The sequence below is a fragment of the Agarivorans sp. JK6 genome (assembly GCF_045277145.1).
In the GTDB taxonomy this organism is placed as follows: Bacteria; Pseudomonadota; Gammaproteobacteria; order Enterobacterales; family Celerinatantimonadaceae; genus Agarivorans; species Agarivorans albus.
The window spans coordinates 4613380-4671050 of sequence record NZ_CP113525.1 but is presented as its reverse complement, the minus strand read 5'-3'; the positions used below and the strand labels follow the sequence as shown (position 1 = coordinate 4671050).

Annotated in this window: 53 protein-coding genes (1 of these 53 running past the window's edge); 34 read left to right on the top strand and 19 right to left on the bottom strand. The window is 44.5% G+C overall.

The window, feature by feature from the left end:
- Positions 1-178 precede the first annotated feature (178 nt).
- Complete coding sequence (locus OV592_RS21475; protein WP_016400243.1) at positions 179-859, top strand: DUF2786 domain-containing protein; 681 nt, start codon at positions 179-181, stop codon at positions 857-859.
- Between the two features lie 11 nt (positions 860-870).
- On the opposite strand, the gene pyk is transcribed toward OV592_RS21475, so the two are convergent.
- Entirely contained in the window at positions 871-2307 is a 1437-nt protein-coding gene (gene pyk, locus OV592_RS21470) for a pyruvate kinase (protein WP_406609958.1), read from the bottom strand.
- A 146-nt stretch (positions 2308-2453) separates the two neighbouring features.
- Between pyk and nadE the strand changes: the two genes are divergently transcribed.
- Together nadE and OV592_RS21460 are read left to right on the top strand one after the other, a co-directional pair.
- Positions 2454-3284, top strand: a complete 831-nt coding sequence (nadE, locus tag OV592_RS21465) for an ammonia-dependent NAD(+) synthetase (RefSeq protein WP_406609957.1) — start codon at positions 2454-2456, stop codon at positions 3282-3284.
- Between the two features lie 119 nt (positions 3285-3403).
- The gene (locus OV592_RS21460; RefSeq protein WP_016400240.1) at positions 3404-4024 is read left to right on the top strand and encodes a trimeric intracellular cation channel family protein; all 621 of its coding nucleotides are present in this window, start codon (positions 3404-3406) and stop codon (positions 4022-4024) included.
- 1883 nt (positions 4025-5907) lie between these two features.
- Here the strand turns inward: OV592_RS21460 and OV592_RS21455 are convergent.
- Positions 5908-7269, bottom strand: a complete 1362-nt coding sequence (locus OV592_RS21455; RefSeq protein WP_406609956.1) for an MATE family efflux transporter — start codon at positions 7267-7269, stop codon at positions 5908-5910.
- A gap of 170 nt (positions 7270-7439) precedes the next feature.
- On the opposite strand from OV592_RS21455, the gene OV592_RS21450 reads away from it, so the two are divergent.
- From OV592_RS21450 to OV592_RS21435, 4 genes are all read left to right on the top strand, one after another.
- Complete coding sequence (locus OV592_RS21450) at positions 7440-8561, top strand: 1-acyl-sn-glycerol-3-phosphate acyltransferase (RefSeq protein WP_406609955.1); 1122 nt, start codon at positions 7440-7442, stop codon at positions 8559-8561.
- An 80-nt stretch (positions 8562-8641) separates the two neighbouring features.
- Positions 8642-8824 (top strand): hypothetical protein, encoded by a 183-nt coding sequence (locus OV592_RS21445; RefSeq protein WP_016400237.1) that lies wholly within the window; start codon positions 8642-8644, stop codon positions 8822-8824.
- A 116-nt stretch (positions 8825-8940) separates the two neighbouring features.
- Positions 8941-11025 (top strand): glycogen debranching protein GlgX, encoded by a 2085-nt coding sequence (gene glgX / locus OV592_RS21440; RefSeq protein ID WP_016400236.1) that lies wholly within the window; start codon positions 8941-8943, stop codon positions 11023-11025.
- Positions 11026-11421: 396 nt separating this feature from the next.
- Entirely contained in the window at positions 11422-11901 is a 480-nt protein-coding gene (locus tag OV592_RS21435) for a prepilin-type N-terminal cleavage/methylation domain-containing protein (protein ID WP_016400235.1), read from the top strand.
- A gap of 145 nt (positions 11902-12046) precedes the next feature.
- Here the strand turns inward: OV592_RS21435 and OV592_RS21430 are convergent, their stop codons facing one another.
- The gene (locus OV592_RS21430; RefSeq protein WP_406611454.1) at positions 12047-14416 is read right to left on the bottom strand and encodes a DNA polymerase II; all 2370 of its coding nucleotides are present in this window, start codon (positions 14414-14416) and stop codon (positions 12047-12049) included.
- A 166-nt stretch (positions 14417-14582) separates the two neighbouring features.
- On the opposite strand from OV592_RS21430, the gene OV592_RS21425 reads away from it, so the two are divergent.
- Positions 14583-15197 carry a sugar O-acetyltransferase gene (locus OV592_RS21425; protein ID WP_406609954.1) on the top strand — a complete coding sequence of 205 codons (615 nt, stop codon included), beginning with the start codon at positions 14583-14585 and terminating at the stop codon, positions 15195-15197.
- Positions 15198-15300: 103 nt separating this feature from the next.
- Here the strand turns inward: OV592_RS21425 and pgi are convergent, their stop codons facing one another.
- The gene (gene pgi / locus OV592_RS21420) at positions 15301-16953 is read right to left on the bottom strand and encodes a glucose-6-phosphate isomerase (RefSeq protein ID WP_406609953.1); all 1653 of its coding nucleotides are present in this window, start codon (positions 16951-16953) and stop codon (positions 15301-15303) included.
- 297 nt (positions 16954-17250) lie between these two features.
- Here pgi and OV592_RS21415 point away from each other — a divergent pair, with 297 nt between their 5' ends.
- From OV592_RS21415 to OV592_RS21380, 8 genes are all read left to right on the top strand, one after another.
- Positions 17251-18387 (top strand): diguanylate cyclase, encoded by a 1137-nt coding sequence (locus tag OV592_RS21415; RefSeq protein WP_338626454.1) that lies wholly within the window; start codon positions 17251-17253, stop codon positions 18385-18387.
- A gap of 5 nt (positions 18388-18392) precedes the next feature.
- Positions 18393-18659, top strand: a complete 267-nt coding sequence (locus tag OV592_RS21410; RefSeq protein WP_040306803.1) for a YihD family protein — start codon at positions 18393-18395, stop codon at positions 18657-18659.
- 91 nt (positions 18660-18750) lie between these two features.
- Positions 18751-20160: a cytochrome c oxidase accessory protein CcoG gene (ccoG, locus tag OV592_RS21405; protein WP_406609952.1), complete on the top strand. Its 1410-nt coding sequence runs from the start codon at positions 18751-18753 to the stop codon at positions 20158-20160.
- Between the two features lie 21 nt (positions 20161-20181).
- Entirely contained in the window at positions 20182-20583 is a 402-nt protein-coding gene (locus OV592_RS21400) for an MAPEG family protein (protein WP_338622796.1), read from the top strand.
- A gap of 65 nt (positions 20584-20648) precedes the next feature.
- On the top strand, positions 20649-21620 hold the full coding sequence (locus OV592_RS21395) for a serine/threonine protein kinase (RefSeq protein WP_152785129.1): 972 nt from the start codon (positions 20649-20651) through the stop codon (positions 21618-21620).
- A gap of 8 nt (positions 21621-21628) precedes the next feature.
- Positions 21629-22099, top strand: coding sequence for a CYTH domain-containing protein (locus OV592_RS21390; RefSeq protein WP_016400225.1), 471 nt, complete (start codon positions 21629-21631; stop codon positions 22097-22099).
- A gap of 113 nt (positions 22100-22212) precedes the next feature.
- Positions 22213-23868 carry an AMP-binding protein gene (locus tag OV592_RS21385; RefSeq protein ID WP_016400224.1) on the top strand — a complete coding sequence of 552 codons (1656 nt, stop codon included), beginning with the start codon at positions 22213-22215 and terminating at the stop codon, positions 23866-23868.
- A 100-nt stretch (positions 23869-23968) separates the two neighbouring features.
- Positions 23969-24574: a thiol:disulfide interchange protein DsbA/DsbL gene (locus OV592_RS21380; RefSeq protein WP_221075382.1), complete on the top strand. Its 606-nt coding sequence runs from the start codon at positions 23969-23971 to the stop codon at positions 24572-24574.
- A 47-nt stretch (positions 24575-24621) separates the two neighbouring features.
- Here OV592_RS21380 and OV592_RS21375 read toward each other — a convergent pair whose 3' ends face one another.
- The 3 genes from OV592_RS21375 to OV592_RS21365 all read right to left on the bottom strand — a co-directional run bounded on the left by OV592_RS21375 (position 24622) and on the right by OV592_RS21365 (position 28010).
- Positions 24622-25362: an ABC transporter substrate-binding protein gene (locus tag OV592_RS21375; RefSeq protein ID WP_152785137.1), complete on the bottom strand. Its 741-nt coding sequence runs from the start codon at positions 25360-25362 to the stop codon at positions 24622-24624.
- Positions 25350-27029, bottom strand: a complete 1680-nt coding sequence (locus OV592_RS21370; RefSeq protein WP_406609951.1) for an ABC transporter substrate-binding protein — start codon at positions 27027-27029, stop codon at positions 25350-25352. The genes OV592_RS21375 and OV592_RS21370 overlap by 13 nt, the downstream gene beginning before the upstream one ends.
- A gap of 84 nt (positions 27030-27113) precedes the next feature.
- Complete coding sequence (locus OV592_RS21365; protein WP_406609950.1) at positions 27114-28010, bottom strand: acyltransferase; 897 nt, start codon at positions 28008-28010, stop codon at positions 27114-27116.
- A 168-nt stretch (positions 28011-28178) separates the two neighbouring features.
- Here OV592_RS21365 and OV592_RS21360 point away from each other — a divergent pair, with 168 nt between their 5' ends.
- A complete protein-coding gene (locus OV592_RS21360; RefSeq protein ID WP_016400218.1) occupies positions 28179-28613 on the top strand; it encodes an HIT domain-containing protein in 435 nt (144 codons plus the stop codon).
- Between the two features lie 38 nt (positions 28614-28651).
- Positions 28652-28909 (top strand): hypothetical protein, encoded by a 258-nt coding sequence (locus OV592_RS21355; RefSeq protein ID WP_016400217.1) that lies wholly within the window; start codon positions 28652-28654, stop codon positions 28907-28909.
- Between the two features lie 16 nt (positions 28910-28925).
- Here OV592_RS21355 and OV592_RS21350 read toward each other — a convergent pair whose 3' ends face one another.
- The 5 genes from OV592_RS21350 to gmk form a co-directional block, all read right to left on the bottom strand.
- Positions 28926-30545, bottom strand: coding sequence for a methyl-accepting chemotaxis protein (locus OV592_RS21350; RefSeq protein ID WP_338622781.1), 1620 nt, complete (start codon positions 30543-30545; stop codon positions 28926-28928).
- Between the two features lie 122 nt (positions 30546-30667).
- Positions 30668-31381: a tRNA (guanosine(18)-2'-O)-methyltransferase TrmH gene (trmH, locus tag OV592_RS21345; RefSeq protein WP_016400215.1), complete on the bottom strand. Its 714-nt coding sequence runs from the start codon at positions 31379-31381 to the stop codon at positions 30668-30670.
- 10 nt (positions 31382-31391) lie between these two features.
- Positions 31392-33506, bottom strand: coding sequence for a bifunctional GTP diphosphokinase/guanosine-3',5'-bis pyrophosphate 3'-pyrophosphohydrolase (gene spoT, locus OV592_RS21340; protein WP_406609949.1), 2115 nt, complete (start codon positions 33504-33506; stop codon positions 31392-31394).
- A 105-nt stretch (positions 33507-33611) separates the two neighbouring features.
- Positions 33612-33887, bottom strand: a complete 276-nt coding sequence (gene rpoZ / locus OV592_RS21335) for a DNA-directed RNA polymerase subunit omega (protein WP_016400213.1) — start codon at positions 33885-33887, stop codon at positions 33612-33614.
- 73 nt (positions 33888-33960) lie between these two features.
- The gene (gene gmk, locus OV592_RS21330) at positions 33961-34587 is read right to left on the bottom strand and encodes a guanylate kinase (RefSeq protein ID WP_016400212.1); all 627 of its coding nucleotides are present in this window, start codon (positions 34585-34587) and stop codon (positions 33961-33963) included.
- Between the two features lie 254 nt (positions 34588-34841).
- Here gmk and ppk2 point away from each other — a divergent pair, with 254 nt between their 5' ends.
- The gene (gene ppk2 / locus OV592_RS21325) at positions 34842-35621 is read left to right on the top strand and encodes a polyphosphate kinase 2 (RefSeq protein WP_016400211.1); all 780 of its coding nucleotides are present in this window, start codon (positions 34842-34844) and stop codon (positions 35619-35621) included.
- Between the two features lie 59 nt (positions 35622-35680).
- Complete coding sequence (gene ung, locus OV592_RS21320; protein ID WP_406609948.1) at positions 35681-36337, top strand: uracil-DNA glycosylase; 657 nt, start codon at positions 35681-35683, stop codon at positions 36335-36337.
- Here the strand turns inward: ung and OV592_RS21315 are convergent.
- Positions 36334-37635 carry a GGDEF domain-containing protein gene (locus OV592_RS21315; protein WP_406609947.1) on the bottom strand — a complete coding sequence of 434 codons (1302 nt, stop codon included), beginning with the start codon at positions 37633-37635 and terminating at the stop codon, positions 36334-36336. The genes ung and OV592_RS21315 overlap by 4 nt on opposite strands.
- A 170-nt stretch (positions 37636-37805) precedes the next feature.
- On the opposite strand from OV592_RS21315, the gene OV592_RS21310 reads away from it, so the two are divergent.
- Positions 37806-38108 carry a peptidylprolyl isomerase gene (locus tag OV592_RS21310; RefSeq protein WP_406611453.1) on the top strand — a complete coding sequence of 101 codons (303 nt, stop codon included), beginning with the start codon at positions 37806-37808 and terminating at the stop codon, positions 38106-38108.
- A gap of 30 nt (positions 38109-38138) precedes the next feature.
- Here OV592_RS21310 and OV592_RS21305 read toward each other — a convergent pair whose 3' ends face one another.
- The 4 genes from OV592_RS21305 to OV592_RS21290 all read right to left on the bottom strand — a co-directional run bounded on the left by OV592_RS21305 (position 38139) and on the right by OV592_RS21290 (position 41450).
- Positions 38139-38633 carry an LEA type 2 family protein gene (locus OV592_RS21305; RefSeq protein ID WP_406609946.1) on the bottom strand — a complete coding sequence of 165 codons (495 nt, stop codon included), beginning with the start codon at positions 38631-38633 and terminating at the stop codon, positions 38139-38141.
- Between the two features lie 275 nt (positions 38634-38908).
- Complete coding sequence (locus OV592_RS21300; RefSeq protein ID WP_152785149.1) at positions 38909-39379, bottom strand: NfeD family protein; 471 nt, start codon at positions 39377-39379, stop codon at positions 38909-38911.
- A gap of 4 nt (positions 39380-39383) precedes the next feature.
- The gene (locus OV592_RS21295) at positions 39384-40319 is read right to left on the bottom strand and encodes an SPFH domain-containing protein (RefSeq protein ID WP_016400204.1); all 936 of its coding nucleotides are present in this window, start codon (positions 40317-40319) and stop codon (positions 39384-39386) included.
- Positions 40320-40511: 192 nt separating this feature from the next.
- Positions 40512-41450, bottom strand: a complete 939-nt coding sequence (locus OV592_RS21290; protein ID WP_406609945.1) for a LysR family transcriptional regulator — start codon at positions 41448-41450, stop codon at positions 40512-40514.
- 140 nt (positions 41451-41590) lie between these two features.
- Here OV592_RS21290 and OV592_RS21285 point away from each other — a divergent pair, with 140 nt between their 5' ends.
- From OV592_RS21285 to OV592_RS21260, 6 genes are all read left to right on the top strand, one after another.
- Positions 41591-41980: a DoxX family protein gene (locus tag OV592_RS21285; protein WP_338622764.1), complete on the top strand. Its 390-nt coding sequence runs from the start codon at positions 41591-41593 to the stop codon at positions 41978-41980.
- A gap of 8 nt (positions 41981-41988) precedes the next feature.
- Positions 41989-42828: a pirin family protein gene (locus OV592_RS21280; protein WP_406609944.1), complete on the top strand. Its 840-nt coding sequence runs from the start codon at positions 41989-41991 to the stop codon at positions 42826-42828.
- 10 nt (positions 42829-42838) lie between these two features.
- Positions 42839-43810 carry a glutathione S-transferase family protein gene (locus tag OV592_RS21275; protein WP_406609943.1) on the top strand — a complete coding sequence of 324 codons (972 nt, stop codon included), beginning with the start codon at positions 42839-42841 and terminating at the stop codon, positions 43808-43810.
- A gap of 71 nt (positions 43811-43881) precedes the next feature.
- Entirely contained in the window at positions 43882-44886 is a 1005-nt protein-coding gene (locus OV592_RS21270) for an ABC transporter substrate-binding protein (protein ID WP_406609942.1), read from the top strand.
- 250 nt (positions 44887-45136) lie between these two features.
- A complete protein-coding gene (locus tag OV592_RS21265; RefSeq protein WP_406609941.1) occupies positions 45137-47854 on the top strand; it encodes a hypothetical protein in 2718 nt (905 codons plus the stop codon).
- A 391-nt stretch (positions 47855-48245) separates the two neighbouring features.
- Entirely contained in the window at positions 48246-48743 is a 498-nt protein-coding gene (locus OV592_RS21260) for a DUF1456 family protein (protein ID WP_016400198.1), read from the top strand.
- A 58-nt stretch (positions 48744-48801) separates the two neighbouring features.
- Here the strand turns inward: OV592_RS21260 and OV592_RS21255 are convergent, their stop codons facing one another.
- Positions 48802-48996 carry a hypothetical protein gene (locus tag OV592_RS21255; RefSeq protein ID WP_152785159.1) on the bottom strand — a complete coding sequence of 65 codons (195 nt, stop codon included), beginning with the start codon at positions 48994-48996 and terminating at the stop codon, positions 48802-48804.
- A gap of 130 nt (positions 48997-49126) precedes the next feature.
- Positions 49127-50485, bottom strand: coding sequence for an MFS transporter (locus OV592_RS21250; RefSeq protein ID WP_406609940.1), 1359 nt, complete (start codon positions 50483-50485; stop codon positions 49127-49129).
- 359 nt (positions 50486-50844) lie between these two features.
- Here OV592_RS21250 and OV592_RS21245 point away from each other — a divergent pair, with 359 nt between their 5' ends.
- The 7 genes from OV592_RS21245 to OV592_RS21215 form a co-directional block, all read left to right on the top strand.
- Entirely contained in the window at positions 50845-51888 is a 1044-nt protein-coding gene (locus OV592_RS21245; protein ID WP_406609939.1) for a DUF2804 domain-containing protein, read from the top strand.
- A gap of 17 nt (positions 51889-51905) precedes the next feature.
- The gene (locus OV592_RS21240; protein WP_406609938.1) at positions 51906-52766 is read left to right on the top strand and encodes a sterol desaturase family protein; all 861 of its coding nucleotides are present in this window, start codon (positions 51906-51908) and stop codon (positions 52764-52766) included.
- Between the two features lie 77 nt (positions 52767-52843).
- Positions 52844-53608, top strand: coding sequence for a DeoR/GlpR family DNA-binding transcription regulator (locus tag OV592_RS21235; protein WP_152785165.1), 765 nt, complete (start codon positions 52844-52846; stop codon positions 53606-53608).
- 22 nt (positions 53609-53630) lie between these two features.
- On the top strand, positions 53631-55463 hold the full coding sequence (glmS, locus tag OV592_RS21230) for a glutamine--fructose-6-phosphate transaminase (isomerizing) (RefSeq protein ID WP_016400192.1): 1833 nt from the start codon (positions 53631-53633) through the stop codon (positions 55461-55463).
- Positions 55464-55612: 149 nt separating this feature from the next.
- Positions 55613-55888 (top strand): putative quinol monooxygenase, encoded by a 276-nt coding sequence (locus tag OV592_RS21225; RefSeq protein WP_406609937.1) that lies wholly within the window; start codon positions 55613-55615, stop codon positions 55886-55888.
- A gap of 295 nt (positions 55889-56183) precedes the next feature.
- Positions 56184-57005 carry a GNAT family N-acetyltransferase gene (locus OV592_RS21220; protein ID WP_406609936.1) on the top strand — a complete coding sequence of 274 codons (822 nt, stop codon included), beginning with the start codon at positions 56184-56186 and terminating at the stop codon, positions 57003-57005.
- A gap of 97 nt (positions 57006-57102) precedes the next feature.
- Positions 57103-57671: the 5' portion of a helix-turn-helix domain-containing protein gene (locus tag OV592_RS21215; protein WP_406609935.1), read on the top strand. Its footprint extends 292 nt past the window's final position; 569 of the gene's 861 nt are visible here — the first part of the coding sequence; the start codon lies at positions 57103-57105; its stop codon lies beyond the right edge, outside the window.

Here is a 57671-nt window from a genome sequence, read left to right as displayed (position 1 = left end):
CAAAATTTCAACACCAAAGATCAACAGAGCCTAAAACATTAACTAAAAATCAAAGGCTTGGTTTTTATTTCCAAGCCTTTGTTGTTTTTGATTCTAGCTACCGCCGCTGAATAACTGGAAAATTCGGCTAAAATAAGTAAAATAGCGCTTCATTTTTGAGCAGAGGTTGTTGCAGTTCGTGAGTCGTCAACGCGCCCTAGAAAAAATAGCCAAGTGTTTAGAGTTGGGTAACTCCTCAAATGTACATGAGGCCGCTCAAGCTATTCGTATGGCTCATCGGCTTATGCTTAAACATGGCCTAGAACAAGCTGATATTGAGCTTATTCAAATGGGTAAAACCTCAACCCAAACCCTGCTACCTGCCAATGTAAGTGAAAATATTTTGCGGATTATCCGCGGCATTAATAGCCGTTTTGGGGTTGAAGCCGTGTTGGTTAATCACAAAGGTTTAAAACGCGCAGAGTTTGTTGGACATGCTGACCGTGCGGTATTTGCGGCTTTTGCTTTTGACATTGTTTATCGCGAAATGAACCAGCAAGTAGGCTCTTTTAGAAATAGCTTTGCCGGCTCGGGCACCGACAATGTAACAGTGGCGCGCCGAGTTACCTCGTTCACCGCTGGTTGGTTAGAAGGAGCGCTAGAAAAACTGCCCGACCTCACCACTAATGGTCGTAATGAACATATGGACGACTACCTTGATGAGATGTTTGAAAAGTTAGACCGCGAAACCTTTAAAGCTAAAATTAAGGCGTCGATGGGGCAACTTACCCCAGACTTTCAAACCGGCATGAAAAAAGGCCGAAAACTGTCAGTTAATCGGCCTGTCGAAGGTGCTAGAGCGGCTTCTCTACTTCGCTAGAATACAAGTACTTAGCTTACCTTTAGGATCTTACTGGTATTGGTATGACCGGTTTGGTCGAATACGTCGCCGTGGGTCAATATAACCAAGTCGCCTTTGCTCAAGTAACCTTGTTCTTTCAGCTGTTCTATCGCAATTTTTGACACTTTAATAATATCTTCGCTGCTTTCATCAAAGTGAATTGGGTATACACCGCGATACAAAGCACAGCGGCTTAAGGTATTGGCATGACGAGACAATGAGAATATTGGCAAGCCACTACTTAAGCGAGACATTAACAGTGGTGTGCTGCCGGACTCGGTTAACGCAATAATAGCCTTCATGCCCTTCATGTGGTTGGCAGCAAACATGGTACTCATGGCTACCGTTTCAGAAATACTCTCAAAGGTATCGTTAATGCGGTATTTAGAAACGTTAATGCTGCGTTGTTTTTCTGCCCCTAAACATACGCTGGCCATAGCTTGTACTGTTTCGATAGGGTATTGGCCTGCGGCGGTTTCGCCAGAAAGCATCACTGCATCGGTACCATCTAGCACGGCGTTGGCTACATCCATAACCTCAGCACGGGTTGGCATTGGTGCGCTAATCATCGATTCCATCATTTGAGTGGCGGTAATTACTGCTCGATTGTATTTTCGAGTGAGGCGAATAAGGGTTTTTTGTACACCCACTAATTCGGCATCGCCAATTTCTACCCCTAAATCACCACGTGCAACCATTACCGCATCAGACGCTTTAATAATATCGATCATCGCTTCTTCGGTTGCTACTGTTTCGGCGCGTTCTACCTTAGCAACCAATTTTGTGGCTAAACCTGCTTGTTGGGTAAGGCGACGAGCATAATGCATGTCTTCGCCACTATTGGGGAATGATACAGCTAGGTAGTCCACTTCAATTTTGGCCGCGGTTAAAATGTCGGCTTTATCTTTATCGGTAAGCGCAGCTGCAGATAAGCCACCGCCGAGTTTGTTTATGCCTTTGTTGTTAGATAAAACGCCGCCAATGGTGACTTCGGTAGTTACTTGGCTGTTTTTTACCGCCGTTACTTTAAGTTGAATACGGCCATCATCGAGCAATAAGATATCACCTGGTTCAACATCTTTAGGTAGGTGTTTGTAATCTAGGCCTACTTGTTTTTCATCGCCTAAACCTTTGTCTAGCTCACTATCTAAAATAAAGCTGTCGCCTACATTTAGGTTTACTTTTCCATCTTTAAAGGTGGAAACACGAATTTTGGGGCCTTGTAAGTCGCCCAGTATCGCAATGTGTAGTTTATGTTTGCTGGCTAATTCTCTCACTTTGGCTGCGCGTGCCAAATGATCTTCTGCGGTTCCATGAGAGAAGTTAAGGCGCACCATATTTGCACCACTCAATATCAGTTGTTCCAGTACATCGTCTCGGTCGGTGGCGGGGCCTAAAGTTGTGACTATTTTAGTACGTCTTAACATGTTGCTAATCCTTAAAAATTGATGAGATGTTTGCTTGAATTCGCTGATGCTGATTTAAGTATATGTAAACCAGCTTGTCCCTTGGTTTTTTTTTGTCTCTCAAGTACATTGCGCATTAGGGATATTATTTGCTGTGGGGTGACAGAATGAAACAGGCAATCTTGGCAGAAATGAAGGTTTTGCCAGAAATTGATCCAGAGTTTGAAGTTAAACGTCGAATCGACTTTATAAAAGCGCGTTTAAAACAAGCTGGTTTAAAAACACTAGTACTTGGTATTAGTGGCGGTGTTGATTCAACAACCACTGGTCGCTTAGCGCAGTTGGCAGTTGAACAGCTTAATAATGAGAGTGATAGTCAAGACTACCGCTTTATTGCCATGCGCTTACCTTTTGGTGAGCAAAAAGATGAAGCCGATGCACAACTAGCCTTAGGGTTTATTAAACCCTCACATATTGTTACCACTAATATCAAAGCAGGTACCGAAGGCTTGCATACTAGTGCTAGTGAAAGTTTGGTGGCTGCTGGTTTAGATTTACCTGCCCAAGCTGCAGTAGATTTTGCCAAAGGCAATGTTAAGGCTCGTATGCGCATGATTGCCCAGTATGAAATAGCTGGCTTAAGTGGTGGCCTGGTTATTGGAACCGATCACTCAGCTGAAAACTTAACGGGTTTTTACACCAAGCATGGTGATGGTGCGTGTGATTTAGTGCCTATCTTTGGTTTAAACAAACGCCAAGTTCGTCAGGTTGCAGACTATTTAGGCGCACCAGAAAAGCTGATTGGTAAAGCGCCAACGGCCGATCTTGAAGAAGACCGTCCGCAATTACCCGATGAAGTGGCATTAGGTGTTACTTACGACCAAATTGATGACTTCTTGGAAGGTAAGAAAGTAGCCGACGAAGTTGAGCAAAAACTTATTGGCATTTACCAACGTACCCAACATAAACGTCAGGCTATTCCTACCATTTACGACTAAGCCTGTAATAGTAACAAATTAAGCCGAAGTGATTAGGCTTCGGCTTTGTTTGATCTGCATCTTGTATTGCTGAGTCTACATGTTGTCTAATTGCAGCCGAATTTTTAGAGGAGCTTGCTTTGGGCAACGCCATCATATTTAGTCTTGATCTATTTGGTACCGCAATATTTGCCATTTCTGGGGTATTGATAGCTAGTCGTCGCCGAATGGATTTGTTTGGTGCCTTGGTGCTTGCCTGTGTTACCGCCATTGGTGGCGGTACTATCCGCGATATGGCTTTAGGTGCTAGCCCAGTATTCTGGGTAGAGAACGGTTTGTATTTATGGGTAATTCTTGGAGCTAGTTTAGGCTCGGTATTATTGCTTAATAACTTTCCTACGCCTCCTCGCTGGTTACTGCCGGTAGCTGATGCTATAGGTATGGCGGTATTTATGGCGATTGGTGCTAACAAAGCCTATCAATATGGGTCGCCAATGATTGTAGCCGTTACCATGGGAGTGATTACCGCCTGTGGTGGAGGCATGATCCGTGATGTATTGGCTAATCAAGTTCCTTTAGTACTGCAACGTGAGGTGTATGCCACTGCTTGTATTGTTGGTGGACTGGTTTGGGTGGCTGCTTTATACCTACAGTTTTCGGATACTATTGCTACAAGTGCTTGTATTTTGACCGCTTTGCTCATTCGTTTAGTGGCCATTCGCTACCATTTATCCCTACCTAAGCTTGCCAAAAATCGTTAGTTAGCGATAAATGCCGATAGATGGTGTGAGATATCTCTTACAAGCTTGTGCGTTAAAAGCAGCTTTGCTTACAGTTGTTAAAAATAAATTTTCTTTTAAATTAATGGTTTAGTGTTTTTGTAAGAATTTGTAAGTAAAAAAATGAAAGTTTTTTGCTTACGCGGCTTTTTCTCAAACTTAGATTCCGTATAGTTGTTTGTGCACGGAGGCACTGACGTTTATCAGGATGAGAAACGTAGCAGGAGCTAAAAAGGAACAGCTACAGGAAGTAGCAAGGGACACCTCCTAGGAAGGAGACGTGCAACTGGTATGGATGACCGGTTATGCCATAGAAGGCTAAAGGACAGCTCAAAGGATTTGAGAAAAGGATAACTACAGGACGTAGTAACACAGTCAAAAAGGATTGCAGGGAGCAACTACCCGTTCACGGATTTGAGCGATATGACTACTAGGGGCGACACGAAAGTGTCGCCCCGACCTTTTTCTAAACCCAGCCAAGCGCTGGGTTTTTTATTGTCTGAACTTTTCCATCGATTTTAGATGAATAGTTAAGATTAAAAGTGTTTTATTAGGTTTTTATTCTTTTAAGGCGTCTTTGTTTAGACTTATTGAGAATTTTAGCGTGCTGAATTTAGATGCTTGTTTGGCGATCGACCAAAGGCCGTGTGAGAGATCGACCATTCAAACAAGCCGATAAGTCTCTTTGTTTATGAGCGTGAAAAATATTTTTTATTTATTATTCAATGGTTTATTGTTTTTTACCTCTTAAGTAATAGTTTTATTTAGATGTTTTTGTTTCTGGCCTACTGGGCTTTAGTTGGGATGAGCGTAAAGTATCAACCATCAGGACGAACCAAGATTCAGGAAGAATTAGGCAGGACGCCGAGGTATTTAGGACGCAGCGCTCAGGATGAGCAGGCTTATCAAGGTAGATGAGTTTGGATGTCAGCATAGGATTGCTAGAAAGCAAAATACCAAATAGCTTCAGGACGAAGTATAGGGATACCTCCAGGACGGAGAGAGCAAGTGTTTAGGATGAACACTTATGCCATAGAAGGCTAAAGGACAGCCCAAAGGAACTGGGAAGAGGAAACGCTAAGGAATAGTGTGAAACAGTCAAAAAGGATTGCAGGGAGCAATTAACGTTCATGGAATAGAGCGATATGACTACTAAGAGGGCGACACGTATGTGTCGCCCTTTTTCTTTGCCTGCTATTTATTGTTAGGGTTTATTACCTATCTGCAGAGCTTTTAATGGATAACCTGTAATTGGTTGGATTTTTATATTGTTAATCTTGATCTGGTAGTTTCTTTATCTGCTATTGCCTGTGTGAGAGATCCGCCCGAGCTGTAGCGGGTAATTTCACTTGTTTAATAAGCCTTAACTAAACTAAGTTTATATATTTCAATGTCTTATGTTTTTTATCATGGTTTTTTGTAGCTAAAACCAAAATTATTTTATCTTGGCTACTGGGATTAAGGGCTCATCGGCGTAAAGTATCAACCATCAGGACGAGCCAAGGCTTAGGAAGAGTCAGGGCAAGATGCCAAGGTATTAGGAAGCATTGCTTAGGAAGAGCAGGTTTATCAAGGTAGATAAACTTTAGGATGTCAGCACAGGAGTGCTAGAAAGCAAAATACCTCAAACTTTCAGGATGAAGTTAAAGGATACCTCCAGGACGGAGAGAGCAAGTGTTTAGGATGAACATTTATGCCATAGAAGGCTAAAGGATAGCTCAAAGGAACTGGGAAGAGGAAACGCTAAGGATTAGTGTGCAACAGTCAAAAAGGATTGCAAGGAGCAATTACTGTTCACGGAAAAGAGCAATATGACTACCTAAAAAGGCGACACATTTGTGTCGCTTTTTTTCATTTTTGCGAAACTAAGATTGCGAATGTTGCCACCAGCTGTTTTTGCTCATCAAGCATATCAATATGATTAAGCTCGCTAAGCCCGCTAAGGTGTGAGCAATAATAATCGCCAAAAATATTACTTTGCTGCTTCCCCACATTGCCCCGATATAAATAGCTGGCAACATAAAACCAAATAACCTAATTAAGTTTATTGCCATTGCTAACAGTGGCTTAGCTAAGGCATTTAAGGTTTGGGCTAGCAATAAAGGGACAGCCATCATGCCGTAGCAAAAAGGTACTAACTGTAAGTAATATTGGCTAAGTTCAGCCACTTCAGCATCGTGATTAAAGCTATAACTCACTAAAGGGGCCAAGGCGTACATTGCGATAGCCAGCAATAGTTGCCAAACCACCGCTAGCCTAATGGCATGATGAACGATTTGCTGGGCGCGTTGTGCTTTGCCCGCTCCTACATTTTGTCCAACTAACATCGGAATCACCGAGTTAATCGCCATCACTCCAATAAATAATAAGGCTTCTACCCGGGTAGCAAAGCCATAGGCTGCTACGGTTGCTGTACCAGCACTGGCTAATATTACCAAAGTAATGGTGGTAGCTATGGGAGTAAGCAGCTGAGAAAACACCGCAGGAATGGCGATGCTAAGCAGCTTTTTCCAAGAGGTGAAAAGCTGTTGAATGGTGCAAACTTCAAAACGTAGTAGTTTTAATTTAAAACTAAGTAAATAAACAGCAACACTAAACGTGAGTGCCCAAGCTACAGCAGTGGCTAAAGCGGCACCTTGCACCCCCATGGCAGGCACAGGCCCCCAGCCAAAAATAAAAATAGGGTCCAATATGCCATTTACGATACCAGCAACCAGCATCACTATACTGGGGGTTTTACTGTCGCCACTCGCTCTTATGGCGCTATTGCCCACCATGGGTATCACTAATAGCGGAACCGAGAGATACCAAATTTGCATATATTGCTCAATATAGGGCATTACTGGTAATTCGGCGCCTAAGTGGCTGAAAAGAGGATAAATGCTGATATAACCCAAGCCGGCAATAGCAACAATTAGCAGTAGGCTAAACAATAAACTATGGCTAGTGAGCTGGGCGGCTTGCTGATGTTGACGAGCCCCCAGTAGCCGTCCTACATGGGACGACAAGCCAATGCCTAAGCCCATAGCAACACTGGTGATGGCAAAGGTAATGGGAAAAGTAAAAGATACGCCAGCCAACGCATCGGTGCCGAGCATGGCAACAAAAAAGGTATCAACAAGGTTAAAAAAGATGATCGCAAAAATGCCAACTAAGGTTGGACTGGCCTTATTGATAATAAGCGGCGTGATGGGGGCATCAAGCAAATACTGGCGTTGTTGTTCCATTAACTTGCAGCTGGGAAATCGAGGCTCCAGTATACGTGGCTCAAAGGCTAAGCGAAAGAATCTGCATTAAGCCTTAAAAACTGCCAATAATTGTTTAAATTTTAATCGTTATTGTTGTTTTTAAGAGCAGAAAACGGTAAATTGCGGCTTCCTTAATAGCGAGAGAAGTTATGTCTCAGTTTGACAGTATTCGCCCTTATCAAGATTCTGAAGTAAAAAGTACACTGCAACGCCTCATTAATGATCCCGAATTTATCACTACTTTAATTAAGTTTCGTTACCCTAAAGCCAGTGGTGCCTTTCTCTCGCTAACGTCTTTTGCCTTGCGCCAAGTGCTTAAATTTAAAGTAAGAAACGTAAAAAGTGTTTACGACTTTCAAATAATGGTAGAGCGCTATATGGCGCACATGATCAAAACTACGACTTCGCAACTAAGCTCTAGTGGATTAGACAGCCTAGATTTATCTAAGCCGCACTTGTTTATCTCAAATCATCGCGATATTGCGCTAGACCCTGCTTTTGTGAACTACTTGCTGCATATAAATGGCCAAGACACGGTACAAATTGCCATTGGTGACAATTTATTGAGTAAGCCTTGGGTGTCTGACTTAATGCGCCTTAACCGCAGTTTTATTGTTAAGCGTTCAGCTACTGCTAAACGTGAAAAGCTGGCTAACTTAAAAGAGTTATCTGCGTATATTCAACATACCCTAGCGAGCACTGGCGACCATATTTGGATTGCTCAGCGTGAGGGGCGCGCCAAAGATGGATTAGATCTGACTAACTCGGCACTTATTTCTATGCTGGCTTTAAACAAACCTAAGCAGCAAGAATTTGCCGATTACATCAAAGAGCTAAATATTGTTCCTGTGTCTATTTCTTATGAATTTGACCCTTGTGATGTGGCTAAAGCTAATGAGTTGGTGTCGCAAAACCAACATGGCGAATACCAAAAAGAAGAGCATGAAGATATTTACAGCATCTCTCGCGGTATTGTTGGCCAAAAAGGTCGAGTGCATGTGCATTTTGCAGAACCACTAGCCGGTGAATATGAAAATGCCAAAGACGTGGCAGAAGCTTTAGATAAAGCGATTATTGGCAATTACCAGCTTATGCCTACCAACTGGATTGCCCTTGGTGATGCCATCCCAGAAGAAATTCCTGCTAACGAATTAGCTGAAGCAAAGCGCTATTTTGAAGCGAAGACTCGCGATATTAGTGCAGAGGTCCGATCTCAGCTGTTCGAAATGTACGCTAACCCTATTCGTGCTAGACAGCAACTGTCTGAATAATAAGGTTAATAAATTGTTCATATAGCTTTGGCACTATAGGTGCATACCCCTAATTAGGTATCAAAATTTAGGGGTATGATATGTTCCGTACAAAAACTAGCCAAACTATTGCCAATGTATTGTCTGACCAAGAAAAATTAGAACAGCTATTGTCGTTGATGTTGCCTGACGAAGTATCTGAGCTTGACCAACTTGGCGCACAGCATTGCCGCAGAAAACGCCAAGCTAGTGGGCGTTCGCACTCAATTTCGGCTAAATTTTAGTCATTATCTGTTAATAAACTTACTGTGTAATAAGCTGTTACTGATAAACTATAGCGAAAGAGCCAACTAATAGGCTTTTCATCTCAGTTAATAGCAAAAATAAGACAGCACAGTATATGGCCACAAAAACTCAAGCGGGTGTTTCATTTCCACTCGGCGCGACTTACCAAGGTAAGGGCGTTAATTTTAGTATTTTCTCTAAAAATGCTACGGGAGTTACCCTTCTATTATTTAAAGAAGTTAACTCTCGTAAGCCTTTTGCCGAGTTCCCTTTAGACCCAAATACCAACAAAACAGACCATTACTGGCATATTTTTGTTGAAGACCTAGAAGTAGGAACGCTCTACGGCTTTCAAGTAGACGGTCCTTGGCAACCAGAGCGCGGTTTGCGCTTTGACTCAAGTAAAGTTCTGCTTGACCCTTACGCCAGAATCACCCATTTCCCAGATAACTATTTACGTCAGGTTGCGTCACGCCATGGTCATGTAAATACTAACCAATGTATTAAAGGTGCAGTGGTAGATTTGCGTGGTTTTGATTGGCAGGGCACGCAGCCAATTAAACGCTCATTGCAAGATACCGTTATTTACGAAATGCATGTAGCGGGCTTTACTAAGCACCCGTCTTCAGGTGTAGCGGAGCATAAACGCGGTACTTACGCTGGCGTTATCGAAAAAATTCCTTATCTAAAAGAGCTGGGCATTACCGCTATTGAATTAATGCCGGTGCAGCAGTTTGACTTACAAGATGCACCGCTGGGTAAGCAGAACTATTGGGGTTATAGCCCAATTAACTTCTTCTCCCCACATACAGCTTACAGCTCCGACAAAAGTGTCTGTGGCGCCTTTAACGAATTTAGAACCATGGTGCGTGAGCTGCATAAAGCCGGCATTGAGGTGATATTGGATGTGGTGTTTAACCACACCGCAGAAGGCGGGCACGACGGTCCAACGCTCAGCATGAAGGGTTTGCAAAACGATACCTACTACATGCTAGAAAACGAAAAGCGTTGGTACAGTAACTACTCGGGTTGTGGTAATACTTGTAATGCTAACCACTCGGTAATGCGCCGTATGATCCGTGATGCACTGCGTTTTTGGGTAAACGAAATGCATGTAGATGGTTTCCGCTTTGATTTAGCCTCGGTACTGGCGCGTGACTCTAAGGGTCATGTAATGAAAGAGCCACCACTGCTATGGTCGATTGATTCAGATCCTTCTTTAGCTGGCACTAAAATCATTGCCGAAGCTTGGGATGCCGCGGGCCTTTACCAAGTAGGCGAATTTGTAGGTGACCGCTGGAACGAATGGAACGGTAAGTTCCGCGATGATGTGCGCTCGTTCTTTAGAGGGGATTCTGGTGTAACGGGTAAGTTTGCTTCACGCTTATTGGGTAGCCCAGACATTTACTACAAAGAAAACCACTCGCCGCAACGCTCGGTTAACTTAGTCACTGCGCATGATGGATTTACCTTAAACGATCTAGTGAGCTACAACGACAAGCACAACCTAGAAAATGGTGAAAACAACCGTGATGGTGATAACCACAACATTAGTTATAACCACGGTGTAGAGGGGCCAACCCTAAACCCAAAAATCAATGATCTGCGTGAACAGCAAATGAAGAACTTCTTTGCTACTTTGTTGCTCTCTTTAGGTACGCCAATGATTACCATGGGCGATGAAGTAAAACGCACTCAAAACGGTAATAACAATGCTTACTGCCAAGATAACGAGTTATCCTGGTTTGACTGGAGCTTAGTGGACAAAAACCAAAACTTGCTGCGCTTTGTTCAAGAGATGATTAAGTTACGTCGTTATGACGATGTGCTTGAAGAGAAGATCCACTTGAGCCTATCGGATGTGATTCATGATGCCAATATTGAATGGCATGGTGTGCATCAAGGTCAGCCCGATTGGTCTGAACATAGTCACTCTATTGCGGTTACTTTGTTAGATCCATACTCAAAAGACCGCTTATACATGGTGTTTAACTCCTACTGGGAAGAGTTAGAGTTTGAAGTACCATGTATTGAAGGACATTGGTTTAAGCTTGTTAATACCGCAGCCAAACCGCCAGAAGATGTTTATGACTTTAAAACAGCGCCTATGTTAGAAACAGGCTCGGTTAAAGTGGCTGCACGTTCGGTAATGGTATTTGTGGCCAACCCACAAATTGAAAAACGTAGCGAGAGAGTTTAACTCGCTGCCTTACTAGTTTGTGCAGGGCAATAAAACTTTGCCCATGAAGAATGGGTAGTGTGTGAATAGCTAAACACGCTACCCAACATTAATACCAATAACAGTACTCTTACACCCATCGAAAAAAACGCCATTGTGTTGCCCTCTTTGCCTCCATCCGTGTGACTTGTTTGCCATTATGATTTGCTAGTTTGAGGCTAGTATCTAACGAAAGTTTCATTATTTTAATAAGTTATGGACTTTTGTTTGATAAAAGTGAGCTAGGTTGGATTTTTATTCTAATGTTACAAAAAATGCTTTGTTCGTGAAAAGTCAATTTAATTTGCCGTTATAGGGATAATACAAGCTCTTAATTCACCCTGTTTCACAAATTTAGAAAGTAACTTTAGGCGCTATATGAACAAGCAATCTGGTTTTACTCTCATCGAATTAGTAATAGTAATTATCATTTTGGGAATACTCTCTGTAGTGGCTGCACCAAAGTTCCTAAATCTTCAAAGCGATGCAAAAAAAGCGACCTTAGAGGGGGCTGCCGCTGCAGTAAAAACCTCTGCTGATTTGGTATTTAACCAAGCAGCTATTGATGGCCTAGAGCAAGAGTCACGTGCAGAGGTAGAAACGAGCTTGGGTATTGTAGAAGTAAAAGATGGTTACCCAGAGGCGCACGGTGAAGACTACCTAGGTATGGAGTCATTGATTGAAACTGACTTAGAAATGCAGTTTGTGGATGGCAGTTCACGCTTGTATATCGGTTATGTCTCTGGCGATAAAGATGTTAATGATAGCGGATGTTTTGTTACTTACACTGAAGCGGGAGGAACCCTTAACCCTAGTGAGTCAAACTACCTGGTTAGTATTGACGACAGCGAGTGTTAAGCGCCGAATGAAGAACATGCATATTGAAAAATTAACAAAAACTATCAAAATGCGAACCATGGTTGTTCGTGCCATGTTTGCTTCTATCAGTTTGTTGTTGCTGGTTTCAGCCTCTTTAGAAGCAAAACCTTTTCTACTGGGTTAACTAGAACAAACCTAATTGCGCAGAGGTTATTTGCTCAAAATCCAAATCAATGAAGGGCAAAATAGCATCGGCAATCGGCTGTAGTTGTTTGTCTAAGTAATGTTGATAGTCGATTTGGCTAACTCGGTTAGTTAGCGGCTCGGGCCCATTTATGGTCATCCAATAGGCAATACTGCCTTTATTTTGATATTGCAGTGGCTTGCCTAGGGCTTGGTTATGTTCGTCGGCGAGCCGCGCTGCCCGCACCTGTGGCGGCACATTCTTCACGTACTCGGCTAACTTGCGGCGTAAACGCTTACGGTAAATAAGTTGCTGGTCGTACTCGCCAGCCATTAGCTTATCCACGGTATCGAGAACAAACTGGCGTGGGTCTTGGTCGGAAAATACTCGCTCGAGCAAACCAGTTTGAAATATCTTCGCCATCTCTGTCCAATCTGAACGTACGGTTTCTAAGCCTTTAATGACTAACTGCTTATCGTTGGTTAAACCTGCATAACGCTTTTTACTGCCGGTTTCAGAGCCGCGAATGGTTGGCATTAAAAAGCGAGAAAAATGAGTCTCAAACTCAATTTCTAGGTGACTATCTAACTGCATTTCTGAGGCTAGCTTGTGCTGCCAATATTGATTTATACCTTGCGCCAGTTGTTGGCCTATTTGTTTGGCTTGCTCTGCGTTCAAATCTTGATTTAGCCACACAAAGGTAGAGTCGGTATCACCATAAATCACTTCATGGCCCTGCTCGCTGATCCACTCTGCTGTTTCTTGCATTAGCTGGTGGCCGCGCATAGTGATTGAGCTGGCTAAGCGGGGATCGTGAAAGCGACAACCAGTAGAGCCTAGCACTCCATAAAAACTATTCATTAAAATTTTGATCGCCTGCGAGCGAGCGCTGTCATGATCGGCCTTGGCTTGATCGCGCTGCAGCCAAAGCTGATTAATGATTTCTGGTAAAAAATGTTTATCGCGGCTAAATACTCCGCCTCTAAAGCCTTCAATGGCATTGTCTGGGCTAGCTAGCCCTTCAATTAAGCCCAGCGGATCAATTTTAAAGGTACGAATGATAGAGGGGTACAGGCTCTTAAAATCGAGTACCAGCACATTGTTATACAAGCCTGGCTTAGAGCTCATCACATAACCGCCGGGACTATCGGCGATAAAGTCTCGGGTAAGATTTGGCGCTACATAGCCAGCTCGGTGCAATTTAGGCAAATACACATTGGTAAAGGCGGCCACCGAACCGCCACTTCTATCCAGCATTAGGCCAGTAAGTTGGCTGCGCAAACATAGGTACTCAAGGATTTGTGTATGCTGGAAGATGTCTAACACCAACTTACAGTCTTCGAGGTTGTAGGCGGCAAGCTGGGGTTTGTTGTGGGCAAAATTATGGTTAATTTCAGCCATACGATCATGCACTTCGTCTACCAACTTGCCGCGCTTAAGTAGTTGCTGGGCAACGTTTTCCAAGCTAAAACTATCGAAGTGATAAGTGGCTGATTTTAGTGCGTCTATGCCGTCCACTACTACGCGCCCAGGAATGCTAACAAAACCTGTTTGCTCGTTATCGCTACGCTCGCGCCAACGCGCCACGCCTTGTTGGCGGCCTAGCGCCAGTTTTATTCCATGCAAAGCGGCGCGTTTAACCAGCAACCTAAAATCAAAATTGATGACATTCCAACCAATTATGATGTCCGGGTCGAGTTTTTCTATTACTAGCTCAAGCTGTTTTAGTAAGGCGTACTCATTGGCCAACCAGGTAATTGGCGTATCAGCGGCTTGTTCACTGCCAATCATAAGCACTTGCTGAAAGTGCTCACCGTATAACCCAATCGAGTAAAGTTGGCCTTTTTCACTGCACTCTATGTCTAGCGATAGCACCGACAGCTTAGGTGTATATTGGGCCGTTTTTATTTTGGCTTGTTGCCAAGCGGGGTAACGTGGATTACTCCCTTGGCTGCCAGCAAAAGCCATGCTGCCATAACAAAAGCGTTCAGTAAGAAAGCGTTCATGTAATTTTATGTCGTGTTCAAAGCAGCTTAATCCGGCTTGCTGTAAGCTTTGTGCGGCGCGGTAATGCGCATCGATACTGGCAAAGTACAAGGCAGTAATAGGCTGATGCTGGAAGGTGTTTAACGCTACGCTTTGGTGCTTAAGCAAGTGCTCGCCAACAATTTCAAGCACGGCATCTAGCTCACTACTTAACACAAAAAATACCGGCTGCTGGTCACTTACCTCTAAACACACCGGGCCTTGGTCACTGGCTAACCAAAGCTGAATATAAGCCCGACCTTGACGATCGTAACTGTTGGCGGTGAGTAAAAAACCTTGTCCTTGCCGCTGCTGGCTTGGCACTGTAAGCCCTCGGTACTGCATTATGCTTGGCAACTTAGCACAAAGCCGAGTGGCATAGCTAATATCCACCAGCATCTTTATTTTGTTTAACTAGGCATTTGTGAATAGTGGTTTCTGCCAAGGTGCTAATAGACAGCGCAGCCATTTAGCTGCACAGTTAAGCTAAAGCCTTTTAGTGAGTGGTAGAATGACAAGTCAATTTGAGCGAATGATGGCGGGTTTAAGTTTTAACCGTTGGGATAAAGACCTAGGCGAGCGTCGTTTAGCTACCCGGCAAATTACTCATAAGTTTAATCAAACTGCACCAGAGCAAAACCAACAGCGCGAAGCGCTAGTGCGTGAGCTGTTTGTTAAGGTGGGTAAAAACATCGAGGTTTGCCCGCCACTCACCGTGGATTATGGCGACACAGTGTTTATCGGCGACGATGTATTTATTAATACCAACTTTACCTTGGTGAATTCGGGAAAAATTACTATTGGTGATCGGGTGATGATTGCACCGAACGTAAGTTTGTTTTCGATTAACCACGCCTTAGATCCTGAGCTACGCAAAACCTACATTAATCAGCAAGGTGAGCGAGAAGTAATTGACTACCCAGCGCCCATCACTATTGGTGACGATGTATGGATCGGTGGTCATGCAGTAGTTCTGGCGGGTGTAACGGTGGGTAATGGCTCGGTTATCGCCGCCGGTGCTGTAGTGACTAAAGATGTGCCAGCAGGCGTATTAGTGGGAGGCAATCCGGCTAAGGTTATTCGCGAGATACAAGCGGGGGAAACGGTGCGCCAAGCAAGAGCTTAATGCTTGCGAGCTTTATTTTGCAGCTTACTGATTTATCTCAGAGATTAAAAAAAGCTGGCCTAGGCCAGCTTTTTACATTTAACGCAAAGATAAGCAGTAAGGCTTAGCTCCAAGCTTTAAAGGTATTAATCAAACCATTGGTTGAGCTGTCGTGGCTGCTTACTTCGCTGCCATCTTTTAGCTCTGGTAAAATTTGGTTAGCTAGCTGCTTACCTAGTTCTACGCCCCATTGGTCGAAGCTGAAGATGTTCCAGATAATGCCTTGTACGAAGATTTTGTGCTCGTACATAGCAACCATGGCACCCAATGAGCTAGGGGTGATTTTCTTAACCAAGATAGAGTTAGTTGGCTTGTTACCTGTGAATACTTTAAATGGCGCTAGTTCTGCTACTTCTTCCGCTGATTTACCAGCTGCTACTAGTTCTGCTTCTACGGTTTCGCGTGACTTACCAAAAGCCAAGGCTTCGGTTTGAGCGAAGAAGTTAGACATTAGCTTAGCGTGGTGATCCGATAATGGATTGTGGCTAGTGGCTGGTGCAATAAAGTCACATGGAATTAGCTTAGTACCTTGGTGAATCAGCTGGTAGAAGGCGTGTTGGCCGTTGGTACCTGGTTCGCCCCAAATAATTGGGCCAGTTTGGTAATCAACAGGGTTGCCATTGCGGTCTACGTTTTTACCGTTAGATTCCATGTCGCCTTGCTGGAAGTAAGCAGCAAAGCGGTGCATGTATTGGTCGTAAGGTAGAATAGATACGCTTTCTGCACCAAAGAAGTTGTTGTACCAAATGCCTAACAAACCAAGAATAACCGGTAGGTTTTGCTCTAGCTCGGCTTCTGCGAAGTGCTTGTCCATAGCGTGTGCGCCATCTAACAACTCAATAAAGTTGTCGTAGCCAACAGTAAGGGCAATCGATAAACCAATCGCTGACCAAGAAGAGTAACGACCGCCTACCCAATCCCAAAACTCAAACATGTTGTCGGTATCAATACCAAACTCGGCAACAGATTTAGCGTTAGTAGACAGTGCAGCAAAGTGCTTAGCTACGTGAGCTTGGTCGCCAGCAGCAGCTAGGAACCAATCGCGCGCGCTGTGGGCGTTAGTCATGGTTTCTTGGGTAGTGAAAGTTTTAGACGCTACTAAGAACAAGGTAGTTTCTGGGTCTACTTGCTTTAGGGTTTCGGCAATATGAGTGCCGTCTACGTTTGATACGAAGTAGGTAGTAATGTTTTCTACTTTGTATGCGCCTAGTGCTTCAGTAATCATTACTGGGCCTAGGTCTGAACCGCCAATACCAATGTTTACAATGCTTTCAATTGCTTTGCCGGTGTAACCTTTCCATTCGCCAGAATGTACTTTTTCACAGAAGCCTTTCATTTTTTCTAGCACAGCGTTTACTGCTGGCATTACGTCTTCGCCGTCTACCATTACTGGGGTATTGCTGCGATTACGTAGCGCGGTATGTAGTACCGAGCGGCCTTCTGTTTGGTTGATTTTCTCACCAGAGAACATGGCTTTAATTGCGCTATCTAGCTTGGTTTCTTTAGCTAGTGCAACTAACTGCTGCATGGTTTCTTCAGTGATTAAGTTTTTAGAGTAATCTAATAAGATTTGCTCGTTAAACTCTACTGAGAAGCGATTGAAACGGTCTGCGTCAGCGGCGAATAGCTCGCTAAGTTTAACCTCTTTTTGTGCTTCAAAATGCGCTTGTAACGCTTTCCAAGCCTGTGTAGTTGTTGGATTGATATTGTCCAGCATTGACCTTGTTCCTTAGATGCTTTACCTAGTTGACCGAGTTGCAAGTTTATTGACCAGTACTTGCGGGTAGCACTTTACCCTTTCTGGGAAAAAGGACGCAAGCAATCAGATCAATATTGTGCAAAAGCTTGCGACCTATTTTAGCTAAGTTTGACCATTTTGTATTAAAACTGCGCGCTGTGTTGGTGTTTATCCATTTTTTATCAAAGGGTTTTTCTGTTCTCGCTATTCAAGTTGTTGCTACAATGCCCACAAATTATTCGCCTCTCACCTGCAAGGGATCTGTTTTTGCGCAATGTGCAGTTACAAGTAAACACCGAAAACGCCCGTTATTTACTTAACAATGGGCGTTTAGTGGCGTTAATGACCGTTGCGTATAGCCTTATTTGGTGGTGTTTGTTTGCGCCTAGCCTTTCTTCAAGCCTGCATTTGCTGTGGCTGTTTTGCATGTTGGCTTTATCGGCCGTGTTTTACTTTTTTGCGCGTATTCAAAGCGAAGTGATTGACGATTTTGTCCCGGCGCCGCAACTAACGCGTTATTTTAGTTTGGCTACCAGTTCTGGGGTGCTTTGGGCGGTAGGTATTCTGCTATTTATGCCGGTGTTACCTGCTTCCGAGCGTTTATTATTGGTGGTGCTGGTGGGCGCGTTGTTGTCGTTGGTGGTGGTGCCAAACTTACTAAGTATTCGCAGCTTTAACGGTTTTAGCATTCCATTGTTATTAGCGCTGTTGGTTTCTATGGTGGGGGCTAGCCGAACCGAGTGGGTGGCTTGTTTGGTATTACTGCTAAGCTGGGGAGTACTAAATATTGTGTTACGCCGCGCCGAAACCTTGGTTAAGGCTAATTTTTCTGAAGGTGCGCTAAATAGGGCCAAAGCTTTAGAGTTGGCCGACAGCCATGCTTTAATGCGCCATCAAAGTGAGCGAGACGCACTCACCGGCCTGTATAACCGGGCTATATTTGAGCAAACACTGGCTTTACATTGGCGTTTAAGCAGCCGGGCAAATACTTCCTTAAGTTTATTGCTGATCGATGTTGATTTCTTCAAGCCTTATAACGATCATTACGGTCATGTTGCAGGCGATCAATGTTTAAGCAAAGTTGCTAATTTGTTTACTCAAGCCTTGCAGCGTGAAGATGACATTGTTGCCCGCTATGGCGGCGAAGAGTTTGTAATGGTATTGCCCAACACCGATACCAAAGGCGCATTGCAAGTTGCTGCAAGAGTTAGAACACTAATGGCCGAGGCTAAATTGCGCCACGAGTATTCGACCGCAGCCAGTTATGTGACCGTGAGCATTGGTATTTCTTGTTTAATTCCAGTGGCTCAGCAAAGCACCAAAGAGATCGTAGATAAAGCCGATAAGGCACTATATAGAGCCAAGCAGTTAGGTAGAAACCAAGCTGTAGTGGCCGCCCGTGGAGAAGTATAATGAGTATGCAGTTGCATCGTATTGAAGAATTAATCGATTTACTCACACCGGTTTGGAAACAACAACCGGAGCTTAACTTAGTAGAAATTATCACTCAAATAGCCGACCAAGCTGGGAACAATAAACCCTTGAGTGAACTGACCGATGACGTGCTTATTTACCAACTTAAAATGCTTACAATTGGTAAAGACGAGATGATTCCTGGCATCGCAAAAGATTGCGAGGATGATTTTAAAACCGCCTTATTAAAAGCACGTGGCGTAAAAGTTTAATTTCTTAAGTGGCAATTGCGTCTGCAATTGCCGTTTTTGCTTAAGCAAAGGCATTAGTCACATCAGTGCCTCCCCTCATAAGGATTGAGTGATGAGTGAACGTATTCCTGTTAAAGACGTCAGCCCCAAACCTCGCGCGGCTAAAAAACGTGCTCCGGTAGATCGTTACAACCCCCAAGAACAAATTTATGTGCGTGAGCAAAAAGGTGTATTTCAACGCTTGCGTAAGTACATGGGCTGGTTTTTTATAGCGGCTTTTGTGATTGTGCCTTTTATTCCTTACGGCGATCGCCAAGCAATTTTGCTAGATATGGGGGCGCGTCAGTATCACTTTTTTAGCTTAACCCTGTGGCCACAAGATTTATTGCTATTGGCTTGGTTCTTCATTATTGCTGCCTTTGCTTTGTTTTTTATTACCACCTTTTTAGGCCGAGTATGGTGTGGTTACTTGTGTCCGCAAACGGTGTGGACCTTTATCTTTATCTGGTTTGAAGAAAAGATTGAAGGCAGCGCCAATAAGCGTAAAAAGCTAGATAAATCGCCCTGGAGCTTTAACAAAATTTGGCGAAAAACAGCCAAACACACTGCATGGATTGCGGTGTCGGTATTTACCGCTTTGTCGTTTGCCGCTTACTTTGTGCCCGTTAAGCAGCTGTGGTGGGACTTTTTCACGCTAAATGCCAGCGGTGCGGTTAACTTTTCGGTGATTTTCTTTACCGTAGCAACTTACGCTAACGCCGGTTGGATGCGCACCATTGTATGTACTCACATGTGCCCCTATGCGCGTTTTCAGTCAGCGATGTTTGATAAAGACACCTTTATTGTGGGTTACGATGTTGAGCGAGGCGAAAGCCGCGGCCCACGTAAGCGCAATGCCGACCACAAAGCTTTGGGTTTGGGCGATTGTGTAGATTGTGATTTGTGTGTGCAGGTATGCCCTGCAGGCATTGATATTCGCGAAGGTTTGCAATACGAATGTATTAACTGTGGTGCTTGTATTGATGCCTGTGACCAAACCATGGAGCGGATGAACTACCCGAAAGGCTTAATTCGCTACACTACCGAGCATAACTTGGCGGGGCAAAAAACCGATGTACTGCGGCCTAAGCTGATCGGTTATGGGGTGGTGTTAAGTGCCATGCTGGTCGCTTTTGTATTCACCTTGCTTAACGTGAAGCCGATGCAGTTAGATGTGTTGCGTGATCGTTCTTCTTTGTACAATGAAACCTCTGAAGGTTTGGTAGAAAATACCTACACCTTAAAGGTGATTAACAAATCCTCTGAAGCACGCGAGTTCCACTTAAGTGTGCGTGGTTTAGAAGAAGTTGAATGGATAGGCCAGCAAATTGTCACAGTAAAAGGTGGCGAAGTGTTTAGTTTGCCTATTTCACTGGCAAGCGACCCTTACTTGTTGTCTCGCTCGATCACCGATATTGAGTTTGTATTAGAAAGTGGCGATGACCAATTTATCCAAGCTAGTCGCTTTATTAGTGGCGGTTAACAGGGTGTTGGAGAATAAAGTTTGAAACTGGTTCTGGCGTGTTTTGCGTTGTTGTTAGTGCTGCCTTATTTGCTGGCAGCACTCGGTTCGGCAGCGCGAAAGCGCCAGTTAGGCACAATAGATAACCAAGATCCCCGCCAACAATCCCAATTGTTAAACAGCCTTGGCCAACGCATCTATGCTTCTCAACAAAATGCTTGGGAAGCCTTAGCTTTGTTTACCGGCAGTTTGCTAATAGCCCATCTTGCAGGGCTTGATTTTAGCCGTATTCAATATGCCGCTGTGTTATTTACTGCTACCCGCTTGTTGCACCCTTGGGTATACGTATTTGGCTTTGCTACCTTGCGTTCGTTGCTAATGCTGGTGGCTTGGTTAAGCTGTATTTATATTGTGGTTCAAGCCTTTTATCAGCTACCTGCTTAGCGCTGGCTAGAGAACTTGTTTTACTGCTAAACTGCGCCGATAACCTCTTGTAAAACTGCCGAGCCATGAGCGCCTTTCTATTTGCCGATTTACACCCCGACACTATTCTTGATGCTATTGAATCTCAAGGTATTTTCCCTAGTAGTGGTTTGTTGGCTTTAAACTCTTACGAGAACCGGGTTTATCAATTTCAAGCCGAAGATGGGCTGCGTTATGTGGTGAAGTTTTATCGGCCAGAGCGTTGGAGCCAAGCCCAGATTCTCGAAGAACATCAATTTAGTTTATCGATGGCAGAAGTAGATGTGCCGATTGTGGCACCGCTAGTGCGAGATGGTCGCAGCTTGTTTGATTATCAAGGTTGGTTGTTTACCATTTTCCCTAGTGTTGGGGGACGCGGCTTTGAGGTAGATAACCTCGACCAAATCGAGCGTGTTGGCCAATACCTAGGGCGCATGCACCAGAAAGTGGGCAGTAAACTGTTTGAGCACCGCTTATCTATTAATACCGAAGAGATGCTCGACCAGCCGTTGGAGTTATTACGTGATTGGCTACCCGAGGGTTTGGCACTGCCATTTTTTACCGTAGCTGAGCAAGTAGCCGAAGCGGCAAAGGCGGCCTATAAACCTAAAACCATTATTCGTTTACATGGTGATTGCCACCCTAGCAACATATTGTGGCGTGATGGTCCGATGCTGGTGGACTTAGATGATGCGCGTAATGGCCCTGCTGTGCAAGATCTATGGATGATGCTGGCTGGAGATGACAATGAGCGCCGCCTGCAATTAGAAGTTCTATTAGAAGGCTATGAGGCCTTTTGTGAATTTGATAGCAGTGAGCTGGCCTTAATTGAGCCGCTGCGCGCTATGCGAATGATTCACTACATGGGCTGGTTAGCACGGCGCTGGCAAGATGCAGCCTTTCAACGCGCCTTTCCTTGGTTTAACTCGCAACGTTATTGGGAAGACCAAATACTCGCGCTTAAAGAACAGCTTTCGGCTCTGCAGCAAGCGCCATTGTCTTTAACTCCCGGTTATTGAGGACTGTTATGAGTGTAGAAATAGAACGCAAGTTTTTGGTTAACAGCGATGCATTTGTTAAGCAAGCGAGTGAGCAAACCCGAATTGTACAGGCTTACTTAAACAGTGATAAACAACGTACTGTACGAGTGCGTGTTCGCGGTGAGCAGGGTTTTCTTACCATTAAAGGTAAAAGTAATCAGTCGGGTTTAAGCCGCTATGAATGGGAGAAAGAAATTCCCCTGAGCGAAGCCGAGCAGCTATTAGCACTGTGTGAGCCTGGCGCCATTGATAAAGTTCGCTACTTAGTGCCTGTTGCACAACATGTATTTGAAGTGGATGTATTTGCTGGAGATAACCTCGGCTTAATTGTTGCCGAAGTAGAGCTGAGCAGCGAGCAAGAAAGCTTTGCAAAGCCCGACTGGCTGGGGCAAGAGGTCACAGGGCAAGCTAAATACTATAACTCTCAACTTAGCTTAAATCCTTTCAAAAACTGGTGATAAACAGAGTGTTTGTTCACATTACTTCGGCTTATTTTCGATTTGTACTGGCATCCTGCGCCTAGCCGTATAGGATTGATATAAAAGGTGAATAACTTGTAACGAGGTTGTGAATGACAAACTTTGTCACCCCCGTTGATGCACTAATGCATTGGCAAAAGCAGGATCCGCAGCGCGTTTACCTACGTCAGCCTATTGATGGCGTATATCATGAGAAAACTTGGGCAGTAGTAGCGCGCGAAGCCGGTCAAATTGCTCAAGGCTTATTGTCTCAAGGCCTAGAGCCCGGCGACAAAGTGGCCATTTTAGCTAAAAATAGTGCCGAGTGGTTTATTGCCGATCTGGCAATCATGATGGCTGGCTGTGTAAGCATTCCTATTTATTCCACCGCTAGTGTGGATACCATCTCTTTTGTACTTCAACACAGCGAAGCTAAGCTGTTGTTTGTGGGTAAGTTAGACGAATGGGGCAAGCAAGCCTCGGCCGTGCCTATCGGCTTAAAAACTGTTGCGATGCCCTATCCCACCATGCCTTGCCACATTCAATGGAGTGATTGGTTGAAGGAAATGCCGGTGATTGAGAAAAATCATCTGTGGGATGCAAAAGACATTATGACGATTATCTATACCTCGGGCAGTACCGGTGACCCTAAAGGCGCCGAGATTAGCTTTGAGGCTTATCGTTATGCCTGTGAACAGCTGATCGATGTGTTGCAAGCTGGCAGTGAAGACCGGGTTATGTCGTACTTACCCTTGGCGCATATTACTGAGCGAGTTTACATTCAAGGCACCAGCATTTTTAGTGGTCAATTTAGTGTGTCGTTTGTTGAATCCTTAGATACTTTCCCTGATAACTTGCGCAGCGTACAGCCTACTTTGTTTATTTCGGTGCCTCGTTTGTGGGCGCGCTTCCAACAAGGTGTATTTGAAAAACTGCCACCGAAAAAACTCAAGTTATTGTTATCTATTCCGCTGGTTTCTAGTTTAATTAAGCTCAAAATTAAAAAGGCTCTGGGTTTAAATAAGGCGCGAATTTTAGGTTGTGGCAGTGCTCCGGTAGCGCCTTCATTATTGCATTGGTATCAAAGCATTGGCTTAAATATCTCTGAAGCCTGGGGCATGACCGAGAACCTAGCCTACGGCACCTTAAATGTACCTTTTCGAAGCGACAAAATTGGCACCATCGGGAAAGCGGGTCCTGGCGTAGAAATAAAAATCTCTGAGCAAGGAGAGATTCTTGCTAAGGGCGAAGGCATGATGCAGGGCTACTACAAACATGCTGATCTCACTGAGGAGTCAATTGTTGATGGCTGGTTGCATACAGGAGATAAGGGTGAAATAGATAATGATGGCTACGTTAAAATTATTGGCCGTTTAAAAGAAAGTTTTAAAACGGCGAAAGGAAAATATGTAGCCCCCGTTCCTATTGAACAGAGCTTGGCTGAAAATTCGATGGTTGAGCAGGTATGTGTGGTGGGAAGCGCCCTCACGCAGCCTTGTGCTTTGGTGGTGTTAGCAGCTGAAATGAAACAGCATTCGCAAGCGCAAATTGAAGCCAGCTTAAATCGCACCCTTAAAAAGGTGAATGAGCAATTAGAAAGTCATGCCAAGTTGTCGCATGTGGTGGTGGTAAATGAGGATTGGAACGTGGATAACGCCCTGCTTACCCCTACTTTAAAAATTAGACGTAACCAAATTGAACAACATTATTCGGTATTAATACATCAAGATGTAGATACTACTGTAATGTTTGAAATGGGATCTTGGTAAACGTAAATTTGTGTCAACAACATAGTCAACGATTGACCGAGCTGGTGCTAATCATTATGCTCGGTTTTTTATAAAGTTCACTGGAAGGAAATACCGAGTGATGAAAAAACTACTGATTGGTTTAATGGCAATGCTTACTTTGCCAATGGCAATAGCGGCTGACTTTAAAGAAGGCACGCATTACGATGTGATTAAGCAAACTGCTACTGCTAAACCAGAAGTTATCGAGTTTTTCTCGTACTACTGCCCGCACTGTTTTAAATTTGAACCAGTAGCAGAGAGTATTAAAAAGTCCCTACCAGAAGGCGTAGCGTTCAAAAAGAACCACGTAAGCTTTATTGGCGGCCAAATGGGTGAAGAAATGGTTCGCGCTTTTGCTGCAGCAGAAATGCTAGAAGTAGAGCCTGCAATTAGCAACGCGATCTTTGATTCTATCCATAACAAACGCCAAAACTTCACTAGCCGTGATGATCTTCGCAGCATCTTTGTTGCCAACGGTGTTGATGGTAAGAAATTTGATAGCGCAGCCAGCAGCTTTGTTGTGAATGGCATGGTTTCGCAAATGGAAAAGAACACCATGAACTATAAGATTCGCGGTGTGCCGGCCTTAGTGGTTAATGGTAAATACCAAGTTAACACGGGCTCAGTAAAATCAATTGAAGAGCTAAATGAGTTAGTTAGTTACTTAGTTAACTTAAAGGGCTAGTCTCTTATATTGATAAAAAAGCAGCCAATTGGCTGCTTTTTTTGTTTTTATAAACCCAAATCTACTTGGTATTGTTGTTCGTAAGACGCCAATATCTTGCTTATTTTTCCGCTTTTTTGTAGTTGATTAAGGCTTGTTTGCAGTTTTTGTAAAGCGCCAGCATCGCTGTTTTTGTTACACGCGATGGCGCGTAGTGAACTGTAAAAATCAAACCCCTGTTTTTGAATCCCTAAAGAATAATGGTAATGCACATAGGCAGAGGACAAGATATCGCTAGCCCAAGCTTGAGTACGTTGGCGTTGTAGTTTTTTGGCGCTGTTAAGGTTGGTTTTAGCCAAATCAACTTCAACCCCTAGGCTTTCTAAATACTCGCCAATCCCACTACCTAAATAGCTACCAATTTTTAGCTGTTGTAGATCTGCAACGCTGCTTAAAGGTGTAATGCTTTGTTGCGGCTGGTAAATCGCATAGCGGCTAATGTACATGGGGCTTATCCAAGTAAATGAGCTCTCTCTTGCTTGGCTACGTTCTATTGCAAAAACGCAGTTATTGGGCGACTCGAGCGCCATCAAATAAGCGCGTTTTAATGGTAGTAAGCGGATACTTATGTCTAATTTGCTGTGTTTTTTTAGCAATTCATAAACTTCTATATTAACCCCTGCTAGCCCTCTTTGATTTTGGATGACATAAGGCGGGTCTAAATAGGTATTAAACACCAGCTCAACGCCTTGTGCTGGCAAGCTTAAAACTAGGCTGGCACTTAAGCAGCTGGCTTTTAAGGTTGCCATTGTTTAATTAACTCTGAGTAGTTTAAGGTTTTACCCGGCGGTTTTTCGTTTTCCAGCTTGGGTTTGGGAGAGCCGGGATGAGCCAGCCATAATGAGGCTTGTTGCGCCGAGATGAGCTTAGGGCTACACGGGCCAGGGTTGTCTTTACCAATTTTAGCTAGTGCTAAATCCATGCTTTGTGCCAATTCTTTCATTATCTGGGGAACGGCTTCTCCATGGTCGCTAGCGCGGCCAATGTATTGCCACCACAGCGACGATAAAGCTGGATAATTGGGCACATTTAGCCCGGTGGGCGTCCATTCGTTACGCGCATTGCTTTGGTAAAATTCTACCAAACCGCCTAGCTCGGCTGAGCGCTCACTAAATGGTTTCGACATCACATCGCTTTGGCGAATAGGGGTTAAACCTACCATGGTTTTACGCAGCGAAACCGTTTTGGCGACATTAAATTGAGCGTATAACCATGCCGCTTGTTGGCGCTTTAAAGGGGTAGATTTTACCAGTGTCCAAGCTCCCACATCTTGGTAGCCTGACTTCATGCCGGGTTGCCAGTAAGCACCACGCGGTGAAGGTGCCACTCTCCATAAAGGTAAGCCATCTTTGTCGGTTACGGCTAAGTCTGGTTGGCTTAAATCTGCAGTAAAGGCGGTATACCAGAAAATTTGTTGCGCTATGTGGCCTTTGGCTATTTCGGCCCCAGCTTGGCTAAAGGTCATCTTTTCTGCTTCTGGAGGGGCATAACGTTTTAACCAATCTACATACTTTTGAATGGCGTAAATGGCAGCGGGAGAGTCGAGAGCGCCGCCACGCCTCATGCTAGCGCCCACAGGGCGACAACCATGGCGACGTATGCCCCATTCATCCACAGGCACGCCGTTGGGTAAACCTACATCACCCATGCCTGCCATAGAAAGCCAAGCATCAGATATTCGCCAGCCCAACGAGGGATCGCGTTTCCCATAATCCATATGGCCATAAACTTTTTGCCCATCTATTTCTTTTACGTGCTCGGTAAAAAATTCGGCGATGTCTTCATAGGCCGACCAGTTCACTGGCACAGCTAAGGGGTAGCCATAAATGGTTTGAAATTGCTGCTGAAGCTCGGAGCGCTTAAACCAGTCTTGGCGATACCAATAAAGGTTGGCGAATTGCTGGTCAGGGAGTTGCAACAAATCGCCGTAAGGACCGGTGGTAAAGGCTAAGCCAATAAAATCATCGATATCTAGGCTGGGTAAGGTGACGTCTTTTCCTTGGTGTTGCATAAACTGGCTTAAGTTAACGATGTTGCGAGAACGAAAGTGACCACCAATTAAATCACTGTCACTGACATAGATATCGTAATAGTTAATGCCCAAGTCCATTTGGCTTTGTAGCTTTTTTACTACGTCGTCTTCACCGCTGATCTCGTGGATAACTTTGATACCCGTGAGTTGGTAAAACAAGGGGGCAATAACGGTGGCTTCGTACCAGTGAGTATTAATGCGCTCTGAAATAGCGCGAATAGTAATGCCTTGATAGGGTTGAGCGGCTTGTTTAAACCAACGTAGCTCTTCGATTTGTTGCTGTTGGCTTAGGCTAGACGGCTGAAATTCTTCTAGCCAAGGGCTAAAATCCTCTGCCCAGCAGCTGCCTACTAGCCAATAAAGCATCCAAAGCGATCGCCGCAACACCTTTCTCCGTTGTTTTTACTCCTATAAAAATAGCAGTAAAATCAGGCTGTCAGGATCTAGCCTTGGATATTGTGAACAGGATTAGTCTTTTAGTACGCTTTGTAGATATTGATCTTTAGTTTGCCAAGTATCATCGAGCCAAAGCTTAAAGTGGCGCTTAAATTGTTTATCTTGCAGGTAGTCGCCGCGTAACTCTTGGTTAATTGCTATGGTATCGATTTTCACCACTACCTTATCGAGCTTACCTGATAATAAGGCCTTAAAAGGCGGAAGTGTTTCGGTGGTGCCTGGATAGGCCAAGGTTACATCAATAATCTGGTCAAATTGTTCGCCCAAAGCCGATAAGGTGTAAGCAATACCCAGCGCTTTTGGTGGCAATAAGTGTTGGTAGTTAGAGTGGGATTTTTGCTGCTTTTGTTGGGTGAAGCGGGTCCCTTCTACAAAGTTAATGACTGTTGTTGGATTGGTTTTAAACTTCTCACAAGAGCGTTTGGTTGATTCTAAATCTTTACCGCGCTTTTCTGGATGTTTGAGCAAGTACTGGCGCGAGTATCTGCGCATAAAGGGCATGTCTAAAGCCCAGCAGGCTAGACCAACAAAAGGCACATACAAGAGCTGTTGTTTGAGAAAAAACTTAGGCATGGGAATACGTGAGCCAAACAACATGCACAGTAATACGATATCGGCCCAGCTTTGATGATTACAAATCATCAAGTACCAACTTTTTTTGCTGAGCTGGCTATTATCTTCGATCACAAATTCGGTGTTGTTTACCAAGCGAAATATGGCGCGATTCATTTCGCTCCAACACCACATTAAAAAGTTAGTTAGTTTACCCACCCAAGGATAAAGCCCTTTAGGTAACAACAGTTTAATGATGCCACAAACAATGATTAAAGAGCCCACCATGGCGGTATTTATAATGGCTAAACTGGCAGAAAGAATCATTAACAAGGATGCTGGGAAAAAACGTAACATAGTGGTCGATATAGCTCTTTAAACAGCCAAGGGCTGGTAGTTATTGAGATTTAAATCAGCTTAAATTATGGTTGGCGCCATTCTAGCACTTTTTTTGATAAGCGAAACGCCGACCACTGTATAGTATCTGTCAGTTGGCTGCAGTTTAAGGCCGCAAGGGAGAATAAAATGAGCGAATTTAAGTTACATCCTCAACTAGAAAAGGATGGCATTTGGCTGGGTGATTTTGAGTTATCGCGGGTTCTGTTGATTAACGACAGCCAATTTCCTTGGTTAGTTCTGGTGCCAATGCAAAATGATATTGGTGATATATATCAATTAGATAGTTGCCAACAAGCGCAGTTTTGGCGAGAATCTAAGCGCTTAAGTGAAGCGGTAATGGCCCTTTATAAAGGTGATAAACTAAACTTGGCGGCCATTGGTAATATGGTTCCGCAGCTGCATGTGCATCATATTGTGCGTTTTCACAACGATGCTTTGTGGCCACAGCCTATATGGGGCAAGCTTCCTGCCAAACCTTATAGTGAGCAACAAAAACAACAACAAATAGCTCAGTTACAACAGGCTTTACAGCCACACTTTCAAGTTGTTGCTGAGTATTAAAACGGTAATTTAGTCGCAAATTTACAGTAGGAAAAACTATGGACGGTTTTTGGAAGTGGTTATTTATCATCGTGATGGTGATGCTAACCGTAAGGTGTGAAACTAACAGCTCACTCTACGAGGCCGAAGAAAACGGTATTCGATTTGAAGCGCCGCGTTTTTTAGTTACGCCAATTATTTGGTTTGATAAGCAGGTGGGCGAGTCGCCTGAATGGGGTTACAACTCTCCGTTTGCCGATGATTACGAGTTTAAGTTTGCTAAAGCCAGAGAAGAAGAGGCTATTCCCGAGGAATAGCCTGCTTAAGCTGGTTCTAGTTGAAGCGGAGGTTTTTGAGGTGAATACTCAAGGCCTCTGCTACGCCAGATAGGTGGCTATGTACTTGTTTACCTTGCTCTGCTGCACCTGCGTTAGCTTCGCTACCATCACGTAGTGTGAGCACATTTTGGTTAATCTCATCACTCGCTAAACGCTGCTGCTCGGTGGCCACTGCGGTTTGTTGATTACGCTGTTCTAAATTGCCCACCATATTTTCAATTTTTTCAATTTGTAGAATATTTTGTTGAGCTTGCTCAGCCTGCTGCGCCAAACCTTCGGTAGTAGTAACAATTTCGGTTTCTACAGTGAGCGATACTTGCTGCAGTTGCGCAATGGTTTGCATGATCTCTTCAGTAGACTGCTGAGTACGTGAAGCTAAGTTACGCACTTCATCTGCGACCACTGCAAACCCTCGGCCTTGCTCACCGGCTCGGGCGGCCTCAATGGCAGCGTTTAAGGCCAATAAGTTGGTCTGTTCAGAAATTGCGTTAATCACATCAATCACCGAGCCAATGTTTTGGCTGCAATCTCGTAGTTCTGCAACCGCAGGTTTAGCCGAGGCCATTTGCTCCGACAGTGCGCTTAAGCTTTTAACTGTGTTTAACTGTTGCTTTAAGCTCGTACCTGCTAGCTCCAAGGCTTGCTTAGAGGCTTCGGCCGTCTCTGCACTGTTGTTGGCTACTTCTTCTACCGTGCAGTTCATTTCGGTCATCGCGGAGGCTATTTGGTCTATTTCCGAGAACTGTCTTTGGGTATTACTGTGAGTAGTATGGGTGGCCGATGCCAGATCTTTGTTAGCATCTAATAGGCTATCACTTGAGTGTTTTACATCTTGCAGTAAACCTTGTGTTTGCAACCGTAGGCTTTCAAGCTGCTGGCCAATGTTAGAGAATTCATTGCGCCCACTCACCTTAATAGCTTGTTGGTAGTTACCTTTGGCTAGGCCTTTAATGGCACTATCTAACTCTTGCATTTGACCAGCCAAGCTGCGGCTAACTAGCCATGCCACTAAACCAAATAAGCCAAAGGCTAATGCTAAACGCAGCAAGGTGTAGAAATAGATACTGTTAAGCTGGGTGTCTATTTGGTCAATATAAACGCCAGTTCCAATTATCCAATTCCAGCCCTTAACTTGTTTAACGTAAGACAGCTTGGCGTGCATGACTTGGGTTTGCGGGTGTAAAAAGTGGTATTGCACCGCGCCTTCGCCCTGTTGTTTTACTGTATCGCGCATGGCTTGCCAATGGGCTAAGCCTTTAGCATCGCGCACTTGAGTCATGTCTTTACCGATGCTGGTGGGGCGAATTGGGTGCATAAGTAATTTAAGATCTAAATCGTTTACCCAAAAGTACTCGTTACCTTGATAGCGTAGCTCGGCTAAGGCGGCTAAAGCCAGTTGTTGGGCTTGTTCGCGACCAAGGTGTTGCTCTTGTTGTTGGTAGTGATTAACCAAGCTGGTAGCTAGGTCTAAGTTGCTAGCTAATTGGGTTTGGTAACCTTGATACAGCGTTTCTTTAATTTGCTGGGTATTGTTCCATGCTTGGATGGAAACCACTACTAATACCAATAGTGAGCTTAATAAGAAGAGCTGTGGAATTCGGATTTTATTGAACATAGTTTTACTTCTCTAATGGAATAAAACTATGTTCAGTTAATAGTGAGGTTTTGGGTTTAATTAAGATCAATAATCATTCCGGAAAAAACTCAAAATTAAAGCAATTGCTCTAATTTTATCATTTATTCCTGATCTAGCTTGTCCCAGGCTTCTTTGTTCATTTGCATTTTTGCCCACCACTCATCGTCGGCTATGATTTGCCCTTCTTCATCAATGTGGGGAATAGGCAAACCTTTGCGTTTACATGCTTTCGCAAAAATAGGGTGACCGCCTTCAAACATGATGCGATTTTGCTCGGTTTTATCAACCATGCTGGGCGCTTGATACATGCCTGCTATTTCTCGTTGGCGTTGTGCTTCATATAAGATTAATGCGCTAGCCACTGAAACGTTGAGTGATTGCACCATGCCCACCATGGGAATAATAATGTCTTGGTCGGCGAGAGACAGAGCTTTATCTGAAATGCCATACTTCTCTTGCCCCATTAAGATGGCGGTAGGTTTGGTGTAGTCTATTTCACGAAAATCCACCGCGCTATCAGATAAGTTGGTGGCTAGAATTTGCATTCCGCTGGTGCGTAATGCTGCTACTGCATCTTCAATATTTTCGTGATTATGTACTTTTACCCAGTTTTGGCTGCCAGTAGCAGTACCACGACGGATCTCATCTTGATAGTTTTCCCACACTGCATGCACGTGGTCTACACCCACGGCATCGCAGGTACGCACAATGGCCGACAAGTTATGTGGTTTGTGTACGTTTTCCATGCACACGGTGAGGTCGGTTTGGCGAGCATCTAACATTGCACGAATGCGTTGATAGCGTTCTGGAGTCATGGTTTTCTCGTTATTTATTTCTTAATCGAACAACACGTAATACTTCTGGCATTACGCGAATTTTTCGCATGATATCGGCAAGATGAATACGGCTATGGGTGGTTACCAATAAGTCTACGGTGTAAACCCGGCCTTCTTTTTCTTCGGTAACAATATTCACGATGTTAGCGCCAGTTGAGGCAACCACACTGGTTAGGCTAGCAAGTATGCCTTGGTGGTTAACCATATCAATGCGCATTTCGGTTTTGTATTCAGCTTCTTCGGCGGCATCTTTAGACCAATCAACATTAATGTAGCGATCGGGTTCTTTTTGGTAGCCGCTAATGTTTTTACAGGCTTCCATGTGCACCACTAAGCCTTTACCTTGGCTAATGTGGGCAACCACAGGGTCACCTGGTATCGGGCGACAACAGTTAGCGTAAGTAAGTAGCAAGCCTTCGGCGCCTTGAATGGCTATCTTACCTTTGCCTTCTACATTGCTTAGTTCATCGGTATTACCTAATAGGCGGCGTGCCACCACAATGCTCATGGCATTACCTAAGCCAATTTCGGCTAACAAGTCGTTGAGTGACTCGGCTTTTAAGTCTTTAAGAACTTGTTCTAAAGATTCGGGATGAATCTCGTCTAATTTAACGCTGCCCAAAGCATGATTAAGCAAGCGGCGGCCAAGGTTAACGGATTCTTCACGGCGCTGGTTTTTAAGTAGCTGGCGAATCTTTCCGCGTGCTTTACCGGTCACCACAAAGTTTAACCAAGCGGCATTAGGGCGAGCCCCCGGTGCAGTAATAATCTCTACTGTTTTACCATTGCTAAGTGCTTTACTCAGCGGGAAGGGGTGGCGGTTTACGCGCGCGCCTACACACGCATGCCCTACATCGGTATGCACCGCGTAGGCGAAATCAACTGGAGTAGCACCAGCTGGGAGTTCAATGATTTTACCCTCAGGGGTAAACACATAAATTTCGTCGGGGAATAGATCGGTTTTTACGTTTTCGATAAATTCGAAAGAAGAGCCAGCGCTTTGCTGTAGTTCTAACAAACTTTGCATCCAGCGCTGAGCGCGAATTTGCGCGGTGGTGCCTGGGCTTTCGCCAGCTTGTTTGTAAGACCAATGTGCAGCTACACCCTTGTCGGCCATTTGGTCCATATGCTCGGTACGAATTTGTACTTCCACAGGAACGCCATGAGGACCAACTAACGAAGTATGTAAGCTCTGGTATCCATTTGCTTTAGGAATGGCTACATAGTCTTTAAATCTGCCTGGACGAGGCTTGTACAGGCTGTGGCTTAAGCCTAGTACTCGATAACAGGTATCAAGGCTGTCTACGATGATGCGAAAGGCGTAAATATCCATTACTTCATGGAATTGCAGCTCTTTATTCACCATTTTTTTGTAGATGCTATAGAGATTCTTTTCACGACCCGTTACCGAAGCTTGAATGCCCGCTTCTTCTATGCGGCCTTGCAACTCTTGATGAATACCGTTGATTAACTCTTTGCGGTTACCACGGGCATTTTTTACCGACTCTTTAAGTACTCGATAACGCATCGGGTATAGGGCTTCAAAGCCAAGCTCTTCCAATTCGTTTTTAATGCTGTGAATACCCAAGCGGTTGGCAATTGGTGCGTAAATCTCCAAGGTTTCGCGGGCAATGCGGCGGCGCTTATCTGGGCGTAACGAACCTAGCGTGCGCATATTGTGGGTGCGGTCGGCCAGTTTAATAAGGATAACGCGGATGTCTTGCACCATCGCCATCATCATTTTGCGAAAATTTTCTACCTGGGCTTCTTTTTTGTCACGAAACTTAATTTTATCTAGCTTGCTCACGCCTTCAACTAAGTCGGCGATTTCGGTGCCAAACTGTTCTTGAAGTTGTTCGTAAGTAACCGGAGTGTCTTCAATGGTATCGTGTAATACAGCGGCTACTAGAGTTTGATTATCTAGCTTGAGCTCGGCAAGAATGCGAGCAACAGCCAGTGGGTGAGTAATATATGGCTCACCGCTAGAGCGGAATTGTCCTTCATGGGCATCTTTACCCAAAATATAAGCATCACGTAATAGGTTTACGTGTTCTTCACTTAGGTAGCTAGAGGCGACTTCACGCAGGCTTTCGAATAAATACAAACATTACCTCATCAGCGGAGGAGCGCAGAAATAGATATGATTGAATTATGGGAGTTTTACCGTGCAGAGTAAACCCAGCACGGTAATTTTATAGACGGGGACGAGTTAGATGCGCTTATCGGCGATAGCGGCAACGGCTGCCAATTCGGCTGCCTCACGTTCCTGACGTTCTTGACGGTCTTGAGCATCCATTGTTTCAGTGGTGATCAAACCTTCTTCAATTTCACGCAAAGCGATAACGGTTGGTTTATCGTTATCTTCTTCAACTAGAGGGTCTTTGCCTTCTACTGCGATCTGACGCGCGCGACGTGCGGCGATAAGGACAAGATCAAAGCGGTTGCCGACTTGTTCTACTGCATCTTCTACTGTTACTCGTGCCATGCACAGCTCCGTTGACTAAAAATGACGCAAGATCCTAGCCGATCTTATGAAGATTTACTAGGACTTAGCGAGATTATTTCGATAAAAGTTCATCTAACAAGTCGCGATGTTTGGCAGCTTGCTGACGGGTTTGTAATCTTTGCCCAGTAATAATGGCGGTAAGCTCACTTAAGGCTTCGTCGAAATTACTGTTAATGATTAGGTAATCGTACTCATTATAATGAGACATTTCACTTTCTGCTTCGTCCATGCGTTTCTTAATAACGTCGGGGCTATCTTGGCCACGCATGTGCAAACGGTTTTCTAATTCTTCGCGACTTGGCGGCAAAATAAATACCGATACCGCTTCTGGCATCATTTGTTTTACTTGGCGAGCGCCTTGCCAATCAATATCCAAAAATACATCAATGCCTTCGGCAAGGGTTTTTTCGATGGTGTAGCGAGAGGTTCCGTAAAAGTTGCCAAATACTTCGGCGTATTCAAAAAAGGCCTGTTCGCTAATGAGTTTTTTAAAGTCATCATGGCTAACAAAGTGATAGTGGTTACCATCAATTTCACCGGGGCGCGCTGCACGAGTGGTATGAGAAACCGATACTTGAGCTGGATATGCACGATGGCGTGAAAGATACGCATTAATCATGCTTGATTTGCCAGCGCCGCTGGGCGCAGAGACGATGTATAAAGTGCCGGTGATTGCCATGTTGAATTCTAAGCGAATGTATAAAGGCGCCTAAGGTTACCATTTTGTGGCTTTTTTTAAAGAGTCGGCGCTTGGAATTTATCTCTGTAGTTTAGTTAATCTTGTTGTTTTTGCTCAACTTTGCAATTCAAGCCTGCAGTTTCATGGCAACAATCGTTTTTATTGCTACATTTAACTTATTGTATTGATTCATTTTTGTTTTTATTCAATCGGTTGCTTAGTCGTGGTTATCAACATTAAAGGTGAGTTCGTTTATGGCGGGTAAAATTGATAAAAAGACCTATGAAAAACGCTTAGAAGAATTGCAAACAGAGCTGGTTAAACTGCAGCAATGGGTGGTAGCAAAAGGTCTTAAAGTGGTGGTGATATTTGAGGGGCGCGATGCAGCCGGTAAAGGCGGCGTGATTAAACGGATTGCCGAAAAGTTAAATCCTCGGGTTTGCCGCATTGCTGCGCTGCCAGCACCCAATGAGCGAGAAAAAACCCAGTGGTACTTTCAGCGGTATGTGGCGCATTTGCCAGCCGCTGGAGAAATAGTTCTGTTTGACCGCTCTTGGTACAACCGAGCGGGTGTGGAAAAGGTGATGGGCTTTTGCAGTGATGAACAGCATCAGGATTTTTTACGCGCTTGTCCTGAGTTTGAAAAAATGTTGATTCGCTCTGGCACTATTCTGATTAAGTATTGGTTTTCGGTGTCTGACGAAGAACAGGAAAAACGCTTTTTAGAACGCATTAATAACCCTCTCAAGCGCTGGAAGTTTAGCCCAATGGATTTAGAGTCACGCTCACGTTGGGTGGCTTATTCACAAGCCAAAGACGAAATGTTTGCTTACACCGATACCAAGCATTCGCCGTGGTGGGTGGTTAATTCCGACAATAAAAAAGCGGCGCGGCTTAACTGCATTAGCCACTTTTTATCGCAGATCGATTATCAAGATCTTGAGCATGAAAAAATCATTTTGCCGGACATCGATAAGAAAGATTATGTGCGCGTGCCGATTAACGAACAAAGTTTTGTGCCCGAGCAATATTAGCCCCTAGAACTTTATCGCTATAATAGCGGGCTACTAAGTCCGCTATTAGGTTTGATATTGTGACAAATTGGCAAAGTCTGTTTGCTGAGCAACAGCAGCTTGAATATTATCCTCGTTTAATCAACAAGGTGGCTGAGCAACGCGCTGCTAAGGTGATTTACCCACCAGACGCTGAGGTATTTAGCGCCTTCGACAGTTGCCCGATGGATCAGCTTAAAGTGGTGATTCTTGGTCAAGATCCTTACCACGGAGAAGGCCAAGCCCATGGTTTAAGTTTTAGTGTGCCAGAGGGCGTTAAAATTCCACCGTCGCTGCGCAATATCTACAAAGAACTTGCCACCGACATCGACGGCTTTGTGATTCCAGAGCATGGCAATTTAAGTGCCTGGGCCAAGCAAGGTGTGTTGTTACTAAATACGGTGCTTACCGTTGAGCAAGCAAAAGCTCATTCACATGCAAAATATGGCTGGGAAACCTTTACCGAGGCTGTAATTAGTTACATAAGCCAACATTGTGATGGTGTGGTGTTCTTGTTGTGGGGAGCCCATGCGCAAAAGAAAGGCCAAGTGATTGAAGCTAACAAACACCATTTGTTATGTTCGGTACACCCCTCGCCTTTATCTGCCCATCGCGGCTTTTTAGGCTGTCGCCATTTTTCTAAAACTAACCAGCTGCTAGAGCAACAAGGAAAAGCCGCTATTGATTGGCAGCTTTAACTGGCGAGTTGGGTGCGATTGCGGCCTTTATCTTTAGCTAAATAAAGGGCGCTGTCGGCTCGGTTAAAGGCGGCGTTAAAGGCTTCATCTTTGTCGACTAGGGTTAAGCCAATGCTCATGCTCAACTTAATGTGTTGTTGCTTGCCCTCAAACGACAGCAAGAAATCTTGTTGGTGAATCAGTTTGCGCAAGCGCTCGGCAAAGTTATAAGCATCTATTTCATGCTGCTGTTCAGAAAGTAAAACAAACTCTTCACCGCCCCAGCGAGCAAATAAATCTTGGCTTCGAATCACCGAGCTTAATTGGCGAGCAAAAAAGCGCAGCACGGCATCACCGTTGTTGTGGCCATAGCTATCGTTAATATGTTTAAAGTGGTCGATATCAAAAACAAACAAATAGTAGTTATTGTTGTTTATTGGTTTCTCTTCTAGAGCGTCTAATAGACCTCGGCGGTTAAGTACGCCAGTAAGTTGGTCGTTACTGGCGGTGTGTTTGAGTTCGTCTACATCTTGCTCAAGTGTTTGAATAGACTGGGTTAAGTTCTTTTTCTGATGCAGCACATAGCGAATCAACTCGGCAGTAAAATAAACAAGCCACACGGCAATGATAGTGGCATATAAGCTTTCGTTGCTGATCCATTTCCCTTCAGCTTCAACCTTATTCACTGTGATGGTGTATTCGCCATCGGACGAGGTGGAAGGAATATCAAAGGATATTTCTTTAACTTTAGAGAAGTCTAAAGTGAAGTCATCGCGTGATTGGTAATATCGATTTAGCCACCACGCGGGAATAGAGAATTGGTTAAATTGAGCTTTCGCTTCTTGCTCTGCCAGTTCTTGTTTCTCAAAGTAGGTAAACATAAATTTTGCATCAGACAGATCGTGGCCGCTGGTTGCTTCGGTGCTGCGCATAAAGAAGCGTAGTTCGCTAGAAGGACCTTCGAAATCTGCATCCACCACCAATTGTTTATAGTCACTTAAATCTATGCTTTCTAGGGAAGCGTATTTGTCTGAGGTACCCGCGTCAGTTGGCTTGTGGAATTTGATGCTTATACCACAATACTTTGCCGGCAAATGGCTGCTTTCTAGGTTACAGACAAACTTTTGGTTGCTGGTTAGCCAATAAGCACTAGAGTTGCCGCCTTGTCCTTTATCGGAGTACAAATCCACTAGCATGTTTTCACTGGGGTAGATCTGAAGGCGCTTGGCAGGTATCCATTGGGCAGCCACAAGCACTAGCACGGTTAGGGCTAAAAGAAAATTGCGCAGCCAAGTCCAAGAAGATGAATATCGTTCCATTTATACCTGTGAAAGGTGAGTAAATACTTTTGTTTCTTGCTAAAAATATAGCCTGCTTGGAGACAAATAAATGTGAGCTATTTGGGCATCTTTACTTTTGTCTTATGTTTTTTTGCTAATTTTAGGCTCGGGCTTTGGTTGATTTGCTGTTCGGTGTATAACAAGCAAAAATTCAAGAGGTAGCAATGGCAAAAGCACAAGCGCGAGCTCAACACATTACTGTGAGTTCAGAGAAAAAGGCATTAGAAATACTAGAAAAGCTTAATAAAGGCTCTAGCTTTGAGGCGATGGCGTTACGTTTTTCGTCATGTCCTTCCGCTAAGCAAGGTGGCGATTTAGGCGAGTTTGCTAAAGGTGATATGGTGAAAAGCTTTGATAAAGCGGTATTCTCTGGCCCCTTAAACGAAGCAATAGGACCAGTTAAAACACAGTATGGTTTTCACTTAATTAAAGTGAATGAGCGCTGGAGCTAAAACCTTGCAACAGCCCTATCAGCGCTTACTTTATAGTGCCTGAACACTTGAGCTTATTTGCTGGCCAAGATCTTCTAACTTAAATGTGCCCTTCTCGCTAAGGTTTACCACTGGCCACAAGCTTCCTATGTCCAGTTTTACATCTACCTGATAATCTAGCTCAGGGCTTTTTAAGGCGACAAACGAGCTTAATAGGCGGAAGGTAGCAATTAAGTTGGCTTGGGCCGGCAAGGTAAAGTTGGCCTCGCCATAACCGGGCACTTCGGGTAAATCGCTGGTGGCCCCAGTGACTATTTCATGGCCGTTTAGAGACAAGGTATATACCGCCCCAGCTAAGCTGAGCGCTTGTTTATTGGGGTTAACCACCCGTAAATTAATATCGAAGCTCGGTGTCATGCTGTCGCCTGCTGTAGGCACTACCGATACCAAGTTTACTTTAGGTGGGTCGTTAGGAACCATGCTGCTACAGGCGATAAGCCATAAACTGGCAGATAGAATTAAGGTTTTAATAAGTGCTTGGCGCATGATGAGAAACCTAAGAGAAAGAAACTACAGCTAGTTAAGCACAATCTGTTTGGCTTTGCATTGTTATACCAATCGTACCAAGCAACTGCTCATTTTATCTGGTTAAAATGCTCGATAACTGCACTGGGATTTTTGGTTGTAGAATAACTACTTATCGAAAAATTCTGCCTTATTCTCGAGTATTTTTGCTGCGTTATTTCTGAACACTTTCTTAGTGTTATTGGTATTAGAAAAATGAACAAGCCAGCAGAGCGCTGGCTTGTGAAACGAATACTCTAAGTATTGCTTGGTTCTACGGCTTCCACCCAAAAGGTGCCTACTTCGGCGCGAATCACTTCTACTTCGCTACCTGCAGCAATGGTTTGCTCACTTTTTAAGGTCCAGCTAATGCCAGAGTGCTTATAGCTACTTAAACCACGTTTATCGATGTCTTGTTCGCAAAAAAAACGGTGACCATCAAAGTCGCTGCTTACTTGTTTGTTATCAGCAGTATTTTGTAGCTTACGCATCGGCTTCCACAACACGCCGGCCAGTAAGCTGCTCATAACGGCATTGGCTAACAGAATACTATTCCAGGTTTCTGGGAGTACATTTAACCAAACCAATGAGCCAGTAATGACTAAGGACAAGCCAATAAAAAACAAGATGAAGGTGGCAAAACCGATGATCACCACTTCAATGGCAAGCAAGATGATGCCGGAGGCAATCATTAACTGAGGTATGTGGTTAGCAAACAGTTCTGCCATAGGGCTAGCCTCTATTTAGGGTATTTAAAATGGTGGTGGCTTGAGCAACTAAAGAGCCTGCTTCAGTGCTGCTGTCGGGTAACAATACCACACTCGATTCTTTGGCAATGGCGTGTTTAGCTTCAATCGCTTTAGTCGCAAGATCTAGCTGAACCGCTTTTTGGCCTTCTGGTGTAGCGGCTGATTGACCAACCGTAGTTAAGGCTTGAGCTTGCGCATCGGCAACCGCAATAATCGCTTCTGCTTCACCTTCTGCGCTTAGTACTTGCTCACGCTTTTCTGCTTCTGCTTGTAATACACGTGCTTGTTTTTCACCTTCTGCAATGTTGATTGCGGCAGCTTTTTCACCCTCAGACTCTAGGATTTTAGCGCGACGTTCACGTTCGGCGCGCATTTGCGATTCCATCGAATCCATAATTGAAGCCGGCGGTGTAATATCTTTAATTTCATAACGCAGCACTGCAACGCCCCAAGAAGCTGAGGCTTCGTTAATTTGAGTAACAATTTTGGCGTTAAGCGCATCACGCTCTTCGAAGGTTTTATCGAGCTCAATTTTACCAATTTCAGAACGCATAGTGGTTTGCGCTAATTGAGTTACCGCAAATACATAATCTTCTACGCCGTAAGTGGCTTTGTATGGGTCGAGTACTCGAAAGTACAACACGCCATCTACCGACAAAGAAATGTTGTCTTTGGTGATAGCTGCTTGGCTTGGTACGTCAAAGGCTTGTTCTTTTAAAGAGCGGCGCGCCGATACTTGATCAATCATAGGAATTAGGAAATTTAAGCCCGCTTCTTTGGTTGATTGGTATTTACCAAAGCGCTCAATAACCCAAGCCTCATTTTGTGGCACAAACTTGATGGAAGATTTAAGTACAAATAGCGCAAAAATCAACAGCGCAACTTGCACGGTGAGAAGATAATCAAAAATCATAGGCATAATACTTTCCTTACCAGTTAAAAACGAAGTTGTATCGCGAATATACCGTTACGCTGCGAAGCTTATATGTCACCCATATCTATTTGTTGGGGACGTTTTATTTAGCAGCAAGGTAATCATAAAAAGCCTTGAGAATACAGCGCTTTTTGACAGATAAGTGATTACCGTTGGGTCGGCTTACAGAAAACCTTATTAATCTGCTTTAGCCCTATTTAAATGCTGGCTTAAGGCTTGATCCCAATACGGGTTTAAGCCAAAACGTTGGGCTAAAAAATCTATCATTACGCGGCTACGGTGTGGCAAATAGCGGGTATTGGGGTAAACCGCCCAAGCGTGCAAAGCGGGTAATTTATACTCGGGCAGCACTATTTCTAGCTCTCCTTTTGCGATGGCTTGCCAAGCAATAAAACTCGGAGTGTGGGCAATGCCGTGCCCGGCAATGGCTAAGTCTTGTAAAAAATCACCATTGTTGGCGCTAATATGCGGTTGATAAGCCACTTGATGAACTTTCCCCTTATTATCACTTAATTGCCAACTGGCAGCGCTGCGTAAGCTGTAATGCAGCACTTGGTGTTGGCTTAGTTGTTCAGGCTTGGTGGGACGGCCATGTTTGGCAAGGTAGGCCGGAGAGGCCACTAAGGCAAAATTGATAGGGGTGATTTTTTTTGCCTTTAGGCTGGAGTCTTTTAGCTCGGCAATGCGTAGTGCTAAATCGATGCCTTCGGCCACCAAATTATGTTGGCTGTCAGCCAAGCTTACCTTAAGTTTTAGTTGAGGATGCAGCTGCATAAATGCATCAAAAGCGCTGCTTAGGTGAGCCTGACCAAAGGATAAGGGCACTGCAATATGTAAGCTGCCAGTTAAGGTTTGCTCTTGGCAGCTAGCGTCTTGGTTTAGCTGATCAACCTCATCAATAATGCCCAGACTTCGTTGATAAAACTGTTGGCCAGCGTCGCTTAAACTGAGGCGACGCGTGGTGCGCTGCATTAGGCTGCTGCCTAGGCGTTTTTCTAAGGCACTTAAGCGCCGGCTCACCACCGATTTAGCGACTCCTAACTGTTCCGCCGCACGGCTAATGCTGCCTGCCTCGACCACCCGCACAAAAATCTGCATTTCTTCGAGCTGTCCCATTGCCATATTCCATGTTCGCTAGTGATTATTGTTGCCATTATAGGAACAATTATTTGCCAAGCGCACGGTTTATCGTTCTTCATAACAACATTAATCTGTTGTTAAGCAAATGGCCTTGAGCCAAAAAACACATGGAGAACATGACAATGAATTTACTACAACAACTAAGCCAGCCTACAGCACGGGTATTTTTAGCGTTGATTTTTATTCTTTCTGGTTACGGAAAAATTGCAGCTTACGCTGGCACCCAAGGTTATATGGAAGCCATGGGAGTACCGGGTGCATTGTTACCTTTGGTTATTGCCTTAGAGCTGCTAGGGGGCTTGGCAATATTACTAGGCTGGAAAACTCGCCCAGTGGCGTTTTTGCTAGCAGGCTTTAGTTTGCTGTCGGGTTTATTGTTTCACTTTAACCCTGGCGATCAAATGCAAATGATTATGCTGATGAAAAACATTGCCATAGCTGGTGGGTTCTTATTATTGGTTGCCCATGGTGGTGGCGCATATTCACTCGATAAACGCAGCGCATAGGAGCAAACATGACTAGCTTAAAACAGTTACAACAAGTGGTGGCTGGCCAAGCCACCAGCGATGGAGCAGGAGTTAAGCTCACCCGTATGCTGGGCAATAGTCAGTTGCGTCATCTAGACCCATTCTTGATGTTAGATTGCTTTGAGTCAGACAAACCCGACGATTATTTAGCGGGTTTTCCAGAGCATCCACATCGTGGTTTTCAAACGGTTACTTATATTCTTAATGGTCGGATGCGCCATAAAGACAATGCTGGCCACGAAAGCGTAATTGAAGCGGGCGGCGTGCAATGGATGAATGCTGGGCGCGGAGTGATTCACTCAGAAATGCCCGAGCAACAAGATGGCTTACTTAAAGGTTTCCAACTGTGGGTGAACTTAGCCGCAGAGCACAAAATGTCGGCGCCAGATTATCAAGAGCTGAGCGCCGAGCAAATACCATTGAGCCAAGATGAGCAAGGCAACGTAATAAGAGTAGTTGCTGGAGAGCTGCCTAACGGAACCGTTGGCGCGGTGCAAACTAGCCACACCGCAGCTAGCTTTTTAGATATTAGTTTGGTGGCAGGGGCAAAGGTTAATCTAGATTTACCTTCTCATCATCACGGTTTTGTTTACGTGATTGAGGGGGAAGTAACGGTTGCTGACAACCCGCAGGCTATTACTGCTTATCACTTGGGCGTGCTTAGTGAAGGTGAACAACTGTTGCTACAAAGCCAGCATGCTAGCCGCGTGCTAGTTGTAACGGGCGAGCCGCTTAACGAGCCAATAGCTTGGGGTGGCCCCTTTGTTATGAATACTCGAGAGCAAGTATTACAAGCATTTGACGATTTTCAGAATAATAAATTTTAGGAGCGCGACCGTGGGATTATTAGTTGATGGAAAATGGCAAGACAAGTGGTACGACACTAAGCAAAGCAAAGGCCGTTTTGTGCGTAGCGAATCGCAGTTTCGTAATTGGATAACTGCCGACGGTAGCGCCGGACCAAGCGGTAAAGCCGGGTTTAAAGCCGAATCTGGGCGCTATCACCTTTATGTTTCCCATGCTTGCCCTTGGGCCAACCGCACCATGATATTTCGCAAGCTTAAAGGCTTGGAAGAGATGATTGATTACTCGGTGGTGCATTGGTTTATGGGCGAACACGGTTGGACATTCGCGCCTGGCGAAGGTGTGGTTGCCGATCCGATTAACAGCGCCGAGCTGTTACATCAAGTGTATACCGCAGCTGATGCTAACTACTCTGGTCGAGTGACGGTGCCAATTTTATGGGACAAGCAACAGCAGACCATAGTGTCTAACGAGTCTGCCGACATCATCCGTATGTTCAACTCAGCCTTTGATGATCTTGGGGCCAAGCAAGGTGACTACTACCCAGAAGCGCTACGCGAAGAGATTGATGCTCTTAATCAGCGTATTTACGACACCGTTAACAATGGTGTGTATAAAGCGGGTTTTGCAACTAGCCAAGAAGCCTACGAAGAAGCCGTATTCCCCTTGTTTGAGAGCTTAGATTTTTTAGAGCAAACTTTGTCAAACAATCGCTATTTATTGGGCGAACAACTCACCGAGGCAGATTGGCGCTTATTCACCACCTTGATTCGTTTTGATGCGGTGTATGTGGGGCATTTTAAGTGCAACTTAAAGCGAATAGTTGATTACCCAAATATTGATGGCTACATGCGCGAGCTTTATCAAATTGAAGGGGTTGCAGATACCATTCATTTTGACCATATCAAGCGGCACTACTATGAAAGCCACAGTACGATTAACCCCACTGGAGTAGTGCCTGTTGGTCCTATCTTACAATTAGATAAGCCTCATAATCGTGGCTAAGTTGAGCAAGATCTAGTGAATAGTCAGTGCCTTAAAAGGGCATTGACTATACTTAGCCAAAGCGTTTACGAATGAGACAGTTGGTGAGCATTTTAGGTCGATTTTTCTGTGTGTTTTTGTTGCTGCTAGCGCCCGCTGGGGCTCTCGCCAAGCAAAAGATTCTGGTGATAGAAAGTTATCACCAAGAATATGCATGGGATAAAAGTTACATAGAAGGCTTAGAGTCGGTACTTGGCGAACATTATCAACTCACTTATTTTCAAATGGATACTAAGCGGCTTCCGGTTACTCGTCATCGCAGTCGTGGCGAGTTAGCTTGGCAGCGCTACTTAGATGTAAAACCCGATCTAGTTATTTTAGGTGACGATAATGCGCTAAAATACCTCGGTTCGCGGTTTGCCAAAACCTTGGTGCCGGTGGTGTATTTAGGCATTAATAATAATCCTCGCCGTTATCACGTTCATCAGCGGCACAATATTACCGGTGTTTTAGAGCGACCCTTAATCAAGCGCTCAATCTCTAGCATTAAGCCGTTATTTCCGAATGACTTAAATCGCATGCTTATTCTGTTTGATGACGGCACCACCGCTAAAACGGTACTGCAGGAGATGTTTGGCGGCGATACGCAATTGCGAGTGTCTGGAGTTGATGTAGAGTTGCGATTAATTAGCCGTTGGGACACATGGCAGCAAGCGGTTATTACTGCAAAAGATGAAGGCTTTGATGCAATAGCCTTTGGCCTTTATCACACCTTGAGAGACGAGCGAAACAAATATGTAGATGCAAATGAAGTATTGAAGTGGTCGTCGCAGCATACACTGCTGCCTCCTTTCGGCTTTTGGGATTTTGCCGTGGGCAAAGATAAAACCATTGGCGGCTTAGTACTGTTTGGTTACGAGCAAGGACGCATTGCCGGCGAGTTGGCCCATACAATATTAACGACCGATGTAGAGCCACACACCCTTGGGCCTAAAACCGCTGAAAAAGGCCGGTATTTGTTTAGCCGCAGCGAGTTAGAGCGCCATCAAATGACCTTACCGAGAAAAATGGCCAATAAAGCCAACTTTGTTGAATAAGCCCGTTGCTTCACAATTAGTTTAGCTATTGGAATAAAAAATCAGAGATAGTTAACTCTGACCATTTGTTCAGTTTGCGTTAGTTGTTATTTGATATTATGTTTAATTTTTGTGCGTTATGTTAACGAGCGGCTAAGTGGTTAGCTTATCCATTGCTTGTTATGTGGTTTCAGTATTTACAAGCAAGATACTTTATCAATGTGAATACTCTTTACATCCATTGCTCAAATAGTAAAAAAGGAACTTAACTATGAGAAGACTCAGCACATTAGCTGTTTTATGTACTACTAGTTTGCTTTATGCCTGTGGTGGCTCAAGTGATTCTGGTACACCAGATCCTGCTCCTGCGCCCGGTCCAACCACCGCATTTTCTATTAGCGTAGATGCCCCACCCAGTTTAGTGACAGTAAGCACTGGCGGATTTAGTTTATTCTCTAAGGCCTATGCAGACAGTGTTGATAACTTAGAAAAAGACAACTTTGCGGTAGCGATTATTGATGCAGACGGCAATGTGATTGAAACGGTAGAGCTAGCCGATGACCAGTGGTCTAGAGAGCCTGATGGCACTTATGTGATTACTTTACCAGGTGGTGAGCGTTTAGATTGTGTTGTACTGATTGACCTTGATGGAACACCAGCCCTGCAGCTTAATCAGCCACTACCTAGCGATAACTTGTTTGCGCCAACTACTTCAGAGGAATTCCAAGTAGATTTAAGCTCAACAGCCGCCTACCGTGCAGTGGTGGAACAAATTGCCGCTGCCAGTACCTCTGCCTCCGACTGGGGGGAGTTTGCCTCGGCAGTGCCGTCTGGTGATGAGCTGGCCAGCAATGTAGACATTGCCCAACAATTAGTGGCCAGTGTGATTGAGGAAGTACGTGAAGAAATCAATCAAGCAATTATTGATTCTGGCAATGATTTTACGTTAGAAGACATTTTGGAAGACCCGGCGATTCTAGAGCTTGCCGATAATGTTGTTGATCGTATTGAAACCGAAACAGAAGCTGCTGACACCAATGTAGCCGAAGTACTACAACAAGGTGTGTGGTGGGTATATGCCGACAAATATGATGGCGACTTAGAGTTTGAAGCAGGAAAAATGAGCTTTGATGGCGTGACTACTTCTGAGCAAGTTTACTTGTGGGATGTTAGTGGCGGTGAAGCCTTAGATTTAAGCACTCCTGAAGAAAGCTACTCGGGCACTATCGATAACGTAGATACTACTCAATATGATGTTGATCGCTGGATATTGGGGAGTGAAGGCTGGCTAGAAGATTTTGATATGCCCTTATTCCGCAGTGCTACAGAAACTACCGCTGTGCTAACCAATGCTGGTTTGCAATCGGATACTAGCCTTGATCGAGAGGCAAGCTTAAAACAAATTGACTTGGCAGGCAGCTCTGTACGAGCCTTTGCGGCAACCGAAGACGCCAGCGAGCTATTGCTGTTAATTCCAAGCAGTGCGACCTTTAGTGAAGGCGCAACAGCTTACCTTGGTTCTGAGACTCTTGCTGAAGATAGATACCGAATCTTCAATTGGGGTTGTGACGACCAAGAAGGTGAATTTTGTAATCGTATCTATCGCAATATGGGGGGCGGTGCGGAAGAAAGTGCCCCAACAGTTTTGTCGGCACTGTTTTCAGCAGAACCCGCTGAAGCCAATGATTACAGCATGCAAGGTGTTTGGATGACGCCGACGCAGTCGGGTAATACCAGTGTTTTAGCTGAGTTCGTAGAGGATGAAGCTAATACCGTTAACTTCTATAAGATTTTCCATAACGATCAAACTACAGAAAAGCTCGCCTTTAGTACCACTTGGTCTTTGCAAACGGTAAACGGGCAGGAATTAGTCAGAGTAAGCCTACCAATCGCCTTAGTTGCTTATGGTGCTGAGATTGATGATTTAGAGATTTTTTATACAGTAGCCGAGGGCTTGGTTCGTCGAGGCAACGTAGAAAAGGCTGGAATGCCTACCTTCTACTTGTTTAACCAGCAAGCTATTCAAGATATTGGGGCTGCACTTGATCGAGATACCTGTGATGTTGAGGAAATACAAGAAACCTTTACTGAGCAAGAGTTTGTGAACTTCTTTAATGCTTGTAACTATATTTCAGCGCAACAAGCATTTCCTGACTTATACGAAGAGCGCATTGTTCGTGTTAGAGGTAGTGATGGAACCACTCGCGCTTATGAGTTCAATCAAGATGGAAGCGTAAATTTCTACAAAGCCGGTTTGCTAAGTGGCGAGTTGAGCTACAGTCTAACCGACCAAGATTTCATTAAGTTGATGTACAGTGAAAACGACTACGATTTGGTGGTGATTGTAGAAGCCTTTGATGAAGTAGATGAGGTATCGGTAGCAGTATTCTCTAATGAAGCTGATATAGGCACCGAAGCATGGTACTACAAAGGCAAAGTGTTTGAGCGTAACGCAGGTGTGGACTATTGCACTACCGGTGATTCCGATTGGGATGATGAGAACGAAGTGCCGTTTGAAGGCACCGAAAAAGTATTCAGCGACTACGTAGATGCAGTAGCAGAGTGCATTGAAACGATTGGTGGTCGTAGTGCCAAATTTGGTGCTGATTCCTTAATGGGCAATGCGTTAGTTGCTAGCGATGATGACGAAGAGGCTTACTATATCTTCGGCGATACAGAGAGTAGTAATGCCGGTTGGTACAATGGTGAACTTCGCGAACTGGTTGAAGAGTTTAGTGTACCAATGGAATGGCAGGTGAGTGAGGACGGAGAACTAAACTTGCGCCTGAATGCTGAAGCTCTATTTGGCTTAACTGTAGAAGAAACCACTACCATCATTGCCACCGATGGAGTTGAAATGGCGCTTAAGATCTTTGCGCAACAAAGTACTTGGGCAGAAGACTTTCCATACATGAGTGAAGATGAAGGAGAAGTATGGACCGATATACGGACACTTATTAGAGCCAGCGATGTACCTGCTTTACCATAAGGTAGCAGCTTGTTAATACAAAACGGCCATAAAGGCCGTTTTTTATTGGTTTAGAAAAGGCAGCTTCTAGCGGCTTTGACTACGCTCAATAGATAACCTGAGCTCGGGATAACAAGCCGGTTTCTAGCGGCTACTTTTACTTATTTCGGTGTTGAAGCTACTTGCAATAGGCTAGCTATTGGCGCGCGGCTTCGCCTTGAACTAAGCGAAACTATCTCGCCAGAACCATTAAGCTAGATTAAGTACTGGGTTGCGGGGCAATTGCCACTTCCTTATCCCAAGTTCAGGTTAAATAAGCGGCTAGGCGCTATCTACTTGCCGCCGGATAGCGTAGAATCCTGCTGGTTTTTCAGCCTGTTGGCTGTAGGTTTACTTTATTTGGGATCTATCCATGACTAATAACGATATTCTTCGTCGTCTTCGCTACTGTTTTAATTTTAACGATAACAAGATGATTGCCATTTTTGCGCAAGCTGAGTTAACAGTGAGCCGCGCAGAAGTGAGTGATTGGTTGAAAAAAGATGATGACGCCGCTTATCGCAATTTGAATGATAAAACCCTAGCGATTTTTCTTAACGGCTTAATTAACGAAAAACGTGGTAAGCGCGAAGGCCCGCAACCCGAGCCAGAAAAGCGCCTTAATAATAATCTCATTTTGATGAAGCTAAAGATTGCTTTAAACCTTAAAGCAGAAGATATGTTAGAGGTACTTGGGCTAACCGGTTTTCAGCTAAGCAAACATGAATTAAGTGCTTTTTTCCGCAAACCCGATCATAAGCATTACCGCCTGTGTAAAGATCAAATCATGCGTAACTTCTTACACGGTATGCAGCTTAAATACCGCGCTAATCCAGACGAGGCCCCTGATTTTGAGTGGGACGAAGAGTAGTCTGAAGATAAATAAAAAAGCCGAGCTTAGCTCGGCTTTTTTGTGAGTAAATATTGGCTTAGTAGTAAGTATCGCTTTCGCTATGAAACTGCTCATCATCGGGAAATAGGTCGTGGTAGGCGCGGGTATGCAAGTTACCGGTATGTTGGTCGCGAACCAATGCGACATTGTTTCTTTCATCTAAGGTGTCTATTAGGGCTTCACCGTTGTCGTAAATACAACGCATGCCTACTTTGAATATATGCTGGCTCATGGTGCTGACTCCTTGTTCAAAGGTTCAGCTTATAAAACGTTGCCATAAGACGTTTCGATCGACCTATTGGTGATTTTTCCCAATAAAAAGGGCGAGCCATGGCTCACCCTTTTTGGCATAGACAGTTTGTTTATGCGGTTTGTGCTTGATTTAGCTCGGTGTCTTGGTTAGCTAATTGTGGGTCGTCTCGGTCGGTTACGGTTAAGGTAACCAAAGCCGCTACTACCATAGATGCACCACCTAATACCAAGGCCATCATTGAGTCGCCACCAAAGAATTCGCGAGTGAAGTAACCTAAGATACCGGCCGCCAAAATTTGTGGAATAACAATGAAGAAGTTAAATACGCCCATAAAAAAGCCCATTTTTTTGCTAGGTAAAGAACCCGCTAAAATGGCGTAAGGCATACATAAAATACTCGCCCAAGCAAAACCAATACCTACCATGTTAAGCATTAACATTTTTGGATCGTTAATAAAGTACATGCCGGCTAAGCTTACGCCGCCCAAGGTTAAACATAGGGCGTGCACTACTTTGCGGCTGCTGCGTGCAGCTAACCAAGGTAGCGCAAAGGCAGCCAAAGCACTAACACCGTTATACATGGCAAAACATAAACCTACCCAGTCTGCACCTTCGTTATAAAGGGCTGAAGAGGTGTCGGTGGCGCCGTAAACGCTGCTAGTTACCGCCGAGGTGGTGTAGATCCACATGGCAAACAGAGCGAACCATGAGAAGAACTGCACAACGGCTAGTTGGCGCATGGTTGTAGGCATTTTCTTCACATCAGCCCAAACTTCGGCAAAGCCTTCGCGCGTTTCTTGATCTTGTTCTGGCTCTGCGCCTTCAAAGCGCTCCATTTCTTCTGGGCTGTATTCTTTGGTTTTGAGAACGGTCCATAAAACAGCACCAAAAAATACCACGGCACCAGCATAAAATGAGATTTTAACCGATGGCGGAATAACCCCTTCTGGGGCAGTGTTGGCAATGCCGAACCAGTTCGCCAGTACATACGGCATGGCAGAGGCAATTACTGAACCCACACCAATAAAGAAGGTTTGCACCGCAAAGCCTTGAGTGCGCTGTTCTGAAGGAAGGTTATCAGCAACTAAAGCGCGAAACGGTTCCATTGAAACGTTAATCGAGGCATCAAGTATCCACAACATGCCTGCTGCCATCCAAAGATAAGGCGAGTTAGGCATAATGATTAATGCGAGAGAAGACATGATCGCGCCAGCTAAAAAGTAGGGGCGACGACGACCTAAACCATTCCATGTTCTATCACTCATATAACCGATAATCGGTTGAATAAGTAATCCTGTTACTGGCGCAGCTAGCCACAAAATTGGGATTTGATCGATGCTAGCGCCTAGGGTTTCAAAGATTCGACTTACGTTGGCATTTTGTAAACCAAAGCCAAATTGAATACCTAGGAAACCGAAACTCATGTTCCAGATTTGCCAAAAGTGTAATTTTGGTTTGTTTGTATTCATGGACTTACCTAATGGTGAGAAGGGTTTTTATCTGGTCTAACCAGATGGTTCGAAAGTTGCCGAGATTGTGAATACAAAAGGTGATTTAATCCACAAAAATTAAGTGATCTGTGTCACGTTAATGGTTGAAAGTGTTTTCAAAATCACATTTTTAGGTGTTTTTAGCTAATTTTTATTGGCTTTTCGAATCAATATTCTGAGTTTGGGCTTCTGTTTAGAGGCTTATCACGGCATTTGCTCAGCATCCGCAGTTTTCTTGCAAGCTGGCTCACAAAGCAATTACTCCTTTTTAGAATATTTACTCAAACTCTGCTTAGCTAATAAATGTTAATAAAATGTAATCGTTAAAGGTTTGGTAAATGCAAAAGTCCCAACAACTAATCTCAGCTCCTAGCTGCTTAATCGCAGCGAATGGAGAACTTAGCTTTGGTCACTTTAACGGTCCGGTTAGCCAGTTGGGTTTGGCAAATTTTGTATATACCAATGTGATGGACAAACCTGCGTCGCTTTGGGCAAAGCATTTTCATTACAAGCAGTTTCAGTTTGTGAGCATTAATTGCGATGAATACATTTTGGGCTTTGCCTTGGCAGATATTCGCTACCTGGGCAGTGGCTTTTGTTACGTGTTTCATATCCCTAGCAAAACCTTGCAAGAGCACACCTGGCTTAAGCCTTGTGGCATGGGTTACGGCACCCAGCCAAGCCCGGTAAATAGTTTGGCTTATCTAAAAGGCAAACATTCGCTGCAGATTCAGATAGTTGAGGGGCAATGGCACATCCGCGCCAATACACCGTTTTTAGAAGCCGAGTTAACAATAACTCCAGCCAATCAGCAACAATGCATGGCCATGTGCGGCCCTACTGGCTACTCCGGTTGGACTTATACCCAAAAGCAAAATGCTTTGCCGGTGGCTGGCCATTTGTTGGTAAACGGTAAAACACAGAATTTGGCGACAGCCTTAGGCGCTTATGATTTCTCGGCGGGCTATATGCGCCGAGAAACCTCTTGGCGCTGGGCAAGCTTTTCTACTCGTTTAAATCAGACCTGCATTGGCTTAAACCTCGCCGCAGGGGTAAACGAAACCGGTTGTAATGAAAATGCCTTATGGATTGATGGAGAGAAGCACTTACTTGGCCCGGTGCATTTTAGCTTTAAACGCAGCCTCGCAAGTGAAACTAGCAAGTCACATCAGCCGTGGCACATATACTCAGCCGATGGTCGAGTAAATCTTAGGTTTACTCCCTTAAATTGCCGCCAAGAACGTTTAAACCTGTGGTTACTTAAGAGCAACTTTCGGCAATACATGGGGCATTTTAGCGGCACGCTAGTATGCCAACATGGCCAAACACACCAACTACAAGACGTATTAGGCTTAACCGAAGATCACTTTGCTCGTTGGTAGCGATATAAGGAAAGTAAATGGATTTTGCTATGTTAATCGCTCATCCCGAGTACTTGTTAATGGCTTTAGCACCGCTGTTTTTGTTGTGTATGGGGCTAGAGTGGTATTGGGGAAATGTGCGGCAAAAGTTGCCATTGTCGGCTCAGTATCAAACCAAGGAATTGCTCTGCAATTTTGCACTAGCGGGCATGCATCAGCTCAGTGATATTTTAATGGGTTTGCTGGTGAGCCAAATTTACTTAAGCTTGTTTGGCTGGCGGCTGTTCGATATAAATATGACAGCGCTAAGTTTTGTTGGCTTATTTATCGCTCAAGATTTTTGTTATTACTGGTTTCACCGCGCTAGTCATCGAGTACGTTGGATGTGGGCGGCCCATGTGGTTCACCATAGTTCCGAGAATATGAATTTTAGCACCGCCTTTCGCCAAAGCTTAATGTACCCACTAGCGGGAATGTGGCTATTTTGGTTACCGCTGGTAATTATTGGGTTTGCGCCGCATTGGGTCGTGTTTGTTGTGCTGCTTAACTTGGGTTTGCAGTTTTTTGTACATACTCAAGCAGTTAAGAAGTTAGGCCCTTTGGAGTGGATATTTAACACTCCATCTCATCACCGCGTACACCATGGGCGCAACCCGCAATATATTGATAAAAACTATGCGGGGGTACTAATTATCTGGGACAGGCTGTTTGGCAGTTTTGAGCCAGAACTTGAAACCGTTGACTACGGCATTACTCAGCCAGTGAACAGTTTTAACCCCATCGTAGTTACCTTTAGCGAGTGGCGCTGCATGTTTATCCAAGCCAGTGCGCCGGGCTTAAGCATTGCTCAACGCTGGCGTTTATTGTTTGCGCCACCGGCCAAACAAAGCAAAGAGTAATTTTTTAACAACTCGGCTTGATCTTAAGTTTCGCTTAACTATAATAAGTTTCGATTCGAAACTTAGCTAATGGCATTATGATCAAACGAAACACTCAGCAGCGCCGTCGCCTTATCTTAGATCGCCTTGCCGACCTCGGCGAAGTAAAGGTTGATGAACTTGCTCACGCTTTTGAAACCTCAGAAGTTACGATTCGAAAGGATTTAGCTAGTCTAGAAGCTAACGGCTTGTTACTAAGACGTTATGGCGGTGCAGTGCCTATTCCTAAAGAATTGATAAACGAACCGCACGACGAGCAAGTATCCAAGCAAAAACAGGCGATTGCCCAGTCTGCTGCAGGCTTAATTCGTGATCATAATCGGATAATTATCGATAGTGGCAGCACTACCGCTGCGCTACTGCCAGAGCTTTCAGAAAAAGAAGGTTTGGTGGTAATGACGAATTCTTTAAGCATTGCAGGCGCCTTACGAGAATTAGAAAACGAGCCGACACTTTTGATGACCGGTGGCACCTGGGACACTCACTCTGAAGCGTTTCAGGGCCAAGTGGCCGAGCAAGTATTACGTGCTTACGACTTCGACCAATTGTTTATTGGCGCAGATGGCATCGATGTAGCGCGAGGATCGACTACCTTTAATGAATTAGTCGGTTTAAGCCAAGTAATGGCCGAGGTTGCCCGCGAAGTCGTGGTACTGGCCGAGTCCAATAAAATTGGCAGAAAAATTCATAACCTAGAGTTGGCATGGTCGAAGATCTCAACTTTAGTAACAGACAATCAGCTAGAGCCTAGCGTGGCTGAGCAAATACGTGCTCAGGGCGTTAATGTGGTAATAGCCCAATAACTTTATCGACAAGGAAATAACTATGTGTGGAATTGTAGGAGCGGTAGCTCAGCGTGATGTAGCAGATATTTTGGTTGAGGGATTACGCCGCCTAGAATACCGTGGTTACGACTCATCGGGTGTAGCAACCATCACTGCCGATGGCGAATTAAGTCGCGTGCGCCGCTTAGGTAAAGTGCAAGAACTCGCCGATGCCTTAGAAGGCAACCCTGTACTTGGCGGCACCGGTATTGCACATACCCGTTGGGCCACTCACGGTGAGCCTAGTGAGCGTAATGCTCACCCACATGTTTCATGTGAAACCATTGCTGTTGTGCACAATGGCATCATCGAAAATCACGCCGAACTTCGTGAGCAGCTTATTGCCAAAGGCTACACCTTTGCCTCAGATACCGACACCGAAGTTATTGTTCATTTGGTTGAACACAAGATCAAACATCACCAAAGTTTGGTTGAAGCGGTGCAGTCGGCAGTGGCCGAGTTAGAAGGTGCCTACGGTATGGTGATCGCCGATAAACGCGATCCAAGCCGTTTAGTGGTAGCACGCTCTGGCAGCCCACTGGTTATTGGTTACGGTGTCGGTGAAAACTTCATTGCATCTGACCAATTAGCATTACTACCGGTAACTCGCCGTTTTGCCTTCTTAGAAGAAGGTGACGTAGCCGAAGTTACTCGCCAAGGCGTAAGTATTTTTGATGAGAATGGCGAACCGGTAGAGCGCGAAATTAGTGAGTCTACTGCATCACACGATGCCGGTGACAAAGGCCAATATCGCCACTACATGTTAAAAGAAACTTACGAGCAACCAATTGCGATTCAACGTACTTTAGAAGGTCGCTTACAAGCAGGCAAAGTGCTAGACAGTGCTTTTGGTCCTAAAGCCGCTGAGATTCTACCTACCATTGAGCATGTGCAAATTATTGCTTGTGGTACTTCTTACAACTCAGGCATGGTAGCGCGCTACTGGTTTGAAGAATTGGCCGGTATTCCATGTAACGTAGAGATTGCCTCAGAGTTTCGTTACCGCAGGTCATTTACGCCTAAAAATAGCTTACTGGTTACCCTTTCGCAAAGTGGTGAAACGGCCGATACGCTGGCAGCATTGCGCTTAGCTAAAGAACAAGGCTACACCTCAAGCTTAACCATTTGTAATGTTGATGGTTCATCTTTAGTGCGTGAATCAGACATGGCTTACTTGATGAAAGCCGGCACCGAAATTGGCGTTGCTTCAACCAAAGCCTTCACGGTTCAGCTTGCTGGTTTATTAATGCTGGTTGCGGCGATTGGTCGTAATAAAGATGTATCTGCAGATTTGGAAGCGCGCATTGTGGGCGCACTACAATCGCTACCTGCCAAAATAGAACAAGCCTTAACACTAGACGGTGCCATCGAAGAACTAGCCGAAGATTTTGCCGACAAGCACCACAGCTTATTCCTTGGTCGCGGTACCCAATACCCAATTGCTATGGAAGGTGCACTTAAACTAAAAGAGATTTCCTACATTCACGCCGAAGCTTACGCCGCGGGTGAGTTGAAGCATGGTCCACTCGCGCTAATTGATGCAGAAATGCCAATTATTGTGGTAGCGCCTAACAACGAACTGTTAGAAAAGCTTAAATCAAACGTAGAAGAAGTACGTGCTCGTGGCGGTATCTTGTATGTATTTGCTGATAAAGACGCGAAGTTTGAAAGCGACGAAACCATGCGCGTGATTAATGTTCCACATGTTGATGAGCTAATTGCGCCTATTGTGTACACCTTGCCAATGCAGCTGTTGTCTTACCACGTAGCCCTGATTAAAGGCACCGACGTAGACCAACCAAGAAACTTAGCTAAATCGGTAACGGTTGAATAAAGCTACTTAAACCGAGCTTAAAAAAGCCCCGCTATGTTTATGCTAGCAGGGCTTTTTTGTATGAGGTGAACAACAAAGTTTGAGCGTTTCGAGCGAGTTAGCGTGGTTGTCAATAACGTGAGTAGTGGTTGAAGCGTAATAAGGAATTTATGCCAAAAGTAACATTGAAAGGCTTCATCATCGTTTCTGAATCGGAGCTTGAAATCGTTAAAAGTGAGTTGGTAAATCACAAGCGCCTTAGCCTGGAAGAGCCTGGTTGTATTAGGTTTGATGTAACTGAAAGCTTGGAAAACCCACTTCGCTTTGATGTTTACGAAGAGTTTCGAGATATGTCTGCATTTGAGTACCATCAAGCCAGAGTGAAAGCATCTCACTGGGGTAAGGTGACAGTAAATGTTGAGCGGCATTATCAGGTGTTAGAGTAAACACATAACCAAGCATTTAGGAGCGACTCTGCAACACGGGCCGGTTTCGCTTCGCCCAAAGTTTGAATAAAAGAGGTTAGAGTTATTATAAATAGCGCAAGCTGCTCTGGCTTATGAACCGCTCCTTTTCCAATACCCATTCGTGCCTAAGGTCGGTAACTGGCCACGAAACTGTCGTTTTTTTTCAATCTTAACTCTGCCGTAATGACTAATATTTGTGGCATCCGAAAGCGAGACATTTCTTAGGAAATGGATTACGGCTTTTATGTATATCAGCAGATGTTAGGCAAAAACGATGTTAAAAATTAAACCAGTTGAAAACCAACAACAACTTAGCAAACTAAAGCAAGACTATTTTGCTCAATCAACGGCTCCGCTCGATGGTATGTGGCACTTTGGCTTTGCGCCTATGGCTGCTCATTTTGGGTTTTATGAGCATGAGGCATTAGTAGGCTACTGTTGCATTAATGGTGAAGGTTATATGTTGCAGTTCTATTTAGCGCCAAACGCTAACAGCGATGCTAAAGAGTTATTTACCTTAATTGCGGAGCAAAATAGTGCAGTTATTGGTGAAGTAAAAGGCGCATTTGTGAGTACTGCAGAGCCTAAATACTTGTCGCTTTGCTTTGACAACTCGTCGGCATTTACCGTGAATGCGCTGATGTATCAGCAAGTACAGCGAGGCTCCAGGAGTAATCAGAGCGCGCTTAAGCTCACATTGGCGCAGCCAGAGCAACTTGATGAATTTGTTGAATTTGCAGCAAGCAATATAGGTGCACCAGAACAGTGGTTGAGCGGATACTTTGGCAACTTAATCAAGCGTAATGAGCTGTTTGGTTACTGGCTTGAAGGTGAGTTACTAGCAACGGGTGAGTGTCGTTTGTTTGATGAATACCAAACTGATTATGCTGACCTAGGTATGATTGTTGCTCAATCTCAGCGCGGAAAAGGTATTGCGACCCAAGTACTTAGCAGCTTGGTTACGCTTGCTAATGAGCGCGGTTTAAGCCCTATGTGCTCCACCGAACGTGGTAATATTGGGGCACAAAAAGCAATCAAACGGGCAGGCTTAACTCCGCTAAACCGTATTATTCAAATTGAGTTTGACCAACAGTAAACCAACAAACCCTTGCAGGTAGTTAGTAAGGGTATTTGTGATATGTGGCTACCAAGCTTATATTGTTGTGAGCCCTTTAAAATAGGCAGAGAGCGGCATGATTCATTGGTTACAGTCACCACAGTCGTTAATTGTTGCTAAATATGTTGAATGCTATTGGTTAATCGAAAAAACGCCAGACTCTACTGCTTACCAGTATCCTAAACTGAATCCAGATCCTTCGGCGCATTTAATCATTTCCCCGCCGAGCCAAACGTATCATTACGATCTAAACCCAGGTATCGCTGTGGGTGAAGGCAGTCATTGCTTGTATCCACACCAACAAACCTTGGCGTTAGATCACTCAAAACCCTTTGTTCACCTTGGAGTAAAGTTTCATGTTGGTGCGCTATATAGTGCGCCTCATTTCACTGCTCATCCGCAGATACTTGATAAGGTGGAGCCTGTTAAAGACTCAAGGTTGTTCAAACAGCTAGGTATAGATGAGAACGCATTGATTGAATTGGCGCGAGATAATGCAGAACGATGCGGTAAACACTTAGATTCTCTGCTTGAGTCATGGCTAGCTGGAAGCAATGAGGATCAGCACAGTAAAATTACCCGTAAAGCCCTGCAATATCTGGATAAAAGCGCAATATCAGATCTAGGTGAGCAGCTTTACTGCTC

Excerpts from the sequence above, each read along its gene's own strand:
- pyk (WP_406609958.1), bottom strand. The coding sequence starts at position 2,307 with ATGTTAAGACGTACTAAAATAGTCACAACTTTAGGCCCCGCCACCGAC.
- nadE (WP_406609957.1), top strand. The coding sequence starts at position 2,454 with ATGAAACAGGCAATCTTGGCAGAAATGAAGGTTTTGCCAGAAATTGAT.
- OV592_RS21455 (WP_406609956.1), bottom strand. The coding sequence starts at position 7,269 with ATGGAACAACAACGCCAGTATTTGCTTGATGCCCCCATCACGCCGCTT.
- OV592_RS21450 (WP_406609955.1), top strand. The coding sequence starts at position 7,440 with ATGTCTCAGTTTGACAGTATTCGCCCTTATCAAGATTCTGAAGTAAAA.
- OV592_RS21445 (WP_016400237.1), top strand. The coding sequence starts at position 8,642 with ATGTTCCGTACAAAAACTAGCCAAACTATTGCCAATGTATTGTCTGAC.
- glgX (WP_016400236.1), top strand. The coding sequence starts at position 8,941 with ATGGCCACAAAAACTCAAGCGGGTGTTTCATTTCCACTCGGCGCGACT.
- OV592_RS21435 (WP_016400235.1), top strand. The coding sequence starts at position 11,422 with ATGAACAAGCAATCTGGTTTTACTCTCATCGAATTAGTAATAGTAATT.
- OV592_RS21430 (WP_406611454.1), bottom strand. The coding sequence starts at position 14,416 with ATGCAGTACCGAGGGCTTACAGTGCCAAGCCAGCAGCGGCAAGGACAA.
- OV592_RS21425 (WP_406609954.1), top strand. The coding sequence starts at position 14,583 with ATGACAAGTCAATTTGAGCGAATGATGGCGGGTTTAAGTTTTAACCGT.
- pgi (WP_406609953.1), bottom strand. The coding sequence starts at position 16,953 with ATGCTGGACAATATCAATCCAACAACTACACAGGCTTGGAAAGCGTTA.
- OV592_RS21410 (WP_040306803.1), top strand. The coding sequence starts at position 18,393 with ATGCAGTTGCATCGTATTGAAGAATTAATCGATTTACTCACACCGGTT.
- ccoG (WP_406609952.1), top strand. The coding sequence starts at position 18,751 with ATGAGTGAACGTATTCCTGTTAAAGACGTCAGCCCCAAACCTCGCGCG.
- OV592_RS21395 (WP_152785129.1), top strand. The coding sequence starts at position 20,649 with ATGAGCGCCTTTCTATTTGCCGATTTACACCCCGACACTATTCTTGAT.
- OV592_RS21390 (WP_016400225.1), top strand. The coding sequence starts at position 21,629 with ATGAGTGTAGAAATAGAACGCAAGTTTTTGGTTAACAGCGATGCATTT.
- OV592_RS21385 (WP_016400224.1), top strand. The coding sequence starts at position 22,213 with ATGACAAACTTTGTCACCCCCGTTGATGCACTAATGCATTGGCAAAAG.
- OV592_RS21380 (WP_221075382.1), top strand. The coding sequence starts at position 23,969 with ATGAAAAAACTACTGATTGGTTTAATGGCAATGCTTACTTTGCCAATG.
- OV592_RS21375 (WP_152785137.1), bottom strand. The coding sequence starts at position 25,362 with ATGGCAACCTTAAAAGCCAGCTGCTTAAGTGCCAGCCTAGTTTTAAGC.
- OV592_RS21365 (WP_406609950.1), bottom strand. The coding sequence starts at position 28,010 with ATGTTACGTTTTTTCCCAGCATCCTTGTTAATGATTCTTTCTGCCAGT.
- OV592_RS21360 (WP_016400218.1), top strand. The coding sequence starts at position 28,179 with ATGAGCGAATTTAAGTTACATCCTCAACTAGAAAAGGATGGCATTTGG.
- OV592_RS21355 (WP_016400217.1), top strand. The coding sequence starts at position 28,652 with ATGGACGGTTTTTGGAAGTGGTTATTTATCATCGTGATGGTGATGCTA.
- OV592_RS21350 (WP_338622781.1), bottom strand. The coding sequence starts at position 30,545 with ATGTTCAATAAAATCCGAATTCCACAGCTCTTCTTATTAAGCTCACTA.
- trmH (WP_016400215.1), bottom strand. The coding sequence starts at position 31,381 with ATGACTCCAGAACGCTATCAACGCATTCGTGCAATGTTAGATGCTCGC.
- rpoZ (WP_016400213.1), bottom strand. The coding sequence starts at position 33,887 with ATGGCACGAGTAACAGTAGAAGATGCAGTAGAACAAGTCGGCAACCGC.
- gmk (WP_016400212.1), bottom strand. The coding sequence starts at position 34,587 with ATGGCAATCACCGGCACTTTATACATCGTCTCTGCGCCCAGCGGCGCT.
- ppk2 (WP_016400211.1), top strand. The coding sequence starts at position 34,842 with ATGGCGGGTAAAATTGATAAAAAGACCTATGAAAAACGCTTAGAAGAA.
- OV592_RS21315 (WP_406609947.1), bottom strand. The coding sequence starts at position 37,635 with ATGGAACGATATTCATCTTCTTGGACTTGGCTGCGCAATTTTCTTTTA.
- OV592_RS21305 (WP_406609946.1), bottom strand. The coding sequence starts at position 38,633 with ATGCGCCAAGCACTTATTAAAACCTTAATTCTATCTGCCAGTTTATGG.
- OV592_RS21300 (WP_152785149.1), bottom strand. The coding sequence starts at position 39,379 with ATGGCAGAACTGTTTGCTAACCACATACCTCAGTTAATGATTGCCTCC.
- OV592_RS21295 (WP_016400204.1), bottom strand. The coding sequence starts at position 40,319 with ATGCCTATGATTTTTGATTATCTTCTCACCGTGCAAGTTGCGCTGTTG.
- OV592_RS21290 (WP_406609945.1), bottom strand. The coding sequence starts at position 41,450 with ATGGGACAGCTCGAAGAAATGCAGATTTTTGTGCGGGTGGTCGAGGCA.
- OV592_RS21285 (WP_338622764.1), top strand. The coding sequence starts at position 41,591 with ATGACAATGAATTTACTACAACAACTAAGCCAGCCTACAGCACGGGTA.
- OV592_RS21280 (WP_406609944.1), top strand. The coding sequence starts at position 41,989 with ATGACTAGCTTAAAACAGTTACAACAAGTGGTGGCTGGCCAAGCCACC.
- OV592_RS21270 (WP_406609942.1), top strand. The coding sequence starts at position 43,882 with ATGAGACAGTTGGTGAGCATTTTAGGTCGATTTTTCTGTGTGTTTTTG.
- OV592_RS21265 (WP_406609941.1), top strand. The coding sequence starts at position 45,137 with ATGAGAAGACTCAGCACATTAGCTGTTTTATGTACTACTAGTTTGCTT.
- OV592_RS21260 (WP_016400198.1), top strand. The coding sequence starts at position 48,246 with ATGACTAATAACGATATTCTTCGTCGTCTTCGCTACTGTTTTAATTTT.
- OV592_RS21255 (WP_152785159.1), bottom strand. The coding sequence starts at position 48,996 with ATGAGCCAGCATATATTCAAAGTAGGCATGCGTTGTATTTACGACAAC.
- OV592_RS21250 (WP_406609940.1), bottom strand. The coding sequence starts at position 50,485 with ATGAATACAAACAAACCAAAATTACACTTTTGGCAAATCTGGAACATG.
- OV592_RS21245 (WP_406609939.1), top strand. The coding sequence starts at position 50,845 with ATGCAAAAGTCCCAACAACTAATCTCAGCTCCTAGCTGCTTAATCGCA.
- OV592_RS21240 (WP_406609938.1), top strand. The coding sequence starts at position 51,906 with ATGGATTTTGCTATGTTAATCGCTCATCCCGAGTACTTGTTAATGGCT.
- OV592_RS21235 (WP_152785165.1), top strand. The coding sequence starts at position 52,844 with ATGATCAAACGAAACACTCAGCAGCGCCGTCGCCTTATCTTAGATCGC.
- glmS (WP_016400192.1), top strand. The coding sequence starts at position 53,631 with ATGTGTGGAATTGTAGGAGCGGTAGCTCAGCGTGATGTAGCAGATATT.
- OV592_RS21225 (WP_406609937.1), top strand. The coding sequence starts at position 55,613 with ATGCCAAAAGTAACATTGAAAGGCTTCATCATCGTTTCTGAATCGGAG.
- OV592_RS21220 (WP_406609936.1), top strand. The coding sequence starts at position 56,184 with ATGTTAAAAATTAAACCAGTTGAAAACCAACAACAACTTAGCAAACTA.